Raw genomic sequence first — 42047 nt, 5'->3', positions numbered from 1 at the left:
CAAGTGCCCGCAGCGGAAATCAACGGGCAAATTACAAAAACAATAATATATGCGGAAATAGCCTAAATACCTAAATAAATGATGAAATTAAAAAGAGGCTGCTAGCGGCAACCTCCAAAAAATTCACCTATGTAGTCATTAAGCTCATTAAGATCCTACAACTTTAATGACTGTTGCAATAATAAATAATGTTGCAAAGAAACCAAAAGATACGCCAAATCCAACACCAGAGTCAACAGCATCATTTCGTTTGCTTTGGACATTTTTTTCAAATTCGTTCACAGTCTACCCCTCCTATTTCCTTTTCCCCACAACTAACGGACAGTAAATCCCACCTCCATGGGGAGTAATCGGGAAGTCCGGTGGGAAAACCGCCCGTAAAAGTAAGATTGGCTCAACGATCATCAGTCAATGCTGATGGAAGGTTCGCCTTATAGTATAAGCTAATCTCAAGAAAAAATCTAGCTTTCCTCGGAGCCATTTCCTTGAATGACAAGAGTTGTCACAAATAAGTTAAAGTTGTCTGGCAACAATACTTAGTACATTGATGCACCGTTGTGACTTGAGTATCCTAGGCCTCATGTTCCGACGTTCATTATAGATGGGAGAATTGGCACTAGTTCGGATATAGTGTCAATTCTCTTTTGATAGTAGTCCTTTTTTCATTCATTGCCATTTCCTTGTTACTTGTCAAATCCAGTTAGGTTCATTAGGATAAAGATATCCTAAAGTGAACGGAGAGAAAAAAGTGGTTTTTGATTTATGGAAGCAGATTAATGCAAAAAAATTTTCTCCTATTTTTTTATTATACGGAGCGGAATCATTTCTTATTAATGAAACGAAACAGTTATTAATTTCCAATGTCCTCACGGATGAAGAAATGGATTTTAACCTTTCTACATATGATTTAGAAGAAACATCGATTGACGCTGCGCTTGAAGACGCTGAAACTTTTCCATTCATGGGTGAAAGAAGGTTAATTTTTTTACATAATCCTGTTTTTTTGACATCTGAAAAAACAAAGGAAAAGGTCGAACATAATGTAGCAAAGCTAGAAGCATATATTAAGGAACCATCACCATATTCAATAGTAGTCTTTATAGCACCTTATGAAAAATTAGACGAACGGAAAAAAATTACGAAAGAATTAAAAAGAAATGCTGCAGTTCTAGAGGCAAAAAAACTAAATGAGGCAGAGCTAAAATCATGGATTAAAGAGCGTGCTGCACTGAATGAAGTTGAAATCGATAATGAGGCTGCAGAATATATGCTTACTATCGCGGGTACAAATTTATTCTTACTAACAAGTGAAATTAATAAGCTTGCCTTATACACGGGTAAGGGAAGCAAAATTGAAATGCCTATCATTGATAAATTAGTTTCACGTTCATTAGAACAAAATATTTTTACACTTGTAGATAAAATTGTGCACAGAAAAATCGATGATGCATTACGGATTTATTATGATCTTCTTAAACAAAATGAAGAGCCGATAAAAATATTGTCCATCATAACGGGACAGTTTAGACTTATTTATCAAGTTAAAGAGCTGGCTAGAAGAGGTTATGGTCAGCAGCAAATTGCAGGTTCTTTAAAGGTTCATCCTTTTCGGGTTAAGCTTGCTGCCGGACAAGCCCAGCTATTTAGTGAAAAAGAGCTTGCAACTATCATGAAGCTTTTGGCGGATGCGGACTACAAAATGAAGACAAGTGGTATGAATAAAGCACTGCTAATAGAGATGTTTCTGTTTCGGTTAAATCATTATTCTTAATAAAAAAAACGGCCTCTGATGAGGCCGTTTTTTCATAAAAATAAAAGGCTATCTTAATTAAGATAGCCAATACAAGCTTACGCGTTTAAAGTGTTTAACTTTTTCATTAAACGAGACTTTTTACGAGCAGCAGCGTTTTTGTGGATTAGACCTTTAGCAGCAGCTTTATCTAATTTACGAGCAGCATCAACGAAAGATTCTTTCGCAGCAGAAGCATCGTTAAGAACGATAGCAGCATCAACTTTTTTCACAGCTGTACGCATTGCAGATTTAGCAGTAGCGTTTTGAGCGTTTTTAGTTTCGTTTGTTTTAACACGCTTAATAGCAGATTTAATGTTTGGCATTCCATTCACCTCCCGCAAACAGCATCGAGATTATATTAAACTCGACTTTCACATTCATTAACAATCAAATATTAAGAACAAGTGATATTTTATCAAACCCTACGGATTATTGCAATACATCCCTTAAGTTTTTCCTATTTTCGAACAACTGATTGAAACCTGAATGTTTTTTCTATGAAAAGGAAAAGATAGGATATAGTCTGACTTTCAGAAAAGATATAAGGGGGAATGAACTTGAAAGAGTCCCATGATTTAAGAAATTACTCTATTAGAACGGATTTGGCTATTGAAGCAAGGGAAATGGTTATTGCAGATCGTCATAAACATATTCAAGAGGAAGAAAACCTTTCGAATATTGAAGGGGTTATTATTAAAGAACGGGAAGAAGATGATATAAAAATATCATATGTTGAAGTGACGAAAGAAGGAGCAAAGGCTCTAGGAAAAAAAGAAGGGAAATATTTAACCTTGGAAGCGATTGGCATAAGGCAGCAGGATACCCCTATGCAGAAAAAGGTAGTGAAAATCTTCGCTTCAGAACTTGCTCAGTTTTTGAATCATCTTGGGATAAAAAAAGATGCTTCATGCTTAGTTGTTGGATTAGGTAATTGGAATGTAACTCCAGATGCACTTGGGCCGCAAGTTTGCGAGAACCTGCTTGTTACTCGCCACCTCTTTCAATTACAGCCTGAAAGTGTTGAAGAGGGTTATCGTCCGGTTAGTGCCATCGCACCAGGTGTAATGGGGCTGACTGGAATAGAAACAAGCGATATCATCTTTGGAATTGTAGATAACACAAAACCTGACTTTGTTATTGTCATTGACGCTCTAGCGTCACGTTCGTTAGAAAGAGTAAATTCCACCATCCAAATTTCCGATACAGGTATCCATCCTGGCTCAGGGGTAGGAAATAAGCGTAAAGAAATCAGCCAAAAGACTTTAGGGATCCCGGTTATAGCGATTGGTGTTCCAACCGTTGTCGATGCTGTTTCGATTACAAGTGATACGATCGATTATATATTAAAGCATTTCGGTAAAGAGATGAGAGAGGGAGACAGACCATCAAGAGCGTTAGCGCCTGCAGGAATGAACTTTGGTGAACGAAGAAAGCTGACAGATGAGGATCTTCCTGAAGAACAGCATCGAAAAACTTTTTTAGGAATGATTGGAACGCTTCCAGAAGATGAAAAAAGAAAACTGATTTATGAGGTTCTCTCTCCTATTGGTCATAATCTAATGGTAACGCCTAAGGAAGTAGACGTTTTTATTGAAGATATGGCAAATCTTCTAGCCAATGGGTTAAATGCTGCTTTGCATCAAAATATTGATCATGAGAACTCAGGTTTCTATACAAGATAAATATTTTATGTTCTATCTTCTCTAGCGAAGTCATATGAATTACTAGACTTGCAAAGAGAGGTGGAAGGATGAAACCTATTAAAAATGGTGGAATCATTGTATTTATACAAGGATCGAGCTTATTAAAAATTGTTGGCGGTTTTCTTCTGTTCCTATTCATGATTTTTTCGATAAGCGGTGCTCTGACAGCATTAAAGCCGGAATACAGAATTAGTTCATCTTCTGTCAATAATGCAACGAATAAAATTACAGGAGAAATGCTCTATCAATTTCTTGGCTGGGAAAACCGTCATTTTCTAAAAGGCGTAAATGAGCAGACATCTCCTCCTGTCATGAATTCTTTATTTAAGATGTCTACGAATATAAATTTAGACGATCCTAGGAGCTTATTGGGAAGAGAGCTACCTTTTTTCTCTTTTTTTGATAAACAAATTATTGTTGCGGGAGAAGGAACAAACTATACAAATATGCCGATTGAATCTTCTCCGCCCATTGAGTTTCTACAAGCAGAACAAGAGGCAGATCTTAAAAATATTGAGGATTTACAAGAAACAAATGGTGAACAAACGACTGACCAGCCTATCCATACAACAGGCGATCGAGAGGTAGTTTATGTATATTTCACACACAATACTGAATCATACCTTCCATATTTGGACGGTGTGACAAATCCGGATTTAGCATTTCATACGAAAATAAATGTCACGAAAATTGGCGATAAGCTAAAGGAAGAGCTTGCAAGCAAGGGAATTGGCACTTTTGTTGATAAGACAGATGTTCAAAAGAAACTTAATCAAAAGGGCTGGAAATATTGGAAGTCCTATGAGGAATCAAGAGAAGTTGTGAAAGCTGCCACAACCGCAAATCGAGATTTAACTTATTTCATCGATATTCATCGAGATTCAAGAAGAAGAGTTCAAACTACAGTAGATGTTAATGGGAAACCATATGCTAAGCTCGCTTTTGTAATTGGAACTGCCAATCCAAACTATGAAAAGAATGTGAAATTCGCTAATGAACTTCATAAAAGACTAGAGACTAAATATAAAGGATTAAGCAGAGGAATTGTTACTCAATCAGGACCAAATCATAATGGTATTTATAATCAAGATTTATCAGGAAATGCCATTCTTATTGAATTTGGCGGTGTTGATAATACTTTTGAAGAATTGAATCGTTCAGCGGCAGCCCTTGCAGATGTTTTCAGTGAATTTTACTGGCAAGCAGAAAGTGTGAGTAATCCTGTACAGGATCAGGGTGAAAAGAAATAAATTAATAGGTGATCATTTATGAAATGGTTTATGTTTAAGGCTTTTTTTCTAGCTTCTCTCATGTTTTTAGCAGTGCTATTCGGCATGCAGCAGGCAAATGAAGGAATAACAAAAATGAAAGGATTTCATGATGAAAGTTTTAAAGGAGCTTTTACTTTCCATGAAAATGACACAGGAGACCTTCAAGCTTCCATTTTAGGTAAAGATGTTTCAAGCCATGATTTGCAGCAGAAAAAAGAAAAGCTGGAGGAAATGAAGGCTTATAATCTTTTCTCATCTATGGGTAAGACGTTTTCTGATAGCATATCTGCCATAACAGATAACATTATTCATTTCATAACTGATTTAATAAGAGGACAAAATTAAGGCTGCTGACAGGCAGCCATTTTTTATTTTAATGAAATCTACTTTCTAACACTGCTAGCATTGAATCTTCATAGATGGACTGCTATAATCTAAAAATAGTGCATTTGTTGTGTTATTTAGTGTAAAATGATGCTTTACAGGCCTTGCGCTTTTAATAGGAGTGAAACAATGAACAGAGAAGATAGACTTAATAGACAATCTAAAATTCGAAATTTTTCTATTATCGCTCATATCGATCACGGAAAATCTACTTTAGCTGACCGAATCCTTGAAAAAACCAATGCATTAACGTCAAGGGAAATGAAGGATCAGCTTCTTGATTCGATGGATTTAGAAAGAGAGCGCGGAATTACAATAAAACTTAATTCAGTTCAGTTGAAATATAAAGCGAAGGATGGCGAAGACTATACCTTCCACCTTATTGATACACCTGGACATGTCGATTTCACTTATGAGGTTTCTCGAAGCTTAGCGGCGTGTGAAGGGGCAATTCTTGTTGTCGATGCTGCACAAGGGATTGAGGCTCAAACACTAGCTAACGTGTATTTAGCTCTTGATAATGATTTGGAAATTATTCCTGTTATTAATAAAATTGACCTTCCAAGTGCTGATCCTGAACGAGTACGAAATGAGGTTGAAGAAGTAATTGGTCTTGATGCATCTGAGGCTGTTCTTGCTTCTGCTAAAGCCGGAATTGGGATTGAGGATATTTTAGAACAGATCGTAGAAAAAGTTCCAGCCCCTACAGGTGATCCGGATGCACCTTTAAAGGCACTTATTTTCGATTCATTATTTGATGCATATCGTGGGGTCGTAGCTTATATCCGAGTAGTAGAAGGCACAGTTAAAGCTGGTGATAAAATCCGAATGATGGCAACAGGCAAAGAATTTGATGTTGTTGAGGTTGGGGTATTCTCACCTAAAGCAAATCCTCAAGATGAACTGACAGTTGGAGATGTTGGCTACTTAACAGCTTCCATCAAAAATGTCGGTGACACTCGTGTTGGGGATACAATCACCAACGCGAAAAATGGTGCTTTAGAGCCACTGCCAGGCTATCGTAAATTAAATCCGATGGTATATTGCGGTCTATATCCAATTGACAGCGCTAAATTTAACGATCTTCGCGATGCTCTTGAAAAGCTGGAGCTGAATGACTCTGCATTACAATTTGAGCCTGAAACATCACAAGCTCTTGGCTTTGGTTTCCGCTGCGGATTTTTAGGTCTTCTTCACATGGAGATTATTCAAGAGCGTATTGAACGTGAATTCAAAATTGATCTAATCACTACAGCACCAAGTGTAATCTATGATGTTATTATGACAGATGGCACGAATATTAAAATTGATAACCCGTCTAAAATGCCAGATCCGCAAAAAATCGACCGCATAGAGGAGCCATATGTAAAAGCATCCATGATGGCGCCTAATGACTATGTTGGAGCGATTATGGAGCTTTGTCAGGAAAAACGCGGTATCTTTGTTAATATGCAATACATGGATGAAACCCGTGTCAATATCACATATGAAATTCCTTTATCTGAAATTGTATATGACTTCTTTGATCAGCTTAAATCTAATACAAAAGGATATGCTTCTTTTGATTATGAATTAATTGGCTATAAGCCTTCCAAACTTGTGAAAATGGATATTCTTTTGAATGGTGAAAAGGTGGATGCCTTAAGTTTCATCGTTCATAGAGACTTTGCCTATGACCGTGGAAAAGTAATTGTTGAAAAACTAAAAGAATTGATTCCGCGTCAGCAATTCGAGGTTCCTGTTCAAGCGGCAATTGGCCAGAAGATTATTGCTCGTTCAACTATTAAATCAATGGGTAAAAACGTATTGGCTAAATGTTACGGTGGAGACATTTCCCGTAAGCGTAAGCTGCTTGAAAAGCAGAAGGAAGGGAAGAAGCGCATGAAGCAGGTTGGATCAGTTGAAGTTCCACAGGAAGCCTTCATGGCTGTATTAAAAATGGACGACACAAATAAGAAGAAATAATTTTTTGATTCTATAGAAGGAGGTTGGATATGCTTACATCAGAAAGCAGCTCCAGCCTTTTTCTGTTTTTTGAAATAAATGATAAGGGTGTGTTAATAATGATAAGAGCGGCCTATATTCATATCCCTTTTTGTGAGCATATATGCCACTATTGTGATTTTAATAAAGTCTTCTTGCAAGGGCAGCCGGTAGATGAGTACTTAAATTCACTGAAAAAGGAAATGGAGCTGGCATTACTAGCTTCACCGCCCCAGCATTTCCGATCCATATTTGTTGGGGGAGGTACGCCAACCGCTTTAAATGAAGAACAGCTCGAAAAGTTGTGCATTATCATCAAAGAACATCTGCCCTACGATGAAGGAACAGAGTTTACGTTTGAGGCAAACCCGGGAGATCTTTCTGAAGAAAAGCTTCGTATTTTGTATGACGCCGGAGTAAATCGGATTAGCTTCGGGGTACAAACCTTTAATGAAGAGCTTCTAAAGAAAATTGGGAGAGTGCATAGACCAAAGGATGTCTTTCAATCTGTAGAAGCTGCGAAAAAAACAGGCTTTGAAAATATTAGCATTGATTTAATTTATAGCTTGCCTGGACAAACAATTAATGATTTCAAGGAAACACTCCAGACTGCATTCACATTGGATATTGTTCATTACTCCGGTTATTCACTCATTATTGAACCTAAAACGGTATTCTATAACTTAATGAGAAAAGGCAAATTGCAGTCTCCAGGGGAAGATGCAGAAACTGAAATGTATGAAATCCTCATGAATGAGATGGATAAACAAGGTTTCAAGCAATATGAAATCAGCAATTTTTCTAAACTAGGATTTGAAAGCAAACATAATCTAACCTATTGGAATAATGAATGGTACTACGGTTTTGGTGCTGGAGCTCATGGTTATGTGAATGGAAGAAGAGTATCCAATCACGGCCCGATAAAAAAATATATGGATGCTCTCGATAAAGGGGAATTGCCTATATTGGATGCCCATACCGTTACTTTCCAAGAACAAATTGAAGAGGAAATGTTTCTGGGATTAAGAAAAACAGAAGGTGTTTCCATTCCTCGCTTTTTAGAGAAATTTGGCGAAAATCCTATCGAATTATTTGAAGAGGAATTAACCCAATTAATAAAACGCAATTTGATTATAGTTACGGAAGAACATATTCAATTATCGAGAAGAGGGCGTTTTCTTGGGAATGAGGTTTTTCAATTCTTTCTAAAGTAAAAAAATCACACTGTGTTTTTATTGACACCAAACCATTGATTTGATAATTTATTAGTAGAATTAGCACTCGCATATAAAGAGTGCTAACAGAGGTGATAATTGTGTTGACAGATCGCCAATTATTGATCTTTCAGGTTATTGTCGATGATTTTATTCAATCTGCGCAGCCAGTCGGTTCGAGGAGTTTGTCGAAAAAAGACAAAATAACATTTAGTTCCGCGACTATTCGTAATGAAATGTCTGATTTAGAAGAGCTGGGGTTTATTGAAAAAACACACACCTCATCAGGAAGAATTCCTTCCGAAAAAGGTTATCGTTATTACGTAGATCATTTGCTGGCTCCTCAAAAGCTTAATCAGCAAGATGTTCATAAATTAAAGTCCGTATTTGCGGAAAGAATATTTGAGCTGGAAAAGATTGTTCAAAAGTCAGCTAAAATACTTTCTGAACTGACAAACTATACTTCAATTGTGTTAGGACCAGCTGTAAAGGAAAATAAGTTAAAAAGAATACAAATTATTCCTTTAAACAGTCAGACTGCTATAGCCATTATTGTTACAGATTCAGGTCATGTTGAAAATCGAATGTTTCATCTTCCTGAGACAATGGATTCAAGCGATCTTGAAAAACTGGTAAATATTTTAAATGAACGCTTGGCTGGGGCTTCAATTGAAAGCTTAAATGATAAGATTTATAAAGAGGTAGCTATTCTTTTAAGGCAGCATATTAATAATTATGACTATATCCTGCACTCTGTTGCAGATGCGCTAAAGGTCCCGGCTCATGAAAAGCTATTCTTTGGCGGTAAGTCAAATATGCTGAGCCAGCCTGAATTTCATGACATTGATAAGATTAAAAGCTTAATGGACATGATTGAACAGGAAGATAGAATTTATGAACTTATTAGGAAAAACAAATCAGGCATTCATGTGAATATAGGTAAAGAAAACAATAATTCAGCAATGGATAATTGCAGCTTGATTACGGCAACATACTCAGTTGGTGCTGAACAGCTGGGCACCATTGCTATACTAGGACCAACAAGGATGGAGTATTCCCGTGTCATTTCTCTTCTCGACTATATTAGTTCGGATCTAACATCTGTCCTAACTAAGCTTTATCAGAGTGATTGACGATGGAAATATTGCTAAGGGTGGGACCCCTTAAAGAAGTCCCATCCCTTTCCTTGTGCCTCAAAAAGTATTTTGTAAACCTTAAAGGGAGGTGAAAAAATTGGCAGAAGAAAAAGATATTTTAAAAGAAGAAACTGCTTCTAATTCTGACCAATCTCTTAATACCGATGCAACTGAAGCTGAAGAAATCGCAGAGGAAGCTGCAAATGAAACTGTTGCAGAAATCTCTTTAGAAGCTCAGCTTAAGGAAGCACAGGAAAAAGCGGTTGCGTTAGAAGGGAAATTCCAAGAAATGGAGAACCGATATTTACGTCTCCAAGCCGATTTTGATAATTCCAGACGAAGAGCAAGACTTGATCTTGAGTCGTCTGAAAAATATAGAGCACAAAAATTAATCACTGATTTACTGCCGGCTATTGATAACTTTGAAAGAGCTTTACAAATGGAATCTGACAATGAGCAAGTTAAATCTGTTCTTCAAGGAATGGAAATGGTGCACAGAGGCCTTTTAGAAGCTTTGAAAAATGAAGGGGCAGAACAAATTGATGCTGTTGGCAAGGAATTTGATCCAAATTTCCACCAAGCAGTTATGCAAGTTCAAGAAGAAGGATATGAGTCCAATATGGTTGTAGAGGTATTCCAAAAAGGATATATCCTTAAGGACAGAGTGATCCGTCCAGCAATGGTAAAAGTGAATATGTAAGTTACATAATTTTGGGAGGTAAAAAAACATGAGTAAAATTATTGGAATCGACTTAGGTACAACGAACTCATGTGTCTCTGTTCTAGAAGGCGGAGAGGCAAAAGTTATTCCAAATCCAGAAGGTAACCGTACAACACCTTCTGTTGTTGCTTTTAAAAATGGCGAAAGACAAGTGGGAGAAGTAGCAAAACGTCAATCGATTACAAATCCGAACACAATCCTTTCTGTTAAGCGTCATATGGGTACTGATTTCAAAGTAGAGGCTGAAGGAAAAGAATATACACCGCAAGAAATTTCAGCAATTATTCTTCAATATTTAAAATCATATGCTGAAGAGTACCTTGGTGAAAAAGTAACAAAAGCAGTTGTTACAGTTCCAGCTTATTTTAACGATGCTGAGCGTCAAGCTACGAAGGATGCAGGAAGAATTGCTGGCTTAGAGGTTGAGCGTATTATTAACGAGCCAACTGCAGCTGCATTAGCATATGGAATGGATAAAACGGATGAAGATCAAACAATTCTAGTTTACGACCTTGGTGGCGGTACGTTTGACGTATCTATTCTTGAACTTGGCGATGGCGTATTTGAAGTTAAAGCTACAGCAGGTGACAACCGTCTAGGTGGAGATGACTTCGACCAAGTGATCATTGATTACTTAGTTGAAGAATTTAAAAAAGAGAATGGCATTGACCTTTCTAAAGATAAAATGGCTGCACAGCGCTTAAAGGATGCTGCAGAAAAGGCGAAGAAGGACCTATCTGGTGTAACTTCTACACAAATTTCTTTACCATTTATTACTGCTGGAGAAGCAGGACCGTTACATTTAGAAGTGACATTAACACGTGCAAAATTTGAAGAGCTTTCAAGTGGTTTAGTAGAACGTACAATGGGACCAACTCGCCAAGCTCTTAAGGATGCAGGCCTAACTCCTTCTGAAATTGATCGAGTTATTCTAGTTGGGGGATCAACACGTATCCCAGCTGTACAAGAAGCTATTAAGAGAGAAACAGGAAAAGAGCCGCATAAAGGTGTTAACCCTGATGAAGTAGTTGCAATGGGTGCAGCGATTCAAGGCGGAGTTATTTCAGGGGATGTTAAAGACGTTGTATTACTTGACGTAACACCTCTATCACTTGGAATTGAAACAATGGGCGGCGTATTCACAAAGCTTATTGATCGTAATACAACGATTCCAACATCTAAATCTCAAGTGTTCTCAACAGCTGCGGATAATCAATCTGCTGTTGATATCCATGTTCTTCAAGGTGAGCGTCCAATGGCTGCGGATAACAAAACTTTAGGCCGCTTCCAATTAGGCGATATTCCACCAGCACCAAGAGGAATTCCGCAAATTGAAGTATCATTTGATATCGATAAAAACGGTATTGTGAATGTTCGTGCGAAAGACCTGGGCACAAATAAAGAGCAAGCCATTACGATTAAATCTTCAACTGGATTATCTGATGAAGAAATCGAAAAAATGGTAAGAGAAGCAGAAGAAAACGCTGAAGCAGATAAGAAACGTAAGGAAGAAGTAGAGCTTCGCAATGAAGCAGATCAGCTTGTATTTACAACTGAAAAGACATTAAAAGATCTTGAAGGAAAAGTAGACGAAGCTGAGGTTGCAAAAGCAAATGAAGCGAAAGATGCGTTAAAGGCTGCTATCGAAAAGAACGATTTAGAAGAAATGAAAGCTAAGAAAGACGCACTGCAAGAAATCGTTCAAGCTTTAACAGTGAAGCTTTATGAAGAAGCTGCGAAGCAAGCTCAAGCTGCTGGAGGCGCACAAGGCCAAGAGGGCAAAAGCAATGATGACAATGTAGTTGACGCAGAATTTGAAGAGGTTAAAGACGATAAATAAGTCATATAGTGTTTATGTTCGGTGGCGTTGTCTAGCTGCAGCGCCTAAGGGCTCTCGGGTCTAAGCCAAGCCGTCAATAAGGTTAAAGAACAACCTTCTTGACGGCTAGTCTTATGCTTGTCGCCCCTGAGCAAGGCGCTTCCGCTTTTCTAAGTCAAAGTCAGGTCTATCTTGACTTTGACTTTTATTTTTGAATAGACATGTGTTAAAATAATCTTTATGTGAAAAGATTCGGGGAGTGGTAATCAATGAGTAAAAGGGATTACTATGAAGTGCTTGGTGTCGGTAAAGGGGCAAGTAAGGATGAAATAAAGAAGGCTTATCGTAAGCTATCGAAACAATATCATCCAGATATTAATAAAGACCCAGGTGCGGATGAGAAGTTTAAAGAAGTAAAAGAAGCCTATGAAGTATTAAGTGATGATCAGAAAAGATCACATTATGACCAGTTTGGACATACTGATCCAAACCAAGGCTTTGGTGGTGGCGGATTCGAAGGCTTCGGCGGCTTTGAAGATATTTTCAGTACTTTCTTCGGGGGCGGTGGATCACGCAGAAGAGATCCGAATGCCCCAAGGCAAGGTGCAGATTTGCAATATACGATGACATTATCTTTTGAAGATGCTGTTTTTGGCAAGGAGACAGAAATTGAGATTCCGCGTGAAGAAACATGTGAAACATGTAACGGATCAGGTGCAAAGCCAGGGACAAAGCCTGAAACATGCAGCCACTGTTATGGTTCTGGACAAGTAAATATTGAACAGAACACACCTTTTGGCAAGATTGTGAATCGAAGAACATGTAATTATTGTAATGGAACTGGAAAACAGATTAAGGATAAATGTTCCACTTGCGGCGGAAATGGAAAAGTTAAAAAACGCCGGAAAATTGCTGTGAAAATTCCTGCCGGTATTGATGATGGCCAGCAGCTAAGAGTAGCAGGCCAAGGTGAACCGGGAGTAAACGGCGGACCTTCCGGAGATTTATATGTTGTATTCCATGTCCGTTCTCATGAATTCTTTGAGCGCGATGGCGACGACGTTTATTGTGAAATGCCAATCACATATGTGCAGGCAGCTTTAGGGGACGAAATCGAAGTGCCTACCCTATATGGAAAGGTTAAATTAAAAGTTCCAGCAGGTACACAAACTGGCACAAAGTTCCGATTAAGAGATAAAGGGATTCAAAATGTTAGAGGCTACGGAAAAGGCGATCAGCATATCATTGTCAGAATCGTAACACCTACAAAACTTACAGAAAAACAAAAGCAGCTATTACAGGAATTTGCTGAAATTAGCGGGCAAGTACCGCAAGGAGAGCATGAAGAAAGCTTCTTCGCTAAAGTAAAGCGGGCATTTAAGGGCGATTAATGAATGGAGTTGGAATAACATTGAAATGGTCAGAAATTAGTATTCATACAACAAATGAGGCAGTTGAACCAATTTCAAATATATTGCATGAAGCAGGAGCAAGCGGAGTGGTCATTGAAGATCCATATGAACTTGTGAAAGAAAGAAAAGATCAATTCGGTGAAATCTACCAGCTCAATCCATTAGACTATCCTGAAGATGGAGTAATCGTTAAAGCTTATTTGCCTGAAAATAGTTTTCTTGCTGAAACGGTTGATGAAATTAAAGAAGAGATCAATAATCTCCTCTTGTATAATATTGATATTGGAAAAAATGATATTAAAATCAGTGAAGTTAATGAAGAGGAATGGGCAACAGCCTGGAAGAAATATTATCATCCTGTTAAAATATCTGAAAGATTTACGATTGTTCCTACATGGGAAGAGTACACACCTGTTTCAACGGATGAATTAATTATTGAGCTAGATCCTGGAATGGCTTTTGGTACGGGTACTCATCCAACAACCGTTATGTGTATTCAAGCATTAGAAAGAACAGTGAGCAACAGAGATAAGATTATTGATGTTGGTACTGGTTCAGGTGTACTTAGTATTGCTGCAGCCATGCTAGGTGCTGAAAAAGTAACAGCTTTAGATCTTGATGAGGTGGCAGTGAATTCAGCGCGTCAAAACATTGAATTAAATAAGGTTCAAAATGTGGTTGACGTTGCCCAAAATAATCTTCTGGACGGTATCACTGCAGAAGTTGATATTGTTGTAGCTAATATACTTGCTGAGGTGATCCTCCGTTTTACTGATGATGTAGCTTCAGTCGTGAAAGAGGGCGGATTCTTTATTGCTTCTGGCATTATCCAACAGAAGAAACAAGAAATTAAAGACGCAATGATTGCAGCAGGCTTCCGAATTGAAGAAACAATTCAAATGGAAGACTGGGTAGCGATTATTGGAAAAAAAGAAAAACAATAAAACAAAAATAGGAAACGAAAGAAAAGGGGGAACCTCAAATTTGTTCCCTCTTTTTATACGTTAATCATTAAGAATAAGGCAGAAAAGAGGGTGTCCGTTTTGCAGCGTTATTTTGTCAATCACTCCCCAAATGAAAACCTCTATAGCATATTAGGGGATGACTATCATCACATTGTTCGGGTAATGAGGATGAAGGAAGGGGATCAGCTCATTTGTGTGGACCCGACGAAAGCTAGTGCTATTTGTTCAATTGTAGAAATTACCGATGAAAAAGTAGTAACAGAAGTTGTAAAATGGATAGAAGAATCCTCCGAACTGCCAATTGATATCACAATTGTGAGCGGTCTGCCTAAAGGGGATAAGCTTGAATGGATCATTCAAAAGGGAACAGAACTTGGCGCTTCTAGGTTTATCCCTTTTATTTCAGCACGCTCAGTAGTAAAATGGGATGAGAAAAAGGGGTCAAAAAAAGTCGATCGCTGGCAAAAAATTGCTAAGGAAGCGGCAGAGCAATCCCATCGGTCACATTTGCCTGAGGTTGATAGTCCGCTGAATTTGAAAGCGATCATTAAAACTAGTGAAATCTATGATTATAAATTGATTGCCTATGAGGAAGAAGCGAAGCAGGGAGAGTCATCGACTCTTCATAAGACGCTTAAAAGCATGAAAAAAGGCCAAAAACTGATGATTGTTTTTGGACCAGAAGGCGGATTAACCCATCAGGAAGTTTCATTATTACAGGAAAATGGCTTTCAAGCATGTGGACTAGGTCCGCGAATATTAAGAACCGAAACAGCACCGCTTTACGCACTTTCCGCTGTTTCCTATCATTTTGAACTAATGGAGTGAAATATTATGCCTACAGTTGCATTTCATACACTTGGTTGCAAAGTCAACCATTACGAAACAGAAGCCATTTGGCAATTATTTAAAGACTCTGGCTACGAACGAGTCGATTACGAATCGATGGCAGATGTTTATGTTATTAACACTTGTACAGTTACAAATACAGGTGATAAGAAGAGCCGTCAAGTGATTCGAAGAGCAATCAGAAAGAATCCGGATGGAGTCATCTGTGTAACAGGCTGCTATGCCCAGACTTCTCCAGCTGAAATAATGGCTATTCCAGGTGTTGATATTGTTGTTGGTACACAGGACCGAGTAAAAATGCTTGATTATATTGAGCAATTTAAAAAAGAGCGTCAGCCGATTAACGGGGTCGGAAATATTATGAAAAGCCGGGTTTATGAAGAGCTGGACGTACCTGCATTTACGGATCGTACTCGTGCTTCTCTTAAAATTCAGGAAGGCTGTAATAACTTCTGTACGTTCTGTATTATTCCATGGGCACGCGGATTAATGAGATCTAGAGATCCGAAGGAAGTTATCCGCCAAGCACAGCAATTAGTTGATGCTGGATATAAGGAAATCGTATTAACAGGTATTCACACAGGCGGCTACGGCGAGGATATGAAAGATTATAATTTAGCCATGCTGCTTCGTGATTTAGAAGCTCAAGTGAAGGGGCTTAAGCGAATTCGAATCTCTTCAATTGAAGCAAGCCAAATTACAGATGAAGTCATTGAAGTGATCAACCAATCTAATCTGATTGTTAGACATCTTCACATTCCGCTTCAATCAGGATCAAATACAGTTCTGAAAAGAATGCGCAGAAAGTATACAATGGAATTCTTCGGTGAGCGCTTGGATCGATTAAAAGAGGCGCTCCCTGGATTAGCAGTTACTTCTGATGTTATTGTCGGCTTCCCTGGTGAAACAGAAGAGGAGTTTATGGAAACGTATAATTTTATTAAGGAACATAAATTCTCTGAACTACATGTTTTCCCTTATTCTAAACGAACAGGAACACCAGCCGCACGTATGGAAGACCAAATTGATGAGGAAGTAAAAAATGAACGTGTTCATCGTTTGATTGCTTTATCAGATCAGCTGGCAAAAGAATATGCTTCTCAATTCGAGGGCGAGGTTCTTGAAGTAATTCCAGAAGAAGAATTTAAAGAGGAGAAAGCTAGCGGTTTATACGTTGGTTATACAGATAATTATCTTAAAGTAGTATTCCCTGCAACAGAAGAAATGGTTGGCCAAATTGTCAAAGTGAAAATTACAAAAGCTGGCTATCCATACAATGAGGGGCAATTTGTTCGAGTGCTGGAAGAAGATAGAGAAGAAGCTGCTGTATAAAAATATTTTTATAAAAAAGGGATTGCCAAACGGTAATTCCTTTTTTAATGAGCAAAATAATAAAAACACTTTTTTGAATCCGTTTACAGTATTTAACTCGATATTTTTAATAGTGCATGTTATGATGTGAGAGGTACGTACAACTCTTTATTTTGAAGGGAGTATTAAAGATGACAAAAACGATCGCAAAAATGATTGACCATACTTTATTAAAAGCAGATGCAACAAAAGACCAAATTGAAAATATTTGCGCTGAAGCAAAGCAGTATGATTTTGCTTCAGTATGTGTAAATCCAACATGGGTAAAACTTTCAAGCGAATTGCTTTCTGGTACAGATGTAAAGGTTTGTACAGTTATTGGTTTTCCACTAGGGGCAACAACACCTGAAACAAAGGCATTTGAAACGAAAAATGCCATTGAGAACGGAGCAACTGAAGTGGATATGGTTATTAATATTGGTGCATTAAAAAGCGGAGATCTTGAATTAGTGGAAAGCGATATCCGTGCAGTGGTTGAAGCTGCAAAGGGCAAGGCTTTAACAAAAGTAATCATTGAAACTTGCTTACTTACAGAAGAAGAGAAGGTTAAAGCTTGTGAATTATCCGTTAAAGCAGGAGCAGACTTTGTGAAGACCTCAACAGGCTTCTCTACTGGTGGTGCCACTAGTGAGGATATTGCTCTTATGCGAAAAACAGTAGGACCAAACATCGGTGTGAAAGCATCTGGCGGTGTTAGAAGTGCCGAGGATGCACAAAAAATGATTAAAGCTGGTGCAACTAGAATTGGTGCAAGCTCAGGAGCTGCCATCGTAAACGGATTAGTAAGTGATTCAGATTATTAATGATAAGAAAAAAAGTGCTGGGACCCCCGGCACTTTTTCATCGATCGTGCATCTTGATAATAAGCTTCCCAAATGGAACCGCAAACGGCAAGACCAGGAGGGAGGAAATAACATTAAATAGCACGCTTATATGTGCAAGCTGTACATCTGCTTCAGAAGCAAGCTGCAGTCCGATTGTCTCAAGGCTATGGATAAAAGGATAAAATGCAATTACTCCGATAATATTTAACCAAATATGGGCAAATGCAGATAGCCTCGCCTCGCGCCCTGCACCTATAGATGCCAAAAAGGCTGTAACACATGTTCCAATATTCGAGCCTAGCATGATAGCTATTCCTGTGTCTAAATTAATCGCCTCTCCAGTTAATAAACCCATGATAATTCCAGTAGTCGCTGTACTCGACTGAATAACAGCAGTAATAAGTGTACCTGCAGCAATACTGTAAAAATGACTCCCATCCAAACTCAACAGCAAATTATTAATGAAATCAATGGATGTTAATGGTCCGGCTAAAAATTCAAACCCCCCCATTGCAGCAAAGACAGCAGAAACTCCTAAAAGAATTAGCCCAATACTTCTAATAGTTCTTTTCTCAATTAAAAAAAAGGCTGCTCCCAAAATGGCAATTGGAACGATAAAGGAATCAATATCGAATGTAATCAATTCAGTTGTCAATGTAGTACCAATATTCGTCCCTAAAATAATTCCAATTGATTGAGGAAAAGTGAGAAGGCGGGCAGAAATTAGCCCGATTGTAATGACCATGACAGCAGAGCTGCTTTGCAAAATACAAGTAATCCCGACTCCTGCTAATAACCCTTTCCAAGGTGCAGAAGTTAATTTGGCTAGTCCAACTTTTAATGAATCACCAGATAAATTGAAAAGACCGGATCTTAATAGAGTCATTCCATAAATAAATAAACTAATAAAAATAATAAATAGAAATAGCTGGGTCAAGCTCCCACCCCCCTATCTCTATTTGTATGGGAAAAAAAGATGGACATGCCAATTCAAGCAACTAAAATTTCATTGTATCGTTTCAAAAATAATAAGAAACTGCGACAAATAAGAGGAAATTTGTCCATTCCGTCTATTTTAAATAAATTCATCTCGAAAAACTCTCATGCAAGGCTATTAACAGTTGACCTTGAATGCCTGTTATATTATAATTGCAAGGTACATGGAAAAAACCATGTTGGTGTAAGTGTGTTGTGCTCGGAGGGAGGGAAAGAGAATGTCTAAAACCGTCGTTCGTAAAAACGAATCGCTTGAAGATGCTCTTCGTCGCTTCAAACGTACTGTATCTAAATCTGGTACTATACAAGAAGCAAGAAAGCGCGAATTCTACGAAAAGCCTAGTATTAAACGTAAGAAAAAGTCTGAGGCTGCAAGAAAACGTAAGTGGTAAGAGAGGGTGTTACAGTGAGTCTTCTCGAACGTTTAAATGAAGATATGAAACAAGCGATGAGGAACAAAGAAAAAGATAAGCTTACTGTCATTCGGATGATTAAAGCTTCATTGCAAAATGAAGCGATTAAGCTTGGAAAAGATTTATCCGAAGAGCAAGAGCTTACTGTCCTCTCTCGCGAAGTTAAGCAACGCAAGGATTCCCTCCATGAATTTGAAAAAGCAGGTCGTGAAGATCTTGTTGAAAAAATTCGTACTGAACTTCAGTATGTCGAATTATATATGCCTAAACAGCTCTCTGAAGAAGAGGTTTCAAAAATCGTACAAGAAACGGTTGTTGAAACAGGTGCCAAATCTAAAGCTGATATGGGTAAAGTAATGGCTGCCATTATGCCGAAAGTCAAAGGCAAAGCCGATGGAGCACTTGTAAATAAACTTGTACAACAACACCTTTCCTAAAAAAACAAACTTTGTATAAAAGACCGTTAGCATCCGCTTACGGTCTTTTTTAAATGTCTAGCTCCAGCGCCTACCCCCTCGAGGTCACAAGCCGTTCCTGAAAGGTAGAGCTCACCTTTCCGTGAGCCCTGTCTTGTGCTTGTCGGGGGTGAGCACAAGGGGAAGCTGCTCTGAATAATCCTCGCAGGAACAATTTGATCTTTAATTGTTCCGAAGGCGCTTGCGCATTTCTTAATACCTTTTGAAAAAATATAGTATACTTGAATTAGAATTAGTCTGCCAAGTTTGAAACCTTTTTAAGGCGGCAAACGTATAAAAATAAACGCAACTATTTGAGGGGAGGGGGAACGTTGAAATTTAGAAGACTAGTAATAGTTTTTTCATTCCTTTTTGCATTTATTTTAATGATTGCTCCATTTAAAGGGGATGCAGACAATGAAATTGTTTATGTCGTTCCTGTACAAGAAACAATTGAAAAAGGTCTTTATGCGTACTTGAGCAGAGCAGTTCATCTAGCCGAAGAAGATAGAGCGTCCGCTATCATTTTCGAACTGGACACGCCAGGAGGGGTCGTGGATGCTGCTGCAAAAATTGGTAAGCTAATCACAACGACAGATATTAAGACGATTTCATTTGTTAACAAACAAGCATTATCTGCAGGTGCCTATATAGCATTAAATACAGATGAGATTTATATGGCGCCTGGTTCAACCATGGGTTCCGCAGCTATTATTGATCAGCAGGGAAATACAGCAGGCAAAAAGGCTGAATCGTATTGGTTTGCTGCTATGGAAGAGGCTGCTAAGCAAAGCGGGCGAGATCCTAAATATGCATTAGCTATGGCGGATGAATCTGTCGATTTGCCAGAGTTGGGAGCACCGAGAGGAAAATTGCTCACTTTAGGATCTGAAAATGCAAAAAAAGTTGGTTATTCGAATGGAACCTTCCATACTCTGAATGACCTCCTAGATCATCTTGGTCTGTCCCATGCGGAGGTTAAAACAGTAAAAGAAAGCTTTGCTGAGAAAATAGCAAGATTTATTACCCATCCTGTAGTGATCCCCATCTTATTGTCCATCGGGAGCTTAGGGCTAATAGTGGAATTATACTCCCCAGGCTTCGGTTTGCCGGGCTTTATGGGCCTATCTGCACTTCTATTGTTTTTCTATGGACATTTAGTTGCAGGTCTTGCCGGATATGAAACTCTAATTCTCTTTATTATAGGTATTGGTCTCATCATCGCAGAGTTTTTCCTCCCTGGGGGAATTGCAGGAATTATTGGTTTGGCCGCGATATTAGCAAGCTTGTTTTTAGCTTCTGATAATATCGTTCATATGGGGATTTCTATCCTAATAGCTTTAAGTATTTCAATATTAGCACTTATTATTATGGCAAAGGTGTTTGGTAGAAAAATGAAATTCTTTAAAAAGATCATCCTAACCGATGCAACTAAAACAGAAGAAGGCTATATTTCCAATAAGAGCAGACTAGAGCTTATTGGCTTAGAAGGCTATGCGTTGACTCCTCTGCGACCGTCTGGAACTGTTCTAATCGAAGACGAACGAATTGATGTTGTCAGTGACGGCGGTTTCATTTTAAAGGACGCAAGAGTCAGAGTAGTGAAAGCAGAAGGCTCGCGCATTGTTGTTAGGGAAATACCAGATACGAAATTAAAAGGTAAAGAGGAGGAGTAAAGATGCTAGGAACTGGTACAATTATGGTGTTAGTGGCTGTTGTTCTTGCCATTATCCTTTTAAGCGTTCTATTTACATTTGTCCCTGTTATGCTGTGGATTTCAGCGCTTGCTGCAGGAGTAAGAGTCAGTATTTTCACATTAATTGGGATGAGGCTCCGCCGGGTTATTCCAAGCAGAGTCATTAACCCATTAATTAAAGCTCATAAAGCGGGCATAGATGTGACAACGAATCAACTGGAAAGCCATTATTTAGCTGGGGGAAATGTGGATCGGGTTGTCAATGCTCTTATTGCAGCGCACCGCGCAAATATCGAATTAAGGTTTGAGCGCAGTGCAGCCATTGATCTTGCAGGACGTGACGTTCTAGAAGCTGTTCAGATGAGTGTAAATCCGAATGTAATTGAGACTCCTTTCATTGCGGGTGTTGCAATGGATGGAATTGAAGTAAAGGCAAAAGCAAGAATTACGGTTAGAGCTAACATTGACCGCCTTGTTGGGGGTGCTGGTGAAGAAACAGTTGTTGCGCGTGTCGGCGAAGGGATCGTATCAACAATTGGTTCATCAGAAAACCATAAAAAGGTACTTGAAAATCCAGATATGATTTCTAGAACAGTTCTGGCAAAAGGACTAGATTCAGGCACTGCCTTTGAAATTCTGTCCATTGATATTGCAGACGTAGATATCGGTAAAAATATTGGGGCTCATTTGCAAACAGAACAGGCAGAGGCTGACAAAAAGATTGCTCAAGCGAAAGCAGAAGAGCGCCGGGCGATGGCTGTTGCTTCAGAGCAGGAGATGAAGGCCAAAGTTGAAGAAATGAAGGCGAAGGTTGTAGAAGCTGAGTCACAAGTACCGCTTGCAATGGCCGAAGCTCTCCGAACTGGGAATATCGGGGTTATGGATTATATGAATATTAAAAATATCTCCGCAGATACCGATATGAGGGATTCAATTGGCCGCATAAATGAAGATCATCATAAAGACGGCGGACAAAAATAATCTTAGGTTTTTAATTTGTTTTAATAAATAGAAGGGAGGGAGCTCCCTCTTGGAATTTATTTTTCAAAATCCAATTTTTATCATAGTAATAATTGGTTATATCGTCTCCTTTATTATGAAAAATAAAAGGAATCAATCTCAATCTCAACAGCAAAAAAAGACTCGATCAAACCCAAATCCATCTCCTGCTGAGATTTTTAAGCAATTTCAGGAACGTATTCCGCAATTAGATACGAGAATGTTTAAAGAACAGCAGCAGGCTGAGCAAGCCCGAAAGCTGGAAATGGAATCTATGGAAAGGCAAAGGGAAGCTGAAGCAAGGATGGATGCCTTGAAGGAACAGCAGCAATTAGGAGAGAAACAAGCAGAGCTAATTCAGGCAGCTGCTCGTCCCGTGTTATATAGCCAAATGGCATCACCAGATTCAAAGATCATCAGCAAACCGATGTCACCTAGTAAAAAACAGCTAATTGACGGAATTATTTGGTCGGAAATAATAGGGCCCCCAAGGGCTCAAAACCCCCATAAATCAGTCAAAAACAATAAATAATTTTAGCTCAGTAAAGAAAAATTTTGTGCTAGAACCCTCCACCATCTCATACATATGAGATGAAGGGGGGTTCTTTTTTTATGGCAAGAAAGTGGGGACAATTCGTCCGAAAATGGATGACAAAAAATATGGAGCTTCCTCAAGATGTCATGATGGATTTACCCCGCATAACAATGATCGGACAAATCCATATATATATCGAGAACCACCGTGGACTGCTTGCTTTTTCAGATAAAGAATTAAGGCTTCTCCTAAAGCAAGGCCAGCTGTTAATAAGAGGGAAGGCTTTTGTTATAAAGACGATATTGCCAGAGGAGATCCTATTGGAAGGAAAAATTGATCAGGTCACATATATCAGTGATTAAACTAAATGCTTACAGAAGGAGCAAAAGCCTTCTGTAAGAACTTTTTTCATAGGGACAAGATTCACTTAATAAAGTGATAAAGAGAAATCAGGGGGAAGGAAATGAAAAATCTGTGGGTCGAATTCTTTGGAGGTATTGTTACTGTAAAAACGAAGGGAAAGGGTATCGAACGATTTATTAACACTTTGACAAGAAGCGGGATTCACGTCTGGCAAGTGAAAAGACACGGCATAGAAGCAGTTACTTTTAAAATGAAATTAAAGGATGTTAAGCAATTAAGAACTCTTGTGAGAAACAGTGATTGCAGAATTGAGTTTCTACAGCGGACGGGCTTGCCATTTGTATATAAGCGAATGCTAAAAAATATCGGATTTGTTATTGGGGCACCATTATTTTTAATCGTTATTCTTATTTTATCAAATATGGTGTGGGGAATTGAAATTAAGGGAGCCGACCCAGCTACTGAGTACAAAATTCGAAAGGAATTAGATGAAATAGGTGTAAAACGAGGCAAACTGCAGTTTTTCCTAGATAATGTTGAAGCCATTCAGCGAAAGCTTACAGACAATGTAAAAGAGATAACATGGGTTGGTGTGGAATTAAAAGGGACAACCTACCATTTTCAAGTTGTGGAAAAAACAGAGCCGGAGAAGCCGGAATATTTAACGCCAAGAAATCTTGTTGCAAAAAAGAAGGCAGTTATAGTAGATATGTTTGTTGAGGAAGGTCAGCCAAAGGTCAGTGTTAATGATCATGTAAAGCCAGGTCAGCTTCTCGTTTCCGGCATAATTGGCGAGGATGGACAAAAAACGAAAACCGTTCCAGCTAAGGGTGAAATTTTCGGCGAAACATGGTATAAAACGGATGCCACGGTTTCATTAAAAAGTACTTTTCAAGTATTCAACGGGAATGAAAAGCAAAAGCATTTTCTTAGGATAGGGAGTTTAAGTTTACCGATCTGGGGATTTGGCAAGGTAGAATTTAAGGAATCTGAAACTGAAATATATGAAAAGAAGATCCGTTTTTTAAAATGGGAGCTTCCGATTTCGTATATTCATCAGACAACTAGGGAAAGAGAACAGGTAACTAGAATTTATTCAAATGAAGAAGCATTTGAAGCGGCAAAAATTATGGCAAGAAATGATATAAAAAATAGGCTATCTGAAAATGCTAAAATAAAAGGGGAAAAAGTTTTACACAAGTCAGTAGAGAATGGTAAAGTAACTATATCAATACATTTCCAAATTATTGAGAATATTGCTGAAGCACAACCAATTATTCAAGGAGATACGGAATGACAGAAGACTTGAAGACAATGAATGTACAACTCGAAAATCCGAATGAAGCCATTGTTTTGTTAGGAAATTCGGATGCAAACATAAAAATGATTGAACAAGAACTGAATGTTTCTATCGTTACACGGGGAGAAAATGTATTTGTTTCCGGTGATATGGATCAGGTGAAAATGGTTGGGAAATTGCTTTCTGAATTGCTGCAAGTGATTAGGAAAGGAATTAATATTAACCAAAGAGATGTCATGTATGGAATCCAAATGGCAAAAAAAGGAACACTCGACTATTTTAGCGATATATACGATGAGGAGATAATCCGTAATGCTAAGGGAAAATCCATTCGAGTAAAGACGATTGGCCAAAGCCAATATATTCGGGCTATCCGCAAGAATGATCTTGTGTTTGGAATTGGCCCGGCGGGAACAGGAAAAACCTATTTAGCTGTTGTAATGGCAGTGAACGCCTTGAAAAATGGACATGTTAAGAAAATTATTCTAACCCGTCCTGCTGTTGAAGCAGGAGAAAGTCTCGGATTCCTTCCAGGTGATTTAAAAGAAAAGGTCGATCCATATTTGCGTCCTCTTTATGATGCACTGCATGACATATTAGGTGCTGAACATACCCTAAGACTAATTGAAAGAGGCACAATTGAAATTGCACCTTTAGCGTATATGAGGGGCCGGACATTGGATGATGCGTTCGTTATTCTGGATGAAGCCCAGAATACGACACATGCGCAAATGAAAATGTTTTTAACTCGTCTTGGCTTTGGATCAAAAATGGTCATTACCGGTGATAAAACTCAGGTGGATCTTCCAAAAGGTGCAAAATCAGGATTAATTTTGGGCGAAGAAATCTTAAAAGGAGTAAAAGGAATTTCATTCGTCCATCTCGAAGAAAGTGATGTAGTCCGTCATCCGCTTGTAGCAAAAATTATTCAAGCATACGGACAGCATGAATAATGATTCATTTACCGTCGATGAGCTCGACGGTTTTTTATGTTTTTTGTAAAAATAATTGCATTTCCCCTAATTTTTAACAACAAGTATGAAGAGACAGGTGCAACTTGAGAGAAAAACTGTTATCATTTTACATAATTAAAGGATATAATGGGGGGATTATTTGGGAAAGATATTAAGCTGTATTACTTAATCAAGGAAAAATATATAATAATGGTACATATTTCAAAAATTAAATTCTATGTAAAATGAATAAATATGAGGATATACGAAGTTTATTGCCGGGCGGATAATAAGAAAATCACTTATCTGGTCTTAGATCAATAGCCAAGATAGGAGGGATTGAACTTGGAAAGGCTGCAGCAATACTTGACAAAAATAAAAAATTTATTAGAATTAACTTTTTTTAGAGTTTTACTATTTGTTTTCCTTGGAATTGTTATGTTTATAGCAATGTTCAGTAATGTAAAACCAGAAAAAATGGACTTAAGATTGTTTTCAGTTGCTGAACAGACGATAAGATCGCCAATTACAATTGAAGATAAAGTTTTTACAGAGAGAAAGAAAAAAGAAGCAGCAGATCAGGTGCAGGATGTATACGTAGTTAAAAAAGAAATTGCTCAAAATCGTGTAGATCTAATAACATCTATTTTTGATTCGGCAACCGAAGTCAATGATGAGATTAAAGATGACTTGGAAGAAAAGCAAAAGGCAGCTGAAAAAATCGATAGTTCTGAAAATGAGCCAATTAGTCTTTCTGAACCGACACCAGCTGAAAAGCTTGCCAAGATGAAGGAGAAGCTAACTGAGGATGTAACAAAGGAAATTTCCGATGGATCATTACTAGCTTTATTACAGGCGTCTAGAAGCGAGCTTACTATTGCGAAAGATGTAACAGTCACTGCAATAAATAATGTAATGAGCCGGAGAATTCCTGCAGACGAGGTCGAAAATGCTAAAAAGCGGTTAGAGGAAGAGCTAAGGTTCACGAGTCTAAATTCTTCTCTAAAGTCAGCGGCCGTTGAATTGGGAAGATATGCTGTATATCAAAATGAATTTTACGATCCTAATGCAACTGAAGAGCTGCGTCAGCAAGCCGTTGAAAGTGTTGAACCGGTAAAAATTCTTCAAGGGCAGATTATTGTTGAGGAGCAGCAGCTTATAACTAGAGATATATACAGACAGCTGGAGCTTATTGGAATGCTTGACAGCAATAATTCAGTCCAGCCTTTTGTAGGTCTGGGATTAATCACGTTTATTATCCTGGCAGCACTATATTATTATTTTCATGAGTTAAAGCTGCAATCCGACTTGAAACAAAGCTATCTGCTGCTATTTAGTTTGATTTTTACTCTCTCGATTTTAATTATGAAAGGGATAAGCTTTTTCCCAGACTTTAAGTATTCTGAGGTAAGTTATATATTCCCGGCTGCAATGGGTCCTATATTGATCCGAAATTTAATCGACGAAAAAATGGCTGTTTTATTTACGATTATTATGGCAATTTGCGGAAGTATCATTTTTAATGAAGGAGTTACTGGTGCTTTTCATGTTTCTTCCGGAATTTATATCATTTGCAGCGGAATGGCTGGAATCATCTTTTTGACAAAGCAAAAAAACAGGTCAAGAATTTTACAGGCGGGGCTATTTGTAGCTATTGTAAATGTAATCGTCATTTTTTCTCTAATATTCCTAAGAAATGGGCAATATGACGGGCTCGAATATGGTTTTTACTTAATTATTGGGGCACTGTCAGGGTTTTTGTCAGCAGTTCTAGCGTTAGGATTGCTCCCTTTCTTCGAAGCAGGATTTGGTATCCTATCGACGATTAGATTAATTGAATTAACAAGTCCAAATCACCCGTTATTAAGAAAAATCTTGACGGAAGCACCTGGAACCTACCACCATAGTGTCATGGTTGCTAATCTATCTGAATCTGCCTGTGAAGCAATTGGAGCTAATGGATTGCTGGCAAGGGTTGGCTGCTATTATCATGATATCGGTAAGACGAAGCGGCCTCAGTTCTTTATTGAAAATCAGATGAATATAGAAAACCCGCATGACCGTCTGCCACCGCAAACAAGTAAAAATATCATTATTGCGCATGCTACGGATGGAGCCGAAATGCTTAGAAAGCATAAAATGCCAAAGGAAATCGTAGACATTGCCGAACAGCATCATGGGACAACGCTATTAAAATTTTTTTATCATAAGGCAAGTCAAAATGGGCTAGAAGTACGGGAAGAGGATTATCGTTATCCTGGTCCGAAGGCACAAACGAAAGAGGCTGCTATTATTGGGATTGCGGACAGTGTTGAAGCAGCAGTTCGTTCTATGTCCCACCCCACTTCTGAACAAATAGAAGGACTCGTTAGAAATATAATTGCCGACCGTCTTCAGGACGGACAGCTTAATGAATGTGATTTAACTTTGAAGGAATTAGAAATAGTCGCTAACTCTTTTTGCGAGACATTAAACGGGATTTTCCACTCCAGAATTGAGTATCCAGAAATGACAAAACAGAAGGTGAAACAAGCATGAGTTTAAATATAGACTTTTTAGATGAGACAAATGAAATTACAGAAGAACAAACTGCTTATATTGGCGATCTTCTTAATTTCGCAGCTAAATATGAAAATATTGTAGAAGAATGTGAGGTATCTCTCACTTTTGTAAGCAATGAAAAGATCAAAGAAATTAATAAAGAGTACCGAAATAAAGACAGCGTTACCGATGTTATTTCATTTGCAATGGAAGAGATGGGTGAGGGAGAAATAGAGCTTATTGGAATTGAGATGCCTAGAGTGCTTGGGGATATCATAATTTCAGTATCAAGAGCTCGTGAACAGGCAGAGGAATATGGGCACTCTTTTATGCGAGAAATCGGCTTTTTGGCTGTTCATGGTTTCCTTCATTTGTTAGGTTATGACCACGAAACAGAAGAGGACGAAAAAGAAATGTTCTCTCGTCAAAAGGATATATTAAATGAATTCGGTCTCCAAAGATAAAAAGAACTCATTAGTTCATTCATTTGGTTATGCTTTGTCAGGCTTTAAACAGGCTTTTATCCAGGAAAGAAATTTAAAAATTCATTTTGCAGCGTCTTTTATCGTCATCATTATGGGATTTTTATTCTCGATTTCCTACTTAGAGTGGCTGTTTATTGTTTTGGCTATTGGGGGAATGCTTTCACTGGAACTAATAAATTCCTCGGTTGAAAGAATAGTCGATCTTGTAACAGAGGATTATCATCCGCTTGCAAAAGCAGCAAAGGATATGGCAGCAGGCGCAGTCTTTCTCTATGCGATTATGTCCGTTATCATTGGATTGATTGTATTTCTCCCGAAAATAATATTATTGTTTTTTTGAAACTGCCCATTTTTCCGGGCAGTTTTTATTTGGGCTAATCCTTTATAAAGTTTAGAGTTTAATAATAAAAATAAAGGGTAATAAAACAAGCAATAAGTGAATATGACTATTCTGTTTTCAATATGAAACCTAGCCCTATTTGTAAATTCTCCCTTAACTTTGATAAAATAGCATAGCAATGTAACATAGTTTGTGTGTATTTTTGGAAAATTCAATTTTTTATGTTACGTTTTTGCTACAATCGATGCTTTTGATTAAAATTTAGGGTAAAATAAAAGGAGTAACATCCTTCTTTACGAAAGGGAGACGTATTCGTGCAAGTTGAAAAATTAATTGAAGAAGCAAAAATAGCAAGAGAAAGAGCTTATGTTCCATATTCAAAATTTAAGGTTGGCGCGGCGCTCTTAACAACAGATGGTAAAGTATACCATGGATGCAATATTGAAAACGCGGCATATAGTATGTGCAATTGTGCTGAGAGAACAGCCATTTTCAAGGCTTATTCCGAAGGCGACAGAAATTTTACAGCAATGGCTGTAGTAGCAGATACGGACCGTCCTTGTTCTCCTTGTGGTGCTTGCCGTCAAGTGATTGCAGAACTTTGCCCAACAGATATAAAAATTTATTTAACAAACCTAAAGGGAGATATTCTTGAAATAACGAAAGAACAACTGCTGCCTGGAGCTTTTTCACCGGAGGATTTAAATGATTAACACAGAAAAAGGACATAAATCAGGATTTATATCAATAATCGGAAGACCAAATGTTGGAAAATCCACTTTTTTAAATAGGGTAATTGGGCAAAAAATAGCCATTATGAGTGACAAACCTCAAACAACTAGAAATAAGGTTCAAGGTGTATTAACAACGAATGATGCTCAATATATTTTCATCGATACACCAGGAATTCACAAGCCAAAGCATAAACTAGGCGATTTCATGATGAAAGTCGCACAAAATACTTTAAAAGAAGTCGATGTTATTTTGTTTATGGTGAATGCTGTTGAGGGCTATGGGCGCGGGGAAGAATTTATTTTAGAAAAGTTTCAATCTATACGCACGCCAATATTTCTTGTTATTAACAAGATAGATCAAGTTCACCCTGATAAACTGTTGAACATTATTGAATCTTATAAAGAAAAATATAACTTTAGTGAAATCATTCCTATTTCAGCTCTCGAAGGAAATAATGTAGAGAACTTATTAGAGCAAATAAAAAAATATATCCCAGAGGGTCCGCAATATTATCCTGCTGATCAAGTAACTGATCATCCTGAACGATTCATCGTTTCTGAACTCATTCGGGAAAAAGCACTGCACTTAACAAGGGAAGAAATTCCTCATTCGCTTGCCGTGTTAATTGATAAGATGGAGCGCCGCGACGATAAAGACGTTGTTCATGTTATGGCTACAATTGTGGTCGAGAGGGATTCACAAAAAGGGATTGTCATCGGAAAACAAGGAAAAATGTTAAAGGAAATTGGTCAAAGAGCCCGTGTAGATATTGAAAACCTGCTTGGCTCAAAAGTGTTTTTAGAATTATGGGTTAAGGTTCAAAAAGATTGGCGCAATAAAATGTCACAGCTGCGGGATTTTGGATTCCGTGAAGATGATTATTAAAATGTGTTCCAAATTGTCCAGCCTTAACTAAAGTATTACTGTCAAACAGTAATTATGTATGATTTTAATTTACAATTTTTTTCTCTTATGAAATTTGAAAGACAGGCTATGATAAATGGTAAGGATTTGGGATAAAGAATATGCGTTAAAAACGGAAAGGTGGGGTTTTCGATGATTGATTTTACCTGGAAGGTCTTTTCACAGACAGGTAATATTGACACATATCTTCTCTTAAAAGAGCTAGAACAGGAAACTCAAGAAATACCCGGAAATCAGGACGCACAGTTTACAGAAGCAGACTTTCCCATCTCATAGATTGTCTACCATATAGGGATGGTGGCTATGATGCTTGATAAATGTGAGGGCATCATTATTAGAACAACAAATTATGGTGAAACAAACAAAATTGTTACTTTATACACCCGTGAATGGGGGAAACTTGGTGTGATGGCACGAGGAGCAAAAAAGCCGAATAGCCGGCTTTCTGCCGTCACCCAACCTTTTACATACGGATATTTTTTAGTACAAAGAAGCAGCGGTTTGGGAAGTCTTCAGCAAGGGGAAATGATTTCTTCCATGCGATCTATCCGCGAAGATATATTCCTGACAGCATACGCTAGCTATATTGTTGATTTAACAGACAAAGGTACTGAAGATAGAAAGCCCAATCCTTATTTGTTTGAATTAGTTTACCAAGTATTAAACTTACTAAATGAAGGTTATGATCCTGAAATTATCGTTAATATTTTTGAAATGAAAATGCTAAATACATTAGGGCTTTATCCTGTATTAAATCAATGCGCAATATGCAGCAATACTGACGGTCATTTTTCCTTTTCGATAAGAGAGGGCGGTCTGATTTGTCATCGTTGTTTGGAGAAGGATCCCTATCATTTTAAAATATCTCCAGGAACCGTAAAACTATTGAGGCTGTTTTATTATTTTGATTTATCTCGTCTTGGGAATATATCGGTTAAGCCGGAAACAAAGGCAGAGCTTAAAAAAGTAATATCAGCCTATTACGATGAGTATTCAGGACTTAATTTAAAAACTAAAAAGTTTTTAAATCAAATGGCTAAGTTTGAAGATATGTTCTAATGAAGGATAATTATAATCGTCAATAATTTGTCCGGTTTAAAAACTATTCTTACTTGACATTCAATTTTGTTTCGTTTATGATTCAAATTATTAAATTTAATAGTTGTTATGAGGAAGAAAAGTACTTATTTTATTCAATAAAAGCGAACCTAGGATAGTGCGAGCTAGGGTATTGATGGATAAGGAAGGCGCTTCTGAGCAACTTCGGAATAAAGTGGCTGCACGCTAACTTGCAGCAAATAGGGTGGAACCGCGGGTTAACTCTCGTCCCTATGCTTCATGCATAGAGACGGGAGTTTTTTGTTTTTTATTCTTAATAACTGTTAAAAAAATATGAAGTGAGGGTGCGGAATGAACATTCAAAACATGATTTTAACCTTACAGAAGCATTGGTCTGATTATGGCTGTATTTTAATGCAGGCTTATGACGTTGAAAAAGGTGCAGGAACAATGAGTCCTTATACATTCCTGCGAGCAATTGGTCCAGAGCCATGGAACGTAGCTTATGTGGAGCCTTCACGGCGTCCTGCTGATGGGAGATATGGAGAAAATCCAAACCGTCTTTATCAACATCATCAATTTCAGGTTATTATGAAGCCATCACCAGACAATATTCAAGAAATGTACTTAGACTCATTGAAAGCACTAGGTATCAATCCGCTTGAGCATGATATTCGATTTGTTGAAGATAACTGGGAAAACCCATCACTAGGCTGTGCAGGCTTAGGCTGGGAAGTATGGTTAGACGGAATGGAGATAACACAATTTACTTATTTTCAGCAGGTTGGCGGTTTAGAGTGTAAACCTGTTTCTGTTGAAATCACATACGGAATTGAGCGATTAGCCTCTTATATTCAAGAGAAAGAAAATGTCTTTGACCTTGAATGGACAAATGGATTTACAGTAAGAGATATTTTCTTACAGCCTGAATATGAACATTCTAAATATACTTTTGAAACATCAGATGTAGACATGCTATTTAATCTATTTAATATTTACGAGAAGGAAGCGCATCGCCAAATGGAAGCTGGGCTTGTACATCCAGCCTATGATTATGTATTAAAATGCTCACATACCTTTAATCTGTTAGATGCTAAAGGGGCCATTTCGGTAACAGAAAGAACGGGTTACATTGGGCGCTGCCGTAACCTTGCAAGAAAAATTGCCAAAACCTTCTATGATGAGCGTGAAAAGTTAGGTTTCCCAATTTTGCAAACAAGGGAGGACGAGAATCGTGACTAAGAGAGATCTTCTTTTAGAAATAGGTTTAGAGGAAATGCCAGCTCGCTTTGTAACGAATTCGATGAATCAGCTGTCAGATCGAATTCAAGCTTGGCTAATGGAGAAAAAGATTGGCTTTGACAATATTACAGCATATTCTACACCACGTCGTCTAGCGGTCCTAGTCACAGAGGTTGTCGAGGCTCAAGAGGATATTCATGAAGAAGCAAAAGGACCAGCGAGAAAAATTGCACTTGATGAAAATGGCGAATGGACAAAGGCTGCAGTCGGTTTTTGCCGTGGCCAAGGTGCCAGTGTTGAGGATATTTATTTTAAAGAAATTAATGGGATAGAATACGTCCATGTGAAAAAATTTATCCAAGGACAGGAAACGATTAAGCTTCTGCCAGAATTGCAGCAAATCATTACGGCTATGACATTTCCGAAAAATATGAAATGGGCAAATAATGACCTTCGCTATATTCGTCCTATTAAATGGCTGCTTGCTTTATTCGGAAGTGAAGTCATTCCATTTTCAATCACTGATGTAGAGACATCTAATTGGACACTTGGCCACCGTTTCTTAGGAAGCAAAATTGAGATTAACGATCCGAGAGATTATGTCAAAGCATTGCTTGGCCAATACGTCATTGTGGATTCTATGGAAAGAAAAGAAGCGATAGTATCGCAGTTGGAAAAAATCGCGGAGGAAAATGAATGGGTGATTCCAATAGATGAAGAGCTTCTAGAAGAGGTTACAAATCTTGTTGAATATCCAACAGCTCTTTTTGGACGATTTGAAGAGGAATTTTTAGAAATTCCAGAAGAAGTATTAATTACTTCAATGAAGGAGCATCAGCGCTACTTCCCAGTAAAATCGAATGAAGGTAAACTTCTTCCATTTTTTGTAACAGTTCGAAATGGCGGTCATGAGCATTTAGAAAAAGTAGCAAAAGGAAATGAAAAGGTTCTAAGAGCAAGACTTTCCGATGCAGCCTTCTTCTATAAAGAAGACCAAAAATCAGAGATTGATTCTTTGTTAGCTAAATTAACATCTATTGTTTATCATGAGGAAATTGGGACACTTTCAGAGAAAGTGAGCCGGGTTCGTATGCTTACGAATGAGATGGCTAATAAGCTTGAACTTAGCAGTGAAGAAAAGCAAACAGCAGATAGAGCGAGTGAAATTTGCAAATTTGACCTTGTTACAAACATGGTCTATGAATTTCCGGAGCTTCAAGGATTTATGGGAGAAAAATATGCTTTGCAAAAGGGTGAAAAGCCTGCAGTAGCAATCGCAATCAACGAGCATTATATGCCAAGGAATGCTGAAGACAATACACCAGCAAGCAACGCAGGAGCAGCTCTTTCTATTGCAGAAAAAATGGATACTATTGCAGCTTGCTTTGCTATTGGCATCATTCCTAGCGGCTCTCAGGATCCATACGCACTTAGACGTCAAGCGACAGGTATTGTGCAGACGTTAATAAATAAAGAATGGAATATTCCTTTAGAATGGCTAATCAATTCTGCTTTATCTTTAGCAGAAAAAGCTGGAATTGCTAAAAAATCCATATGTGAACTTTCTAATGAATTGACTTCATTCTTTAAACTAAGAATTAAACATATTCTTCAGGAAAGACATATTAGATATGATTTAATCGAAGCGGTTCTTGGCAATGAAATTGGTTCACTGCCATCCATTGTAAGACGAGCAGAAGTTTTAGAAAATAGAAAGAATGATGCTGGCTTTAAAGAAAGCATGGAAGCTTTAAGCCGTGTACTAAATATTTCTGCTAAAGCTGAAAACCCAAGAGAAGTAAATCCGGAATTATTTGAAAATGAATTTGAAACAAATCTTTTCAATAAATACGCGGATATTAAAGAACAATTGGCAGCTCAAATCTCAGAGAATGATGAGTTTGAACTTCTTATTTCGATGAAGCCAGAAATCGATCATTACTTCGAAAATACAATGGTTATGGCTGATCGTCAGGAGATTCGGGAAAATCGACTTAATCAAATGGTTCAATTAGCTAAAATGATTAAAAAATTCGCTAATGTGAACGAAATTATTGTTAAATAGCATTTTATATACTGGAGCCTGTGCCAAATGACAGGCTCTTTCCAATAAAATAAACTGCAATAGATTGCATTGTTTCGCAGCCTTAAATAAAGATTCTTTTCATTTGTGCTAAATAGTATATAATAATTTTATAAAAGTATAACATTAAAGGCGTTATTCAATACTATTAGTCTAGCTCTAAGGTGGTGAGGACAATCGAATTAAATAAGCGGCAAGAAAAGATTTTAGAAATTGTAAAAGAAAACGGTCCCATTACAGGCGAAAATATAGCGGAAAAACTTAATTTAACAAGGGCAACATTAAGACCGGACCTAGCTATCTTAACAATGGCAGGTTATTTGGATGCACGGCCGCGAGTTGGCTATTTTTATACCGGAAAATCAGGTACACAGCTGCTTACGGAAAATTTAAATAAGCTGTATGTAAAAGATTATCAATCAATCCCTGTTGTTGTAAGCGAAAATGTTTCGGTTTACGATGCGATTTGTACAATGTTTCTTGAGGATGTAGGAACATTATTTGTCGTGGATCAAGCATCGTTGCTTGTTGGGGTCCTTTCCAGAAAAGATTTATTGCGTGCGAGTTTAGGCAAGCAAGAATTGACGAATATTCCGGTAAATATTATTATGACAAGAATGCCGAATATTGCGATGTGTGAAAAAGAAGATCTTTTAATTGATATTGCCAAGAAATTGATAGAGAAACAAATAGATGCAATGCCTGTTGTGAAAGAAACAGAAAAAGGTTTTGAAGTCATAGGCAGAATTACGAAAACAAATTTAACAAAAGCTTTTCTTGCTCTTGCAGAAGACAATTAATTTCATGAACAGAGGAGATGGTGTTAAGGGATGACAACTAAGCCAATCATCTATGTTGTGTCTGACTCTGTTGGGGAGACTGCCGAGTTAGTTACAAAGGCAGCTGCCAGCCAATTTAATGGCAGCGGGGTAACAATTAAACGATTTCCATATGTAGAGGACAAAGTTCATATAGAGGAAGTTGTATCATTAGCCAAAATGGATAAAGGAATGATTGTATATACTCTAGTTAAGCCTGAGATGCGTGAGTATATTAATGAGCTTGCTGAAAGAGAAGGAATATATGCCTGTGATATAATTGGTCCATTAATGGATAAAATTCAGCATTTGCATGGAAAAACCCCGCTCTTTGAACCAGGGCTTGTAAGAAAATTGGATGACGATTATTTTAAAAAAATCGAGGCAATTGAATTTGCAGTAAAATACGATGATGGCCGGGACCCTAGAGGAATATTAAAGGCTGATATCGTTCTAGTCGGTGTATCGCGTACATCGAAAACCCCGCTCTCTCAATATTTAGCTCATAAGAGACTAAAAGTTGCAAATGTTCCTTTAGTACCTGAAGTAGACCCGCCAGAAGAATTATTTTCAGTGCAGCCGGAAAAGTGTTTTGGGCTGAAAATTAGTCCTGAAAAACTCAATCATATCCGCCGAGAACGCCTTATCTCCTTAGGCTTAAGTGATAGTGCAAGCTATGCTAATATTGAACGGATAACAGAAGAAATTAATTATTTTGAGAAGGTAGTAAATAGATTAAAATGTCCAGTTATAGATGTGACCAATAAAGCCGTTGAAGAAACAGCGAATTTAATATTAAATCAATATCACAAAAGCTTTCCAAAAAGCTAGCACATAATTCTCATTATGTGCCTTTTTCTTTTTTAGGGAAAAAGTAGCGGAACCTTTTGAAAATTGCTATTTATTTCGCTTGAAAAATTTAATTAGAAATATGAAAAAATAATAGATATTAGTGATTTTTTATACTATAATAAAAAATTGTGATAAAAATGTTGTAGTTTAGGTTTAGAGTTCAGTGTGAAGGAATAAACTATTTATTGTGAGAAGTCAAGTGACCGGACTAAAAACAATTCGACATCTACCAATTGATATAGTTTGGCTTATTAAAATGGCTTTTTAGCATTAATTCTATTACATAGCACTATGCTATGTTTTATAGAGTGTTTTAATACTAGTCAAAAGTTGTTTTTAGAAAGAAGGAATATGTGGAGTGATGTAGAATAATTAGAACATTGGCCAATCCAATCATTTTGGTTGATGCCGATTCTTGTCCTGTAAAAGAAGAAATTGTCGAAATAACTAATAATTTTTCTGTTGAAGCAATATTTACCGCTTCATATGCTCACATGAAAAATTACCTAGACGGAGTGACATGAAAATTTGTGATTTTAGCAAAGAAGCTGTTGAACTGTTTTTTGTGAATCATGTGATGAATAGGATGTAGTTGTGACTCAGGTTTAGATTAGCATCGACACTTTTACTTTAAGGAGTTTTTGTTCTGTCTCCAAAGGGGATTTCATACGATGAGAAAGACATTCATACTGCGCTCAGAGATTTTTATCAGCAATAGCGCGACGAAGGGGGATATATGGGAAAGGACCCAAGCCTGACAGTCGGGAAGATCGTACGAGGTTTGTGAAAGAATTGACAAAGATTTTGTCGAAATTTGAAGGATTTCGTTAATCTTTATAGAAATAAATATATAGCATCTAAATTAAGCCTAGATCTGCGCTAGGCAAAGAGATTTGTAATTAATTGGAGATGTTCCCATGGTAGAGCGTATCGCCGAGGAAAAGGTGAATGAGATTCGGCAATCTGTCGATATTGTTGATATTATAAGCGACTATGTTCAATTAAAGAAACAAGGACGAAATTACTTTGGTTTATGCCCATTTCATGGAGAGAACACGCCATCCTTTTCTGTTTCACCTGATAAGCAAATATATCATTGCTTTGGCTGTGGAGCGGGAGGAAATGCTTTTTCATTTTTAATGGATCTTGAAGGATATTCCTTTCAAGAGGCTGCTGTCAAATTAGCTGAAAAAGGGAATATTAAGCTCGATATTAATGTTCAAAGTGCAACAGCTCAACAATCAGTTCCTCCTGATATTCAGCAAATGCTAGAAGCTCATGAGCTATTGCGTAAATTCTATCATCATCTGCTGCTAAACACAAAAGATGGCCAACATGCATTAGATTATTTGCTTGCCAGGGGATTCACAATTGAATCAATAGAAAAATTTCAAATTGGGTATTCTCTAAATTCTTGGGATTTTGTATATAAGTTTTTAACGAAGAGAAAATTCCCAATTGATGTGCTGGAAAAGGCAGGACTAATCATAAAGCGTGATAAAGATGGCAGTCATTTTGATCGCTTTAGAAATCGAATAATGTTTCCTATTTTTGACCGAAATGGAAAAACGATTGCTTTTTCAGGAAGATCACTAGGGGACGATGAGCCCAAATATTTAAATAGCCCTGAAACGCCAATCTTTAATAAAAGTAAAATTTTATATAATTTTCATTTAGCAAGGCCACATATTAAGAAGCATCAAAATGCTGTTTTATTTGAGGGGTTTGCAGATGTAATTTCTGCTGATCTTGCAGGGGTTGAAAACGGCATTGGCACAATGGGAACATCATTAACAGACGATCATGTCACTATATTAAAGAGAACTGCTCAAAATATTACTGTCTGTTATGATTCAGATCATGCTGGAATTGAAGCAGCATTTCGGGCAGCAAATTTGCTATCAAATGCAGGATGCCAAGTCAGGGTAGCATTAATGCCTGATGGACTTGACCCCGATGATTATGTTAAAAAATTTGGGCCGGAAAAGTTCCGTAACGAGGTAATTGATGGAAGCCAAACACTAATGGCATTCAAACTTCTTTATTACCGAAGAGGGAAAAAGCTTCAAGATGAAGGAGATCGCTTGCTCTATATCGAAGAAGTATTAACGGAAATTAGCAAATTAGATAATGCTGTTGAAAAGGATTATTATTTAAGGCAAATTTCCGATGAATTTTCGCTTTCTTTAGAGGCACTTAAAGAGCAGGAAAAACAAATTAATTTTACAGATAGAAGGAAGAATAAAGGACAGAGTCCGGTTGAAAACAAACAACAGCTTGTTCTTCCAAAGCAAGTAAAACAGCTAAAACCAGCTTATTATCGAGCCGAAAGAAATTTAATTGCACATATGCTTACAAATAGTGAGCTTGCTTTTAAAATCCAGGATCGGCTGCAGGGAAATACTTTTAATGTCGATGAGCATCAAGCAATCATTACTTACTTACTAGGCTACTATGAGGAAGGCAATCCGCCGGATACTAGTGCTTTTATAAATTTTATTGAAGATGAGAAGTTAAAAAGAATTGTTGCTGATATCGAAATGATGAGCATAAACGAGGAATTAAGCGAACAAGAATTAACGGATTATATAAAACAGGTGTTTAATTATCAAAAAATGTTAATGATAAAAGAAAAACTGCTCCAACAAAAAGAAGCAGAGCGGAAAAGCGATTTTGCGAAAGCAGCCTTGATTGCAATGGAAATTATTCAATTGCGCAAGTCTCTATAGATTAGTTTTTTTTAAAAGATTGTCTGTACTTTGGAAGGAGGGGGACATATGGCTGAAAAATCAGCTCGTTCAAAAGAAGTTGATTCAGAATTGACCCTAGAACAAGTGAAGGAACAACTAACTGAAGTTGGAAAGAAGACGGGCGTTCTTGCCTATGACGATATCGCCGAAAAAATGGCCCATTTTGAACTGGATTCTCATCAGATGGATGAATTCTACGAGTTCCTAGGAGATCAAGGTGTTGAACTCGTTGGAGATAATGATGACGATGCAGATCCAAATATTCAGGAACTAGCAAAAGGTGAAGAAGAATTTGATCTAAATGATTTAAGTGTGCCTCCAGGAGTAAAAATTAATGACCCTGTTCGCATGTACTTAAAAGAAATTGGCCGTGTAGATCTTCTTTCTGCTGAAGAGGAAATTTCACTTGCTGAGCGTATTGAAGAAGGCGACGAGGAAGCAAAAAGACGTCTTGCCGAAGCAAACCTTCGATTAGTTGTTAGTATTGCTAAACGCTATGTTGGACGTGGGATGCTCTTCCTTGACTTAATTCAGGAAGGAAACATGGGCTTAATCAAAGCTGTTGAAAAGTTTGATTATAGAAAAGGATTTAAATTTAGTACTTATGCTACTTGGTGGATTCGTCAGGCTATTACGAGAGCTATTGCTGATCAGGCTAGAACAATCCGAATTCCTGTTCATATGGTTGAAACTATCAATAAGCTCATCCGTGTTCAGCGTCAATTACTTCAGGATTTAGGGCGTGAACCAACACCAGAAGAAATTGCTGAGGACATGGATTTAACTCCGGACAAGGTGAGGGAAATTTTAAAAATTGCCCAAGAGCCAGTTTCTTTAGAAACACCAATTGGTGAGGAAGACGATTCTCACTTAGGTGACTTTATTGAAGACCAAGATGCAACTTCTCCGTCAGAGCATGCGGCCTACGAGCTGTTAAAAGAGCAGCTAGAGGATGTTCTAGACACTTTAACTGATCGAGAGGAAAATGTACTGAGACTTCGCTTTGGACTTGATGACGGACGTACACGGACGTTAGAAGAAGTCGGTAAAGTATTCGGTGTTACACGTGAACGTATTCGCCAGATTGAAGCAAAAGCCTTGCGCAAACTAAGACATCCAAGCAGAAGCAAGCGACTGAAAGACTTCTTAGAATAGAAAATGATTGTCAGAAAATAGTTTACTTCTTACAATAGAGGTAGACTATTTTTTTTGTACCGGAAATGGACGTGTCATCATTATGAATGAAACGAGAAAAAAGATTATTATAAACGAAATCATAACTTGGAAAAATAATCGGATGCTGCCCGAACAATATTGCAATTACCTTTTAGCCCTGTACACAGAGGGGAATAGCCCGGAAGAAATAAATGAACCTTCAAAATCTAAAAAGAAATATTGGAAAAATCATTTTCTCTTTTTACTTTTGATTCCAGTTACTGTGTTTTTAATCCATTTTACTGAATTGTCTATTACTTTGCAAATCACCTTTTCAATTTTATTTGTTTTCGCAGGTATTTTGTTCACATATTATTTTTCTAAAAAAGGAATTTTGTTACAAATTCCATTGATTGCTTCTGCATTAATTTTATTATTATCGTCTGTTGAATTTATTTCGAAATTATTTCCAGGCAGTTTAATGTTTCTATACATAAATGTAATTGTTAATTGTTTATTGTGGCTATTTACGGGCTGGAAGTTTAAATTTTTATCCTTTTCCATCTCTGGAGCTTTAGGACTCCTTTTGATTATTATTTCTATATTTGTATAATAAAATATTTTACAAAGTTTTTAAATGTTGTGAAAATTAGGCAACCTCTTTTATAATATAAATGTAAGCGTATTCAAAAGTGTTATAAAGGGGGATTACGGTATGAATTTTGATTTAACGGCTGAACAGGAAATGATATTAAAAACGATAAGAGAATTTGCAGATGAAGAAGTAGCTCCAGGTGCACTGGAAAGAGATCAAACAAAGCAATTTCCAATTGATATATTTAAAAAGATGGCTGATCTTGGGTTAATGGGGTTGCCATTCCCTGAGGAATATGGTGGAGCAGGTGCAGATACTATTAGTTTTGCTATTGTTACAGAGGAGTTAAGCCGTGCTTGCGCTTCTACAGGAATCACATATTCAGCACATATTTCATTGGGTGGTGCGCCTCTTTATCTCTTCGGTACAGAGGAGCAAAAACAAAAATACTTAGTCCCTATTTGTACTGGTGAATCATTAGGTGCATTTGGTTTAACTGAACCTAACGCCGGTTCTGATGCCGGTGGAACAAAAACAACTGCAGTTGAAGTAGATGGCGAGTATATTATTAATGGGAATAAATGCTTTATCACCAATGCCAGCTATGCGAAGCATTTAGCTTTGACAGCTGTCACAGGTGAAAAGGATGGAAAGAAAGAAATTAGTGCGATTATTGTTCCAACTGATTCGGAAGGATTTAAGGTAATCGATAATTATGAAAAAATGGGGCTGCACGCTTCGAATACGACAGAATTAGTATTAGACAATGTGCGCGTTCCGACTGAGCACTTGCTCGGCGAAAAAGGAGAAGGATTTAAGCAGTTTTTAATTACCCTAGATGGGGGAAGAATAGGAATAGGGGCCATGGCTGTTGGAATCGCTCAAGCAGCATATGAAAAAACTTTGCAATATGCAAAAGAAAGAAAGCAATTTGGACGTTCTCTTTCCCAATTCCAAGCCATTCAGTTTAAGCTTGCTGATATGGCGATGAAAATTGAATTGGCAAGGAATATGGTCTATAAGGCAGCCTGGTTAAAAGATCAAGGCAGACCATTTTCAAAGGAAGCGTCAATGTGTAAATTATATGCATCTGAAATTTGCATGGAAGTAACAGATCAGGCAGTGCAAATACACGGTGGCTATGGGTATATGAAGGAATATCATGTTGAGCGATTTATGCGTGATGGAAAATTGACAGAAATCGGCGAAGGAACTTCTGAAATTCAACGCATGGTTATCGCAAGACAAATTGGATGTTAATAATTACTGCGGAATGGCCAATGCGCTGTAGCTAGACAAAGAAAAGCGGAAGCG

General features: G+C 37.6%; 41 protein-coding genes. 38 read left to right on the top strand and 3 right to left on the bottom strand.

Annotated features, from left to right (window positions below; genetic code table 11):
- Positions 1–147: 147 nt before the first annotated feature.
- Positions 148–282 (bottom strand): YqzM family protein, encoded by a 135-nt coding sequence (locus H0173_RS10535; protein WP_221846478.1) that lies wholly within the window; start codon positions 280–282, stop codon positions 148–150.
- Positions 283–748: 466 nt separating this feature from the next.
- On the opposite strand from H0173_RS10535, the gene holA reads away from it, so the two are divergent.
- On the top strand, positions 749–1771 hold the full coding sequence (holA, locus tag H0173_RS10530) for a DNA polymerase III subunit delta (RefSeq protein ID WP_221846476.1): 1023 nt from the start codon (positions 749–751) through the stop codon (positions 1769–1771).
- A gap of 77 nt (positions 1772–1848) precedes the next feature.
- On the opposite strand, the gene rpsT is transcribed toward holA, so the two are convergent.
- Positions 1849–2115, bottom strand: a complete 267-nt coding sequence (rpsT, locus tag H0173_RS10525) for a 30S ribosomal protein S20 (RefSeq protein WP_221846473.1) — start codon at positions 2113–2115, stop codon at positions 1849–1851.
- Between the two features lie 234 nt (positions 2116–2349).
- Between rpsT and gpr the strand changes: the two genes are divergently transcribed.
- The 13 genes from gpr (at position 2350) to deoC (ending at position 17423) form a co-directional block, all read left to right on the top strand.
- Positions 2350–3474 carry a GPR endopeptidase gene (gene gpr, locus H0173_RS10520; RefSeq protein ID WP_221846471.1) on the top strand — a complete coding sequence of 375 codons (1125 nt, stop codon included), beginning with the start codon at positions 2350–2352 and terminating at the stop codon, positions 3472–3474.
- Between the two features lie 68 nt (positions 3475–3542).
- Positions 3543–4745 carry a stage II sporulation protein P gene (spoIIP, locus tag H0173_RS10515; RefSeq protein ID WP_221846469.1) on the top strand — a complete coding sequence of 401 codons (1203 nt, stop codon included), beginning with the start codon at positions 3543–3545 and terminating at the stop codon, positions 4743–4745.
- 18 nt (positions 4746–4763) lie between these two features.
- The gene (locus tag H0173_RS10510) at positions 4764–5111 is read left to right on the top strand and encodes a YqxA family protein (RefSeq protein ID WP_221846466.1); all 348 of its coding nucleotides are present in this window, start codon (positions 4764–4766) and stop codon (positions 5109–5111) included.
- Positions 5112–5279: 168 nt separating this feature from the next.
- The gene (gene lepA / locus H0173_RS10505; RefSeq protein WP_221846464.1) at positions 5280–7115 is read left to right on the top strand and encodes a translation elongation factor 4; all 1836 of its coding nucleotides are present in this window, start codon (positions 5280–5282) and stop codon (positions 7113–7115) included.
- Between the two features lie 98 nt (positions 7116–7213).
- The gene (gene hemW / locus H0173_RS10500; protein WP_221846486.1) at positions 7214–8347 is read left to right on the top strand and encodes a radical SAM family heme chaperone HemW; all 1134 of its coding nucleotides are present in this window, start codon (positions 7214–7216) and stop codon (positions 8345–8347) included.
- A 101-nt stretch (positions 8348–8448) separates the two neighbouring features.
- On the top strand, positions 8449–9480 hold the full coding sequence (gene hrcA / locus H0173_RS10495; protein WP_221846449.1) for a heat-inducible transcriptional repressor HrcA: 1032 nt from the start codon (positions 8449–8451) through the stop codon (positions 9478–9480).
- A 100-nt stretch (positions 9481–9580) separates the two neighbouring features.
- On the top strand, positions 9581–10183 hold the full coding sequence (grpE, locus tag H0173_RS10490; protein WP_221846447.1) for a nucleotide exchange factor GrpE: 603 nt from the start codon (positions 9581–9583) through the stop codon (positions 10181–10183).
- A gap of 28 nt (positions 10184–10211) precedes the next feature.
- Positions 10212–12044, top strand: a complete 1833-nt coding sequence (dnaK, locus tag H0173_RS10485) for a molecular chaperone DnaK (RefSeq protein WP_221846445.1) — start codon at positions 10212–10214, stop codon at positions 12042–12044.
- Between the two features lie 248 nt (positions 12045–12292).
- Entirely contained in the window at positions 12293–13414 is a 1122-nt protein-coding gene (dnaJ, locus tag H0173_RS10480; protein WP_221846444.1) for a molecular chaperone DnaJ, read from the top strand.
- A 20-nt stretch (positions 13415–13434) separates the two neighbouring features.
- Positions 13435–14379: a 50S ribosomal protein L11 methyltransferase gene (prmA, locus tag H0173_RS10475; protein ID WP_221846442.1), complete on the top strand. Its 945-nt coding sequence runs from the start codon at positions 13435–13437 to the stop codon at positions 14377–14379.
- Between the two features lie 99 nt (positions 14380–14478).
- Positions 14479–15228: a 16S rRNA (uracil(1498)-N(3))-methyltransferase gene (locus H0173_RS10470; RefSeq protein ID WP_221846440.1), complete on the top strand. Its 750-nt coding sequence runs from the start codon at positions 14479–14481 to the stop codon at positions 15226–15228.
- A 6-nt stretch (positions 15229–15234) separates the two neighbouring features.
- The gene (gene mtaB / locus H0173_RS10465; protein ID WP_221846438.1) at positions 15235–16581 is read left to right on the top strand and encodes a tRNA (N(6)-L-threonylcarbamoyladenosine(37)-C(2))-methylthiotransferase MtaB; all 1347 of its coding nucleotides are present in this window, start codon (positions 15235–15237) and stop codon (positions 16579–16581) included.
- Positions 16582–16751: 170 nt separating this feature from the next.
- A complete protein-coding gene (gene deoC, locus H0173_RS10460; RefSeq protein ID WP_221846436.1) occupies positions 16752–17423 on the top strand; it encodes a deoxyribose-phosphate aldolase in 672 nt (223 codons plus the stop codon).
- A gap of 37 nt (positions 17424–17460) precedes the next feature.
- Here the strand turns inward: deoC and H0173_RS10455 are convergent, their stop codons facing one another.
- On the bottom strand, positions 17461–18381 hold the full coding sequence (locus tag H0173_RS10455) for a Na/Pi symporter (RefSeq protein ID WP_221846434.1): 921 nt from the start codon (positions 18379–18381) through the stop codon (positions 17461–17463).
- 277 nt (positions 18382–18658) lie between these two features.
- Between H0173_RS10455 and rpsU the strand changes: the two genes are divergently transcribed.
- The 24 genes from rpsU to H0173_RS10335 all read left to right on the top strand — a co-directional run bounded on the left by rpsU (position 18659) and on the right by H0173_RS10335 (position 41993).
- Positions 18659–18832: a 30S ribosomal protein S21 gene (gene rpsU, locus H0173_RS10450; RefSeq protein ID WP_221846432.1), complete on the top strand. Its 174-nt coding sequence runs from the start codon at positions 18659–18661 to the stop codon at positions 18830–18832.
- A gap of 14 nt (positions 18833–18846) precedes the next feature.
- Positions 18847–19290 carry a GatB/YqeY domain-containing protein gene (locus tag H0173_RS10445; RefSeq protein ID WP_221846430.1) on the top strand — a complete coding sequence of 148 codons (444 nt, stop codon included), beginning with the start codon at positions 18847–18849 and terminating at the stop codon, positions 19288–19290.
- 404 nt (positions 19291–19694) lie between these two features.
- A complete protein-coding gene (locus tag H0173_RS10440; protein ID WP_221846483.1) occupies positions 19695–20984 on the top strand; it encodes an NfeD family protein in 1290 nt (429 codons plus the stop codon).
- Between the two features lie 23 nt (positions 20985–21007).
- A complete protein-coding gene (floA, locus tag H0173_RS10435; RefSeq protein WP_396021213.1) occupies positions 21008–21985 on the top strand; it encodes a flotillin-like protein FloA in 978 nt (325 codons plus the stop codon).
- 49 nt (positions 21986–22034) lie between these two features.
- Entirely contained in the window at positions 22035–22535 is a 501-nt protein-coding gene (locus H0173_RS10430) for a hypothetical protein (protein ID WP_221846426.1), read from the top strand.
- Positions 22536–22615: 80 nt separating this feature from the next.
- Positions 22616–22900: a sporulation protein YqfC gene (gene yqfC / locus H0173_RS10425; protein WP_221846424.1), complete on the top strand. Its 285-nt coding sequence runs from the start codon at positions 22616–22618 to the stop codon at positions 22898–22900.
- Between the two features lie 101 nt (positions 22901–23001).
- Positions 23002–24198, top strand: a complete 1197-nt coding sequence (gene yqfD, locus H0173_RS10420) for a sporulation protein YqfD (protein WP_221846422.1) — start codon at positions 23002–23004, stop codon at positions 24196–24198.
- Entirely contained in the window at positions 24195–25154 is a 960-nt protein-coding gene (locus H0173_RS10415) for a PhoH family protein (RefSeq protein ID WP_221846420.1), read from the top strand. The genes yqfD and H0173_RS10415 overlap by 4 nt, the downstream gene beginning before the upstream one ends.
- Before the next feature lie 345 nt (positions 25155–25499).
- Positions 25500–27692 carry an HD family phosphohydrolase gene (locus H0173_RS10410; protein ID WP_221846418.1) on the top strand — a complete coding sequence of 731 codons (2193 nt, stop codon included), beginning with the start codon at positions 25500–25502 and terminating at the stop codon, positions 27690–27692.
- On the top strand, positions 27689–28159 hold the full coding sequence (gene ybeY / locus H0173_RS10405) for an rRNA maturation RNase YbeY (protein ID WP_221846416.1): 471 nt from the start codon (positions 27689–27691) through the stop codon (positions 28157–28159). The genes H0173_RS10410 and ybeY overlap by 4 nt, the downstream gene beginning before the upstream one ends.
- A complete protein-coding gene (locus tag H0173_RS10400; RefSeq protein ID WP_221846408.1) occupies positions 28137–28520 on the top strand; it encodes a diacylglycerol kinase family protein in 384 nt (127 codons plus the stop codon). Before ybeY ends, H0173_RS10400 begins: the two co-directional genes overlap by 23 nt.
- Before the next feature lie 314 nt (positions 28521–28834).
- Positions 28835–29233: a cytidine deaminase gene (locus H0173_RS10395; protein ID WP_221846406.1), complete on the top strand. Its 399-nt coding sequence runs from the start codon at positions 28835–28837 to the stop codon at positions 29231–29233.
- A complete protein-coding gene (era, locus tag H0173_RS10390; RefSeq protein ID WP_221846404.1) occupies positions 29226–30140 on the top strand; it encodes a GTPase Era in 915 nt (304 codons plus the stop codon). The genes H0173_RS10395 and era overlap by 8 nt, the downstream gene beginning before the upstream one ends.
- A 171-nt stretch (positions 30141–30311) precedes the next feature.
- Entirely contained in the window at positions 30312–30455 is a 144-nt protein-coding gene (locus H0173_RS10385; RefSeq protein WP_221846395.1) for a YqzL family protein, read from the top strand.
- A gap of 30 nt (positions 30456–30485) precedes the next feature.
- A complete protein-coding gene (recO, locus tag H0173_RS10380; RefSeq protein WP_221846481.1) occupies positions 30486–31238 on the top strand; it encodes a DNA repair protein RecO in 753 nt (250 codons plus the stop codon).
- Between the two features lie 351 nt (positions 31239–31589).
- Complete coding sequence (gene glyQ / locus H0173_RS10375; protein ID WP_221846393.1) at positions 31590–32480, top strand: glycine--tRNA ligase subunit alpha; 891 nt, start codon at positions 31590–31592, stop codon at positions 32478–32480.
- Positions 32473–34545, top strand: a complete 2073-nt coding sequence (glyS, locus tag H0173_RS10370) for a glycine--tRNA ligase subunit beta (protein ID WP_221846384.1) — start codon at positions 32473–32475, stop codon at positions 34543–34545. Before glyQ ends, glyS begins: the two co-directional genes overlap by 8 nt.
- Before the next feature lie 185 nt (positions 34546–34730).
- Positions 34731–35363 (top strand): transcriptional regulator CcpN, encoded by a 633-nt coding sequence (gene ccpN, locus H0173_RS10365; RefSeq protein WP_221846382.1) that lies wholly within the window; start codon positions 34731–34733, stop codon positions 35361–35363.
- Positions 35364–35393: 30 nt separating this feature from the next.
- Positions 35394–36212: a pyruvate, water dikinase regulatory protein gene (locus H0173_RS10360; RefSeq protein WP_221846380.1), complete on the top strand. Its 819-nt coding sequence runs from the start codon at positions 35394–35396 to the stop codon at positions 36210–36212.
- 735 nt (positions 36213–36947) lie between these two features.
- Positions 36948–37064, top strand: a complete 117-nt coding sequence (locus H0173_RS22750; protein ID WP_396021212.1) for a hypothetical protein — start codon at positions 36948–36950, stop codon at positions 37062–37064.
- Between the two features lie 86 nt (positions 37065–37150).
- Positions 37151–38962, top strand: coding sequence for a DNA primase (gene dnaG / locus H0173_RS10350; protein ID WP_221846379.1), 1812 nt, complete (start codon positions 37151–37153; stop codon positions 38960–38962).
- 48 nt (positions 38963–39010) lie between these two features.
- The gene (gene rpoD, locus H0173_RS10345) at positions 39011–40138 is read left to right on the top strand and encodes an RNA polymerase sigma factor RpoD (protein WP_221846377.1); all 1128 of its coding nucleotides are present in this window, start codon (positions 39011–39013) and stop codon (positions 40136–40138) included.
- Between the two features lie 82 nt (positions 40139–40220).
- Positions 40221–40751 carry a hypothetical protein gene (locus tag H0173_RS10340; RefSeq protein WP_221846375.1) on the top strand — a complete coding sequence of 177 codons (531 nt, stop codon included), beginning with the start codon at positions 40221–40223 and terminating at the stop codon, positions 40749–40751.
- A 102-nt stretch (positions 40752–40853) separates the two neighbouring features.
- The gene (locus tag H0173_RS10335) at positions 40854–41993 is read left to right on the top strand and encodes an acyl-CoA dehydrogenase (RefSeq protein ID WP_221846373.1); all 1140 of its coding nucleotides are present in this window, start codon (positions 40854–40856) and stop codon (positions 41991–41993) included.
- Positions 41994–42047: the final 54 nt, after the last annotated feature.

Source organism: Bacillus sp. S/N-304-OC-R1 (assembly GCF_019749375.1).
Taxonomy (GTDB): domain Bacteria; phylum Bacillota; class Bacilli; order Bacillales; family Cytobacillaceae; genus Cytobacillus.
Note: the sequence above shows the minus strand (reverse complement) of the source record. Positions and strands in the feature narration are given on the sequence as shown.

Excerpts from the sequence above, each read along its gene's own strand:
- rpoD (WP_221846377.1), top strand. The coding sequence starts at position 39,011 with ATGGCTGAAAAATCAGCTCGTTCAAAAGAAGTTGATTCAGAATTGACC.
- H0173_RS10510 (WP_221846466.1), top strand. The coding sequence starts at position 4,764 with ATGAAATGGTTTATGTTTAAGGCTTTTTTTCTAGCTTCTCTCATGTTT.
- glyQ (WP_221846393.1), top strand. The coding sequence starts at position 31,590 with ATGAACATTCAAAACATGATTTTAACCTTACAGAAGCATTGGTCTGAT.
- era (WP_221846404.1), top strand. The coding sequence starts at position 29,226 with ATGATTAACACAGAAAAAGGACATAAATCAGGATTTATATCAATAATC.
- floA (WP_396021213.1), top strand. The coding sequence starts at position 21,008 with ATGGTGTTAGTGGCTGTTGTTCTTGCCATTATCCTTTTAAGCGTTCTA.
- yqfC (WP_221846424.1), top strand. The coding sequence starts at position 22,616 with ATGGCAAGAAAGTGGGGACAATTCGTCCGAAAATGGATGACAAAAAAT.
- H0173_RS10400 (WP_221846408.1), top strand. The coding sequence starts at position 28,137 with ATGAATTCGGTCTCCAAAGATAAAAAGAACTCATTAGTTCATTCATTT.
- dnaG (WP_221846379.1), top strand. The coding sequence starts at position 37,151 with ATGGTAGAGCGTATCGCCGAGGAAAAGGTGAATGAGATTCGGCAATCT.
- rpsU (WP_221846432.1), top strand. The coding sequence starts at position 18,659 with ATGTCTAAAACCGTCGTTCGTAAAAACGAATCGCTTGAAGATGCTCTT.
- H0173_RS10385 (WP_221846395.1), top strand. The coding sequence starts at position 30,312 with ATGATTGATTTTACCTGGAAGGTCTTTTCACAGACAGGTAATATTGAC.
- H0173_RS10415 (WP_221846420.1), top strand. The coding sequence starts at position 24,195 with ATGACAGAAGACTTGAAGACAATGAATGTACAACTCGAAAATCCGAAT.
- spoIIP (WP_221846469.1), top strand. The coding sequence starts at position 3,543 with ATGAAACCTATTAAAAATGGTGGAATCATTGTATTTATACAAGGATCG.
- H0173_RS10440 (WP_221846483.1), top strand. The coding sequence starts at position 19,695 with ATGATTGCTCCATTTAAAGGGGATGCAGACAATGAAATTGTTTATGTC.
- ybeY (WP_221846416.1), top strand. The coding sequence starts at position 27,689 with ATGAGTTTAAATATAGACTTTTTAGATGAGACAAATGAAATTACAGAA.
- yqfD (WP_221846422.1), top strand. The coding sequence starts at position 23,002 with ATGAAAAATCTGTGGGTCGAATTCTTTGGAGGTATTGTTACTGTAAAA.
- dnaK (WP_221846445.1), top strand. The coding sequence starts at position 10,212 with ATGAGTAAAATTATTGGAATCGACTTAGGTACAACGAACTCATGTGTC.
- mtaB (WP_221846438.1), top strand. The coding sequence starts at position 15,235 with ATGCCTACAGTTGCATTTCATACACTTGGTTGCAAAGTCAACCATTAC.
- hemW (WP_221846486.1), top strand. The coding sequence starts at position 7,214 with ATGATAAGAGCGGCCTATATTCATATCCCTTTTTGTGAGCATATATGC.
- H0173_RS10340 (WP_221846375.1), top strand. The coding sequence starts at position 40,221 with ATGAATGAAACGAGAAAAAAGATTATTATAAACGAAATCATAACTTGG.
- rpsT (WP_221846473.1), bottom strand. The coding sequence starts at position 2,115 with ATGCCAAACATTAAATCTGCTATTAAGCGTGTTAAAACAAACGAAACT.
- lepA (WP_221846464.1), top strand. The coding sequence starts at position 5,280 with ATGAACAGAGAAGATAGACTTAATAGACAATCTAAAATTCGAAATTTT.
- dnaJ (WP_221846444.1), top strand. The coding sequence starts at position 12,293 with ATGAGTAAAAGGGATTACTATGAAGTGCTTGGTGTCGGTAAAGGGGCA.
- recO (WP_221846481.1), top strand. The coding sequence starts at position 30,486 with ATGCTTGATAAATGTGAGGGCATCATTATTAGAACAACAAATTATGGT.
- H0173_RS10335 (WP_221846373.1), top strand. The coding sequence starts at position 40,854 with ATGAATTTTGATTTAACGGCTGAACAGGAAATGATATTAAAAACGATA.
- deoC (WP_221846436.1), top strand. The coding sequence starts at position 16,752 with ATGACAAAAACGATCGCAAAAATGATTGACCATACTTTATTAAAAGCA.
- H0173_RS10360 (WP_221846380.1), top strand. The coding sequence starts at position 35,394 with ATGACAACTAAGCCAATCATCTATGTTGTGTCTGACTCTGTTGGGGAG.